The sequence below is a fragment of the Paenibacillus lutrae genome (assembly GCF_009757775.1).
GTDB classification, from domain to species: domain Bacteria; phylum Bacillota; class Bacilli; order Paenibacillales; family NBRC-103111; genus Paenibacillus_F; species Paenibacillus_F lutrae.
In genome coordinates this window covers 115344-173014 of the sequence record NZ_RHLK01000008.1, presented here as the reverse complement: position 1 = coordinate 173014, position 57671 = coordinate 115344, and the positions used below count along the sequence as shown (strand labels likewise).

General features: G+C 50.5%; 53 protein-coding genes and 1 pseudogene (2 of these 54 cut by a window edge). 21 read left to right on the top strand and 33 right to left on the bottom strand.

From position 1 onward, the window contains the following. Both EDM21_RS15570 and cydS read left to right on the top strand, forming a co-directional pair. Nucleotides 1-488, top strand: the end of a protein-coding gene (locus EDM21_RS15570; protein ID WP_157336851.1) for a cytochrome d ubiquinol oxidase subunit II. It extends 538 nt beyond the left edge of the window; 488 of the gene's 1026 nt are visible here — the last part of the coding sequence; the start codon falls outside the window, past its left edge; it ends in the stop codon at nt 486-488. Between the two features lie 6 nt (nt 489-494). After that, nucleotides 495-641, top strand: a complete 147-nt coding sequence (gene cydS / locus EDM21_RS24615) for a cytochrome bd oxidase small subunit CydS (protein WP_166542037.1) — start codon at nt 495-497, stop codon at nt 639-641. A gap of 368 nt (nt 642-1009) precedes the next feature. On the opposite strand, the gene EDM21_RS15565 is transcribed toward cydS, so the two are convergent. Both EDM21_RS15565 and EDM21_RS15560 read right to left on the bottom strand, forming a co-directional pair. Next, the gene (locus EDM21_RS15565) at nt 1010-1444 is read right to left on the bottom strand and encodes a hypothetical protein (protein ID WP_157336849.1); all 435 of its coding nucleotides are present in this window, start codon (nt 1442-1444) and stop codon (nt 1010-1012) included. Nucleotides 1445-1758: 314 nt separating this feature from the next. Beyond that, a complete protein-coding gene (locus EDM21_RS15560; protein WP_157336847.1) occupies nt 1759-2850 on the bottom strand; it encodes a Gfo/Idh/MocA family protein in 1092 nt (363 codons plus the stop codon). 206 nt (nt 2851-3056) lie between these two features. On the opposite strand from EDM21_RS15560, the gene EDM21_RS15555 reads away from it, so the two are divergent. Then, nucleotides 3057-3926, top strand: a complete 870-nt coding sequence (locus tag EDM21_RS15555) for a helix-turn-helix domain-containing protein (protein ID WP_166542036.1) — start codon at nt 3057-3059, stop codon at nt 3924-3926. Nucleotides 3927-4117: 191 nt separating this feature from the next. Here EDM21_RS15555 and EDM21_RS15550 read toward each other — a convergent pair whose 3' ends face one another. The 3 genes from EDM21_RS15550 to EDM21_RS15540 all read right to left on the bottom strand — a co-directional run bounded on the left by EDM21_RS15550 (nt 4118) and on the right by EDM21_RS15540 (nt 8593). Then, entirely contained in the window at nt 4118-4840 is a 723-nt protein-coding gene (locus EDM21_RS15550; protein WP_157336843.1) for a response regulator transcription factor, read from the bottom strand. A gap of 123 nt (nt 4841-4963) precedes the next feature. Further along, nucleotides 4964-6763 (bottom strand): two-component system histidine kinase PnpS, encoded by a 1800-nt coding sequence (gene pnpS / locus EDM21_RS15545; protein ID WP_157336841.1) that lies wholly within the window; start codon nt 6761-6763, stop codon nt 4964-4966. Between the two features lie 243 nt (nt 6764-7006). Next, on the bottom strand, nt 7007-8593 hold the full coding sequence (locus EDM21_RS15540) for a fumarate hydratase (protein WP_157336839.1): 1587 nt from the start codon (nt 8591-8593) through the stop codon (nt 7007-7009). A 149-nt stretch (nt 8594-8742) separates the two neighbouring features. On the opposite strand from EDM21_RS15540, the gene EDM21_RS15535 reads away from it, so the two are divergent. Next, nucleotides 8743-9915 (top strand): polysaccharide deacetylase family protein, encoded by a 1173-nt coding sequence (locus EDM21_RS15535; RefSeq protein WP_157336837.1) that lies wholly within the window; start codon nt 8743-8745, stop codon nt 9913-9915. A 274-nt stretch (nt 9916-10189) separates the two neighbouring features. Further along, a complete protein-coding gene (gene yfbR / locus EDM21_RS15530) occupies nt 10190-10777 on the top strand; it encodes a 5'-deoxynucleotidase (protein WP_157336907.1) in 588 nt (195 codons plus the stop codon). A gap of 190 nt (nt 10778-10967) precedes the next feature. Here yfbR and mdh read toward each other — a convergent pair whose 3' ends face one another. The 3 genes from mdh to citZ all read right to left on the bottom strand — a co-directional run bounded on the left by mdh (nt 10968) and on the right by citZ (nt 14610). Next, nucleotides 10968-11912, bottom strand: coding sequence for a malate dehydrogenase (gene mdh / locus EDM21_RS15525; protein ID WP_157336835.1), 945 nt, complete (start codon nt 11910-11912; stop codon nt 10968-10970). 155 nt (nt 11913-12067) lie between these two features. Continuing rightward, on the bottom strand, nt 12068-13366 hold the full coding sequence (gene icd / locus EDM21_RS15520) for an NADP-dependent isocitrate dehydrogenase (protein ID WP_157336833.1): 1299 nt from the start codon (nt 13364-13366) through the stop codon (nt 12068-12070). Between the two features lie 131 nt (nt 13367-13497). Continuing rightward, nucleotides 13498-14610: a citrate synthase gene (citZ, locus tag EDM21_RS15515; RefSeq protein ID WP_157336832.1), complete on the bottom strand. Its 1113-nt coding sequence runs from the start codon at nt 14608-14610 to the stop codon at nt 13498-13500. 264 nt (nt 14611-14874) lie between these two features. On the opposite strand from citZ, the gene EDM21_RS15510 reads away from it, so the two are divergent. Together EDM21_RS15510 and ytvI are read left to right on the top strand one after the other, a co-directional pair. Continuing rightward, nucleotides 14875-16401 (top strand): Ppx/GppA family phosphatase, encoded by a 1527-nt coding sequence (locus EDM21_RS15510; protein ID WP_157336830.1) that lies wholly within the window; start codon nt 14875-14877, stop codon nt 16399-16401. Nucleotides 16402-16808: 407 nt separating this feature from the next. Then, a complete protein-coding gene (gene ytvI, locus EDM21_RS15505) occupies nt 16809-17942 on the top strand; it encodes a sporulation integral membrane protein YtvI (protein ID WP_157336828.1) in 1134 nt (377 codons plus the stop codon). A gap of 50 nt (nt 17943-17992) precedes the next feature. On the opposite strand, the gene EDM21_RS15500 is transcribed toward ytvI, so the two are convergent. The 10 genes and pseudogenes from EDM21_RS15500 to hisC all read right to left on the bottom strand — a co-directional run bounded on the left by EDM21_RS15500 (nt 17993) and on the right by hisC (nt 30579). Beyond that, on the bottom strand, nt 17993-18388 hold the full coding sequence (locus tag EDM21_RS15500) for an FxsA family protein (protein ID WP_157336826.1): 396 nt from the start codon (nt 18386-18388) through the stop codon (nt 17993-17995). Between the two features lie 6 nt (nt 18389-18394). After that, nucleotides 18395-18826, bottom strand: a complete 432-nt coding sequence (locus tag EDM21_RS15495; RefSeq protein WP_157336824.1) for an acyl-CoA thioesterase — start codon at nt 18824-18826, stop codon at nt 18395-18397. 153 nt (nt 18827-18979) lie between these two features. Then, on the bottom strand, nt 18980-20740 hold the full coding sequence (gene pyk, locus EDM21_RS15490; RefSeq protein ID WP_157336822.1) for a pyruvate kinase: 1761 nt from the start codon (nt 20738-20740) through the stop codon (nt 18980-18982). After that, complete coding sequence (gene accA / locus EDM21_RS15485) at nt 20733-21707, bottom strand: acetyl-CoA carboxylase carboxyl transferase subunit alpha (RefSeq protein ID WP_157336820.1); 975 nt, start codon at nt 21705-21707, stop codon at nt 20733-20735. Before accA ends, pyk begins: the two co-directional genes overlap by 8 nt. After that, complete coding sequence (gene accD / locus EDM21_RS15480; RefSeq protein WP_166542035.1) at nt 21697-22563, bottom strand: acetyl-CoA carboxylase, carboxyltransferase subunit beta; 867 nt, start codon at nt 22561-22563, stop codon at nt 21697-21699. Before accD ends, accA begins: the two co-directional genes overlap by 11 nt. A gap of 86 nt (nt 22564-22649) precedes the next feature. Continuing rightward, nucleotides 22650-22838: a glutamate decarboxylase gene (locus EDM21_RS15475; protein WP_157336818.1), complete on the bottom strand. Its 189-nt coding sequence runs from the start codon at nt 22836-22838 to the stop codon at nt 22650-22652. A 458-nt stretch (nt 22839-23296) separates the two neighbouring features. After that, nucleotides 23297-23798 (bottom strand): annotated as a pseudogene (locus tag EDM21_RS15470) (phosphatidylglycerophosphatase A). Nucleotides 23799-23918: 120 nt separating this feature from the next. Then, nucleotides 23919-28127, bottom strand: coding sequence for a DNA polymerase III subunit alpha (gene dnaE, locus EDM21_RS15465; protein ID WP_157336816.1), 4209 nt, complete (start codon nt 28125-28127; stop codon nt 23919-23921). A gap of 161 nt (nt 28128-28288) precedes the next feature. Then, on the bottom strand, nt 28289-29482 hold the full coding sequence (locus EDM21_RS15460) for a pyridoxal phosphate-dependent aminotransferase (RefSeq protein ID WP_157336814.1): 1194 nt from the start codon (nt 29480-29482) through the stop codon (nt 28289-28291). Between the two features lie 41 nt (nt 29483-29523). Further along, nucleotides 29524-30579 (bottom strand): histidinol-phosphate transaminase, encoded by a 1056-nt coding sequence (gene hisC, locus EDM21_RS15455; RefSeq protein ID WP_166542034.1) that lies wholly within the window; start codon nt 30577-30579, stop codon nt 29524-29526. 220 nt (nt 30580-30799) lie between these two features. On the opposite strand from hisC, the gene EDM21_RS25025 reads away from it, so the two are divergent. The 3 genes from EDM21_RS25025 (at nt 30800) to EDM21_RS15445 (ending at nt 32144) form a co-directional block, all read left to right on the top strand. Further along, entirely contained in the window at nt 30800-30877 is a 78-nt protein-coding gene (locus EDM21_RS25025) for a putative holin-like toxin (protein WP_268893085.1), read from the top strand. A 398-nt stretch (nt 30878-31275) separates the two neighbouring features. After that, on the top strand, nt 31276-31608 hold the full coding sequence (locus EDM21_RS15450) for a YtrH family sporulation protein (RefSeq protein WP_068773526.1): 333 nt from the start codon (nt 31276-31278) through the stop codon (nt 31606-31608). A gap of 2 nt (nt 31609-31610) precedes the next feature. Next, the gene (locus EDM21_RS15445) at nt 31611-32144 is read left to right on the top strand and encodes a hypothetical protein (protein ID WP_157336903.1); all 534 of its coding nucleotides are present in this window, start codon (nt 31611-31613) and stop codon (nt 32142-32144) included. 15 nt (nt 32145-32159) lie between these two features. On the opposite strand, the gene EDM21_RS15440 is transcribed toward EDM21_RS15445, so the two are convergent. Genes EDM21_RS15440 through EDM21_RS15430 form a run of 3 tightly spaced genes read right to left on the bottom strand, consistent with a single transcriptional unit; the run spans nt 32160 to nt 35371 of the window. Continuing rightward, a complete protein-coding gene (locus EDM21_RS15440) occupies nt 32160-33098 on the bottom strand; it encodes a polyprenyl synthetase family protein (RefSeq protein WP_157336812.1) in 939 nt (312 codons plus the stop codon). Nucleotides 33099-33140: 42 nt separating this feature from the next. Beyond that, the gene (locus EDM21_RS15435) at nt 33141-33764 is read right to left on the bottom strand and encodes a response regulator (RefSeq protein WP_157336810.1); all 624 of its coding nucleotides are present in this window, start codon (nt 33762-33764) and stop codon (nt 33141-33143) included. Beyond that, nucleotides 33761-35371 carry a sensor histidine kinase gene (locus EDM21_RS15430; protein WP_166542032.1) on the bottom strand — a complete coding sequence of 537 codons (1611 nt, stop codon included), beginning with the start codon at nt 35369-35371 and terminating at the stop codon, nt 33761-33763. Before EDM21_RS15430 ends, EDM21_RS15435 begins: the two co-directional genes overlap by 4 nt. A gap of 797 nt (nt 35372-36168) precedes the next feature. On the opposite strand from EDM21_RS15430, the gene EDM21_RS24610 reads away from it, so the two are divergent. The 3 genes from EDM21_RS24610 to EDM21_RS15425 all read left to right on the top strand — a co-directional run bounded on the left by EDM21_RS24610 (nt 36169) and on the right by EDM21_RS15425 (nt 37302). Beyond that, complete coding sequence (locus tag EDM21_RS24610; protein WP_166542031.1) at nt 36169-36336, top strand: hypothetical protein; 168 nt, start codon at nt 36169-36171, stop codon at nt 36334-36336. A gap of 342 nt (nt 36337-36678) precedes the next feature. Continuing rightward, nucleotides 36679-36831 carry a hypothetical protein gene (locus EDM21_RS24605; RefSeq protein ID WP_166542030.1) on the top strand — a complete coding sequence of 51 codons (153 nt, stop codon included), beginning with the start codon at nt 36679-36681 and terminating at the stop codon, nt 36829-36831. A gap of 174 nt (nt 36832-37005) precedes the next feature. After that, nucleotides 37006-37302, top strand: a complete 297-nt coding sequence (locus tag EDM21_RS15425; RefSeq protein ID WP_157336806.1) for a YtpI family protein — start codon at nt 37006-37008, stop codon at nt 37300-37302. Here the strand turns inward: EDM21_RS15425 and EDM21_RS15420 are convergent. Beyond that, entirely contained in the window at nt 37299-38621 is a 1323-nt protein-coding gene (locus EDM21_RS15420) for a DRTGG domain-containing protein (RefSeq protein ID WP_166542040.1), read from the bottom strand. The genes EDM21_RS15425 and EDM21_RS15420 overlap by 4 nt on opposite strands. A gap of 173 nt (nt 38622-38794) precedes the next feature. Next, nucleotides 38795-39070, bottom strand: a complete 276-nt coding sequence (locus EDM21_RS15415; RefSeq protein ID WP_157336796.1) for a hypothetical protein — start codon at nt 39068-39070, stop codon at nt 38795-38797. 586 nt (nt 39071-39656) lie between these two features. On the opposite strand from EDM21_RS15415, the gene EDM21_RS15410 reads away from it, so the two are divergent. Both EDM21_RS15410 and EDM21_RS15405 read left to right on the top strand, forming a co-directional pair. Then, nucleotides 39657-40898, top strand: a complete 1242-nt coding sequence (locus EDM21_RS15410; protein ID WP_157336794.1) for a serpin family protein — start codon at nt 39657-39659, stop codon at nt 40896-40898. 259 nt (nt 40899-41157) lie between these two features. After that, on the top strand, nt 41158-41358 hold the full coding sequence (locus tag EDM21_RS15405) for a hypothetical protein (RefSeq protein ID WP_157336792.1): 201 nt from the start codon (nt 41158-41160) through the stop codon (nt 41356-41358). Between the two features lie 270 nt (nt 41359-41628). Here the strand turns inward: EDM21_RS15405 and EDM21_RS15400 are convergent, their stop codons facing one another. The 6 genes from EDM21_RS15400 to EDM21_RS15375 form a co-directional block, all read right to left on the bottom strand. Next, a complete protein-coding gene (locus tag EDM21_RS15400; protein ID WP_157336790.1) occupies nt 41629-42624 on the bottom strand; it encodes an acrylyl-CoA reductase family protein in 996 nt (331 codons plus the stop codon). 142 nt (nt 42625-42766) lie between these two features. Then, nucleotides 42767-43603 carry a PRD domain-containing protein gene (locus tag EDM21_RS15395; protein WP_157336788.1) on the bottom strand — a complete coding sequence of 279 codons (837 nt, stop codon included), beginning with the start codon at nt 43601-43603 and terminating at the stop codon, nt 42767-42769. Between the two features lie 17 nt (nt 43604-43620). Continuing rightward, nucleotides 43621-45039: a PTS transporter subunit EIIC gene (locus tag EDM21_RS15390; RefSeq protein WP_157336785.1), complete on the bottom strand. Its 1419-nt coding sequence runs from the start codon at nt 45037-45039 to the stop codon at nt 43621-43623. 44 nt (nt 45040-45083) lie between these two features. Then, complete coding sequence (locus EDM21_RS15385) at nt 45084-45929, bottom strand: carbohydrate ABC transporter permease (protein WP_157336782.1); 846 nt, start codon at nt 45927-45929, stop codon at nt 45084-45086. A gap of 13 nt (nt 45930-45942) precedes the next feature. Further along, complete coding sequence (locus tag EDM21_RS15380) at nt 45943-46893, bottom strand: carbohydrate ABC transporter permease (RefSeq protein WP_157336780.1); 951 nt, start codon at nt 46891-46893, stop codon at nt 45943-45945. An 80-nt stretch (nt 46894-46973) separates the two neighbouring features. After that, on the bottom strand, nt 46974-48332 hold the full coding sequence (locus EDM21_RS15375) for an extracellular solute-binding protein (RefSeq protein WP_157336778.1): 1359 nt from the start codon (nt 48330-48332) through the stop codon (nt 46974-46976). Between the two features lie 413 nt (nt 48333-48745). Between EDM21_RS15375 and EDM21_RS15370 the strand changes: the two genes are divergently transcribed. The 4 genes from EDM21_RS15370 to EDM21_RS15355 are packed head-to-tail and all read left to right on the top strand — an operon-like array spanning nt 48746 to nt 53792. Continuing rightward, nucleotides 48746-50137, top strand: coding sequence for a YheC/YheD family endospore coat-associated protein (locus EDM21_RS15370; RefSeq protein WP_157336776.1), 1392 nt, complete (start codon nt 48746-48748; stop codon nt 50135-50137). Nucleotides 50138-50150: 13 nt separating this feature from the next. Further along, a complete protein-coding gene (locus tag EDM21_RS15365) occupies nt 50151-51296 on the top strand; it encodes a YheC/YheD family endospore coat-associated protein (RefSeq protein WP_157336774.1) in 1146 nt (381 codons plus the stop codon). A gap of 4 nt (nt 51297-51300) precedes the next feature. Beyond that, nucleotides 51301-52668, top strand: a complete 1368-nt coding sequence (locus EDM21_RS15360) for a YheC/YheD family endospore coat-associated protein (protein WP_157336772.1) — start codon at nt 51301-51303, stop codon at nt 52666-52668. Then, a complete protein-coding gene (locus tag EDM21_RS15355; protein ID WP_166542029.1) occupies nt 52668-53792 on the top strand; it encodes a YheC/YheD family protein in 1125 nt (374 codons plus the stop codon). Before EDM21_RS15360 ends, EDM21_RS15355 begins: the two co-directional genes overlap by 1 nt. Nucleotides 53793-53937: 145 nt before the next feature. On the opposite strand, the gene EDM21_RS15350 is transcribed toward EDM21_RS15355, so the two are convergent. From EDM21_RS15350 to EDM21_RS15335, 4 genes are all read right to left on the bottom strand, one after another. Next, complete coding sequence (locus EDM21_RS15350) at nt 53938-55173, bottom strand: ArnT family glycosyltransferase (protein ID WP_157336899.1); 1236 nt, start codon at nt 55171-55173, stop codon at nt 53938-53940. A gap of 97 nt (nt 55174-55270) precedes the next feature. Further along, nucleotides 55271-55642, bottom strand: coding sequence for an EamA family transporter (locus tag EDM21_RS15345; RefSeq protein WP_157336770.1), 372 nt, complete (start codon nt 55640-55642; stop codon nt 55271-55273). Then, entirely contained in the window at nt 55639-56031 is a 393-nt protein-coding gene (locus EDM21_RS15340) for a DUF2304 domain-containing protein (protein WP_157336768.1), read from the bottom strand. Before EDM21_RS15340 ends, EDM21_RS15345 begins: the two co-directional genes overlap by 4 nt. Before the next feature lie 14 nt (nt 56032-56045). Further along, nucleotides 56046-56741 carry a glycosyltransferase family 2 protein gene (locus EDM21_RS15335; RefSeq protein WP_157336766.1) on the bottom strand — a complete coding sequence of 232 codons (696 nt, stop codon included), beginning with the start codon at nt 56739-56741 and terminating at the stop codon, nt 56046-56048. Between the two features lie 335 nt (nt 56742-57076). Between EDM21_RS15335 and EDM21_RS15330 the strand changes: the two genes are divergently transcribed. Beyond that, nucleotides 57077-57616 carry a protease gene (locus tag EDM21_RS15330; RefSeq protein ID WP_157336764.1) on the top strand — a complete coding sequence of 180 codons (540 nt, stop codon included), beginning with the start codon at nt 57077-57079 and terminating at the stop codon, nt 57614-57616. Nucleotides 57617-57636: 20 nt separating this feature from the next. After that, nucleotides 57637-57671, top strand: partial view of a flotillin family protein gene (locus EDM21_RS15325; RefSeq protein ID WP_157336761.1) — the 5' portion only. 1525 nt of this gene lie beyond the right edge of the window; the window shows 35 of its 1560 coding nt (coding positions 1-35); the start codon lies at nt 57637-57639; the stop codon falls past the right edge of the window.

The window sequence follows — 57671 nt, the reverse complement described above, 5'->3', positions numbered from 1 at the left end:
TGTTCCTGTCGTACTATGCGCACAAGGCCCGCGACGAGGCGGCATTCGAAATCGTCCGCGGCTACGCGCTCTTCTGGAGCATTCCGACCATTCTGGCGAGTATGCTTGCGTTCTTCGCCATAGCCAAGCACAATCCGGAGCATTTTGCCAATATGCTGGATCTGTCGTGGATGTTCATTCTCTCGCTCCTTTTCTTCCTGGTTGCCGTATACAGCGTGTGGAAGAAACGTAACCTCGGCCTAGCCTTCGTGGCCGTCATGCTGCAGTTTGGCTTTGCTTTCTTCGGCTACGGGGCTTCCCATCTTCCGTACATTCTGTATCCGTACATCTCCATCCACGAGAACTTCACGAATCAGACGATGGGTACAGCGCTCGTGACCGCTTTTATCGCAGGCTTACTCATTCTGGTTCCTTCCCTGATCCTGCTCATGAGGCTCTTCCTGTTCGATGCGGAATATGTGCAGGGCAAATCCAAGAAGAAAGGATGAATACCGATGGACTATTTCCTGATTACGTACGCACCGCCCATTGTCGTGGGGCTTTCCCTGCTGTTTGTATTCCTGTGGTCGCCCAGGGCGCGGGAAGTCACAGAGCCTGGCGAAGATACGCCACAGCGCGAACGGGCTATGAAGAAGCCTTAGTCACTCCGCTTCCACCAATTCCCATGAACCGGACTTCAACAAGTCCGGTTCATTTTTTTATCACGGGGTAACATATACATGGCGCTGATTTCATATTCCGATAACAATCCTCGGGTATAATAGTATCAGCAGCCAACTTAATCGTTCAAGGAGGTGCGAGCATAAATGTATTATGATGAGGACCGCGAGCCGTTCGAAGAAACCGAAGCCGATAACGTCTAAGTTATCCGCTTTATCGTATCACCGTTTCAACTAATCGAATAAGAAAAGCCCGCTTCCGGGGAAGGAAACGGACTTTGTGCTTTACACGAAAGACGATGCTGCCGGCACCGTTTTTTTTATTGCTATATTTTTATAATATAATTATTCTAGTCAAACAATAACACTCCTTTTTCCTCCAATTTTTTTATCATTTTTAATTTATTATTGTTATGGATAGAATAATATTCTCCGCTGTTATTATAGTTAAAATACCCCTCTTCCATGGTCAGCAATTTAAAATACAAATGCAATGATTCCCCATTATTATTTGTTTCTATTTCAACAAGAAGGTCCCATCGGTCATCACTCGGCTTTTTTTCCAATTGAATAGAATTTCTTAATGTAAGTAAACATTCAGAAATGAAATTCGTATCACGAATTTCTGTTTCCTTTCCTTTATGCACGACTGTCACCATTCTTACATTCTCTATTGAAATATTCTCATGAAATTTAATAGTCGTTATTTGCGACTGATTATACCTATAAAATAACAATAAAATTAATAAAAAAGCAGCAAATACACATAAGAAAATTTTCTTCATTTATGTCCCTGCTTTCTTAACACGAACGTTTAAAATAAATCGAAATCACAACAAAAAAAATCAAAAAACAATTTATATTTTCTCTATGCCTATACTACAATTTATAGTTTCTAACGGTAATTATATACAAAAACTCCTTTCACACAAATAAATATTTTAGCGGTATTACCGGTTTCATGCGAATAATTACATACCCAAAACAACAAAAAACAAGCTGACGCCGGCGGATTGCCAACGACAGCTTGCTGTCTTTTAGCTATGTTTCAAAGAAAGGGAACCGTCCCTGGAGAAGCAATTTCCCTGGGATACTCCGCTTATTTATCTTCGTTCAAATACACGGCTTTGCCTGTTTTGGAGGATTCGTAGATCGCTTCCAGAATCTCCGATACGACAAGCGCCTGCTCCGGTGTAACGACAGGGTCCTTGTCGTTCTCGATGGCGTCAATCCATAGACGCATCTCAAGATCCGGCGCGTTATCCGTATCACCTTCGTAGAATGCAACACCGCCGCTGGACAGTTCGATGTTCTGCGTGTAGAGACGGCTGTTCTTCTCGCCGTTAATGCGCAGACCGTTTTTCATGTCCGCTCCGCCTTCTGTTCCGCTCAGTGTGCATTTCGCTTCGTCCACCTCCAGCGTGTTCAGAGCCCAGCTGGACTCCAGCATGATCGTTGCGCCGTTCTCCATGGTAATCATTCCGAAAGCGGAATCTTCGACCGTAAATTTAGCCGGATCCCAAGGTCCAAAAGCGTTAGCTGCATCTGCGCGGTGGGACAGCTTATGGTAAGCCGTACCCAGAACGACTTTGGGTTTGTAGTTATCCATCATCCACAGCGTCAGATCCAGCGCGTGAGTACCGATATCGATCAGCGGGCCTCCGCCTTGCTTCTCTTCATCCAGGAACACGCCCCAAGTCGGTACGGCGCGGCGGCGGACCGCGTGGGCCTTGGCGAAGTAAACCTCACCCAGTTCGCCGTCCTGGCAAAGTCTTTTCAGATATTGGGAATCCGAGCGGAACCGGTTGTTGTAACCGATCGTAAGCTTTTTACCCGTACGTTTTGCAGCTTCTACCATCCGGCGGGCATCGACAGATGTCTTCGCCATCGGCTTCTCGCACATCACGTGCTTATCTGCTTCAAGAGCCGCAATCGTAATATCCGCATGAGAATCGTTTGGTGTACAAACATGGACTATATCAAGGGAGGAATCCTTTAGCAGTTCACGGTAATCCTGGTACACGCAAGCATCTCCGGAGCCGTATTGTTTCTTTGCGTTTTCTGCCCGTTCAAGGATGACATCGCAAAATGCAGCCAATTCAACGTTAGGCAGTTTGGCCAGACTTGGAAGGTGTTTCGCGTTAGCAATTCCTCCGCATCCGATAATTCCGATCCGGTACTTTTGTGACATTGCAGTTCCTCCTTAAAATGGTTGACAAAGGTATGTAGATAGGAGCAGACAGGATCGGCATTCGAAATGTACGCGCGTTCTAAAATTTATCGGCTTCCCCTGTCCTCTCGAACGTACTACAATAAAGTATAGAAGATACAACGCCAAAAGAAAATTACGAATCTGGCGATACTTATATGCAATTTTGGCATTCGGGGGTCCAGTCGGTGGAAATCTATAACGAACAAATTAACTATGAAAACCCTTTTTTGGCTATGCGGGTTTTTCAGTCCCGCAGGGAGACTGAATTGCTGGGGCAGTGGCACTACCACAAGGAGGTCGAGATGCTGGCTGTCGTCGAGGGAGAACTGGAAGTCTACCTTGAACACGAGGTTGTCCGCATGACGGCAGGCGATGTTCTCCTTATCGGCTCTTCAGAGCTGCACCGTGACCGATCGGCATCCAGTTCCCCCTTGGTCTACTACGTATTTCAGTTTGATCTGGAGCATTATTTTGACGAAAGCGGGATTGCCTATCTCCGATATTTCTCAGAGACTCAATCTGCGCTCAGCAAGCTTAATTATATCTTCCGGGATAATCCGGCCATCCGGGCTGAAATCTTCTCGTACATCAAGGACATCCACATGGAGTGGAAAAATAAGCAGGTCGGCTACGAAATTGCCGTCAGTATTCTGATCAAACGGATCGTACTTACCCTGCTGCGCGGAGATACGGAGAGACTTCTTAATTATGGCAGCAGCACCGATCTCGTCAGGCTGAAGCCCGTATTCGAATATATCGACCGCAATATCGACGGCAAAGTATACGTGGAGGAGGCCAGCAGAGCCGCGAATATCTCCTACTACTATTTTGTCAAATACTTCAAGAAAGTACTCGGCATTTCTTTCATGGATTACGTGAATTCCAAGAAAATTAAGCGGGCGGAGAAAATCCTCCTCACCCAGGATATCAGCGTCGCGCAGGTCGGCGAACAAATCGGCATGTCGAATATGGCGCACTTCTATAAAACCTTTAAGAAAGTGAATCAATGCTCCCCGCATGAATTTCGCAAAAAAATGCTGGAATGGAACCGCTAGTCCCTTTGAAATCTTCTGTCATTCCCAGACAGACAGCTTCTCGGTTCTCGCCTACGCCGCCGGCCTCTGCCCTGTCCGCACCCCTTGCTTGTTGAGGATATCTATATAAAAAAGCCCGGCCGAATTCGGCCGGGCTCTTCCGTTTCAACCGGGCTCTCCAATACGGAATCCTGTCCTGTTCGTATGAATCGTTAAAGGGACCGGCGAACCTGCTGGGCAACCAGCTTATAGCCTACTCCACGGATCGATTCGATCTGTACCGACTGCTGGTTCATCTCCAGCTTCTTGCGGAGCGAACTGACATGCACGTCCACCGTCCGCTGGCCGCCGATATAATCAAACCCCCATACGATGTTCATCAGATCATCGCGAGTGACGACAACGCCGGGACGCTGGACAAGATACAGCAGCACCTCGAACTCCTTCGGACGAAGCGGGATCGATTCTTCTCCGAGATACACTTCATATTTTTCAGGAAAAATCTGAAGATCTCCGAACGAAATGACCTTGTCCGTTGATTTCTTGCCCTCGCTGCCGGGTTCATCCGTATGTGTGCGCCTTAAGACGGCGGCAACCCTGGCAAGCAGCTCCGCAACTCCGAACGGCTTCGTAATATAATCGTCTGCGCCATGCTTCAGACCTTGAACGACTTCTTCCTCCGCGTTGCGGGCCGTCAGAATGACAACCGGCGTCACGTTGCCTTTCTGTCTCAGCTTGGACAGTACTTCAAACCCATTCAATCCTGGCAGCATGATGTCCAGAATGATCAGATCATAAGGCTGCTGCATAGCAGCCTGCAGACCGTCTCCGCCATGATCGACCACCTTGGTTTCATAGCCTTCCTGAGTCAAATTATAAGAAAGCAGCCTTGCGAGTGTAGGCTCATCTTCAATAACCAAAATTTTTTGTGACATCGTGTCCCCCACGCCTTTTAACGTCTTGTACGACTAGTGTAAGCTAATCATACCAGTGAAATGTAAATCTCATGTAAACAAATCATTAAGGCCATGTAAACTATCCGGAAAAACCACGCGCATCTAAGGATGGATGACCGGCAGCTCGATAATAAATTCGGTTCCGGAACCGACTTCGCTTTCCACGCGGATCGTACCCTGATGCATATCGACCAGATGCTTCACAATCGACAGGCCCAGTCCGGTTCCGCCTGAACTGCGGGATCTTGCCTTATCCACCCTGTAGAATCTTTCGAAAATACGCGGCAAATCCTTGCTCGGTATCCCGATTCCGCTGTCTTTAATGCTTATCCGGATACGTTCATCGTCCATACCGCCCTCATGCTCGATCGACTCGGCCTTTACCGATACCGTCCCGCCTTCCGGCGTATAATTGATTCCATTGGCCAAGAGATTAATGAGAATCTGGCTGATCCGGTCTTCGTCCGCTTCCAGATAGAGATTCTCCTCTGCGCTCATGGAAAGGGATATCTTCTTCTTCGCCGCTTCTGACTCCATCATTTGAAGTGATTTTTCAATAATGCTATCCAGGCTCGTAGGCGACAGCTGGAGAGGGATGCGTTTGGACTCGATTTTGGATAATTCCAGAATATCCCCAACCAGTCTGTTCAACCGTTCGCTCTCATCAAAAATAATTTGCAGGAACGACTTCGCGGTCTCGCGGTCGTCAAGTGCGCCCGCCAGCAGCGTTTCGGAGAAGCCTTTTACGGCTGCAATCGGCGTCTTGAGCTCATGGGATACATTCGCGACAAACTCGCTGCGCATCCGCTCCAGACGGCGGATCGCGGTAATGTCGTGCAGGACGACAAGCACGCCCGACCATTCCCCGCCCGCCTGCAGAATCGGGCTCAGACTAATTTCCAGAATCCGCTCAACCGGATAGTAGAAAATCTTTTCTTCGCGGATATATTTATTCGTTTCTATACATTCCTGAATTAGCTTCGTCAATTCGAACTGCTGCTTGGCTTCATTATATTTCTTTCCGTACAGTTCACTCGAAGAGAAACCCAGAATATCTTCAACAGATCTGTTTACGAGTACGATCCGCTGATCCTTATCCACCATCAGAATACCGCTGCCCATATTCTCCAGGACACCTTTAAGTCGTCCCTCATGCTCCAGAATCCGGTTCATCTGCATCTGCAGGCTGTCCGCCATCCGGTTAATCGCCTGGCCCAGCTGCCCAACCTCATCCAGGCTTTGAGTTTCGACTCGTGCTTTGTAATTACGGTTCGTAATCTGCTGAGCGACTTGAGTAATATTCTCAATCGGCCGCGTCAAACCTCTGGCAATCCGGTAACTGATTATGCCTGCTGCTGCGAACAATATAAGCAGTCCGGTGAGCAGGAACAGCCACAGATGGCGGAGTGTCTGCTCCACCTGCTCCAGACTAATCGCAAGCCGCAGGTATCCGCTCACTTCACCTCTGCCGTCTTTTACAGGTATCGCCGCATACAGCATATTCCGCTCCAGCGTATTGCTGTGACGGATGGTATAACCCGCGCCTTCCTTCATAGCTTGAGTGATTTCGGCCCGATTCATGTGATTATCCATTTCTGCCGGATTCTCATCTGAATCTCCCAGAACCTGACCGTCCTCCCGGATATAAGTGACACGCGCTTCCGTATATTGCTTCAGTCGCTGTGCCTGCTGCGTGTAATAAGGAATCAGGAACTCTTCCTCACCCGCACGGTTCCAGTCGCCCATTGTTTCCATGACGCGAAGCTCGCGTACGAGGTTGCTCTCCAGCTCTTTTATATGGGAGTCCTCAAGCAGCTTCGCCATAAACACACCGGCGATCAGCATGGAGCCTCCGATCATGATCATAAGAATAACAGTTAATCGGACACGAAATTTATGCATCGGTACTCTTCACTCCAAACGTCGGGATCATCTTTTTTTGCGAGCGTCTGCCTCAATAGCTCTCGTTCTTTACACCGTATTTGCAGACACACAAAATCTATCTTAAGTGTAAGCTCCCGCCGCGGGCAACAAAAGTAAAGATTATGTAAATGGCAAGAAAACCGGAAGCGAATTGCCTCCGGCTTCCTTATATACAGAACTTTTTAGTCAACGTATAAGTCCGATTCCCAATCTTACCAATTATTAAATGAATACCGGCTCTTTAAATTGCTCCAGCTTCTGCAGGGAATTCTTCTCCACATCCGCATGCAGACTGTTACCGTGAGAGTCCATCGTCACAATCGCGGCGAAGCCTTCCGTCTCCAAGTGCCACATGGCTTCCGGAATACCGAATTCCATAAAGTCTACACCCTCAACCTTCTTAAAACATCTCGCATAGTATTGCGCCGCGCCGCCGATCGCATTCAAATACACACCGCCATGCTCGTTAAGAGCGGCGAGCGTTTTGGGCCCCATACCGCCTTTGCCGATGACAGCGCGGATGCCGAACTTCTTAATAATATCTCCCTGGTAAGGCTCTTCCCGGATACTGGTTGTCGGACCTGCCGCCCGGACTTGCCAGTTGCCTGCCTGGTCTTTGCTCATTACCGGACCGCAGTGATAGATGGCGGCGCCGCTGAGATCCACCGGAGCATCGTGGTCCATCAAGTATTTGTGCAGCGCGTCACGGCCTGTGTGCATCGTACCGTTAATGATGACCACATCGCCTACTTTCAGCTCACGGATTTGCTCTTCGCTGATCGGAGTCTGAAGAACAATTTCGCGCTGCCGAGCAGGCGCTTCCGCTTGTACGGCAGCTGCGATTGCCGGGGACGGAGCTTCTTCCACCGGTGCCGCTTGATCGAGCGCCGCGTTTTCCATCGGAACTTCGGAGCCGCGCTCGTAAGACCATTCGCGGATCTCACCTGTCACAGCATCCAGGACGACACCTTGACGGCGGTATGCCCAGCAGTTATAGGCTACGGATACGAAGAAGCTCGCCGGCAGACGGTTCATGACTCCGACTTTACAGCCGAGTAAGGTCACTTGTCCGCCGAAGCCCATTGTTCCGATTCCGAGCTTGTTGGCATTCTCCATCACATAATCTTCCAGCTTGCGCAGATCCTCATTCGGATTCACATCATCCAGCTTGCGGAAAAGCTGATGCTTGGCAAGCTCATAGCCCGTGGTCCGGTCGCCGCCGATGCCGACGCCGATAACCCCTGCGCTGCATCCTTGACCTTGAGCCTGATACACGGAATGCATCACGCATTTGCGGATGCCGTCGAGATCCCGGCCGGCTTTGCCGAGGCCCGGAATTTCAGCAGGCAGGCTGTACTGGATGTTCTTGTTCTCGCAGCCGCCGCCTTTTAGAATAAGTTTAACTTCAATATCGTTACGTTCCCACTGCTCGAAGTGAATCACCGGGGTACCGGGTCCCAGGTTGTCGCCTGTATTCTCCCCAGTAAGCGAATCGACCGAGTTCGTGCGAAGCTTGCTGTCTTTGGTCGCTTGCGCCACCGCTTCACGGATTTGACGCTTCATCGTGATTTGGTCAGCTCCAACCGGACAGTGTATAATAAACGTAGGCATTCCCGTATCTTGGCAAATCGGAGATACGTTGGCTTCCGCCATACCAATATTCTGAGCGATCGTACTCAGCGAAAGCGCTGCTCGGGTTCCTTGATCCTCCAGAGTTCGGGCATGGCGAATCGCCCGGCGAACGTCTGCAGGAAGGTTCGTGGATGTTTCCACGATCAGGTCATATACACTTTGTAGAAACTGCTGCATGGTGTTGATCTCCTCTCCTCTGGTCACATCTTACGAGTCTGCATCCCGGAACCTGTCCAGGAAAACTCATTATTCCAATACTTTAATTATACCACACTGTTATCACCGCTTGTCATCAAGGATAATAGAAACAAGGAGCATATCCATCCATGCACAAACGACTTATTAGTGCCCTGCTTTTTTCCGTGATCGGACTGGGCGCACTGCTTGTACCCACCCAGGCCGAGAGGAACCAGGTGCTGTACCGGGACCAGGTGGCTGTCTTGATGTACCATCATATTCACGATGCGGATACAAGCACGAGCACCATTACTAGCCAGCTCTTCCGGGATCAATTGCAATTCTTACTCAGCAAAGGCTACCATTTTATTTCGCTGCAAGAATTCAAGCAGTATATGGACGGCGCTACGGTGCCCGATAATGCCGTACTCGTCACCTTTGACGATGGATACGAGAGCGTCTACAAGAACGCCTATCCGATTCTGCGGGAGCTTCGCATTCCCGCCGTCAACTTCATGATTACGGATTCGCTTGCCGATCCGAAGTCCACGTATATCCCGTCCATGTCCGCAGAAGAACTCGCCCGCATGTCCAGGGAAACGAACTTCATGGAAGTCCAGTGCCATACGGACGGTTCGCACCGTAAGCTTCCTAATGGGGAAGCTGCACTTGTCGGACGGGACACACTGGACGGCAGAAGCGAGACGGATGCCGAGTACCGCACCAGGATATCGGCGGATGCGAATGCTTGCGCGAACAAGCTGGAGCCCCTTCAGGACCTTCCTGTAGATACGGTCGCTTATCCTTATGGCATCATCAATGAGGAGGGAGCCGATTTGTTCCGCCGGGCAGGCTTCAATTACGGCTTTACCATCATCCCGCAGATGGCAACTCGGGAAGCGGACCCTATGCGCATTCCGCGCATCAATGCCGGCAGCCCGTGGATTACCCCGGAGAGGCTTCATACGATGCTGAAGCGCAGGACAGTATCCCGGCCGGACGCATTCGCCGCAGTCGACCTGGCCGATGCCGCATCCAGGCTGGGCGGAACTGTTGTCGATGACGGCAGCTCTATTCTTGTCCGGCTCGGCGACAGGTCCTTGACCGGCAATGTCGGGAGCAAGCTGTTCACATCCGGCGAGGGCAACGTTCAGCTGCAAGAACCTATCCGCAGGGAGCAGTCCGTACTTCGGATTAATCTTCCCGACCTACAGAAGCTGCTCGGGCGTGAGATTACCTACAACCGCAGAAGCGGCTATATCTATTGGCGGGAACAGCCCCTAATCAGGCAGGCCCAATCAGAAACGCCCTCAGGTCCATAACGGCCTGGCAGGACTGGAATCCAGACCCGTACGATCCGGTACACCCGATGCATCGGATCGTACCGCGTTGTGCCGGACACTCGTCATTACGTTACGGCTGCGGCGATTCTCATCCAGTCAAGTCATTTACTTGTATGCTGCTTTCCTGCAGGAAACTTCTGGATTCCGCCATCCGTACAAATTCATGCTGAACCGCGCAACCGCTGCTTGCGTACGGTTCACACCACCTATACACATACCAGTAGAAGCGGGAAGGAGCACTTTCATGTCTGATATGGAATCAGAGCATCATTTCTTCGCGTATTTGTATCGGCTGCGTTATATACAGCGGTGGAGTCTTATGCGCAGCACGGTATATGAGAATGTCGCCGAGCATTCGTATCATGTATCCCTGCTCACTCACGTGCTGTGCACCATCGGCAATGAAGTATTCGGCAAACAGCTGCCGACCGAGAGAGCGGTGTCCTTGGCATTGTTCCATGATGCCACGGAAGTCATTACCGGCGACATTCCGACGCCGGTCAAACACCACAATCCGCACATTCTGCGGAATTTCCGCGAGATCGAGCAGCTTGCGGCAGACAAGCTGCTTACCATGATCCCTGGCGAGCTCAGAAGCACCTATGAGCCGCTCATATGCGGCCCGGCTGATCCAGAGCTCGCCAGGATCGTCAAAGCCGCAGATCTGCTTGACGCCTACTTGAAATGCACGGCCGAACTGTCAGCCGGCAACCGGGAGTTCGGCACCGCCAAGAAACAGATCGAGCAGTCCATCTCAGAGCTGGATATGCCCGAAGTGAATTACTTCCTCACCCGGCTCGCCCCCAGCCTCGAGAAAACGCTTGATGAGCTGTCCGAATAACGGACAGCTTTTTTGTATGCTTTTATAAGCAAAATCCGCAAAATCCATATCGCTAAGCATACGCATACGATCCTATCTGCCCGGTGCCGGGGCCAAGCAACTCCCGTACTGCATCTGCAGACAACAGAAAAGAGCCGAATCGGCTCTTCTCTGTTGAGTACTATTTATGGATCGCAACGTGACCCATCCATTAAGCGCCTGTTACGACTTTGATTACGCTGCGAACGGAATCAGCGGACTTGTCGAGTGCTGTTTTCTCCTCGCCCGTCAGTTCGAGTTCAAATACTTTTTCGATTCCTTTTGCGCCAAGCAGAGTCGGAACGCCCATGAACAGACCGTCATAGCCGTATTCGCCTTGCAGAAGAGCGATTGCAGGAATGATACGCTTCTTATCTTTCAGGATCGCTTCGGCCATTTGAACCAGAGAAGCTGCAGGAGCATAGTAGGCGCTGCCGTTACCGAGCAGGTTAACGATTTCGCCGCCGCCTGTACGAGTACGCTGTACAATCGCTTCGATACGCTCAGCAGGGATCAGCTTCTCGATCGGAATACCGCCTACGTTGGAATAACGTACGAGCGGCACCATGTCGTCGCCGTGGCCGCCAAGAACGAAGCCGCGGACATCTTCCACCGAGACGTTCAGCTCTTGAGCGATGAATGTGCAGTAACGTGCCGTATCCAGCACGCCGGATTGGCCGATTACACGCTCTTTTTCGAATCCGAGCGCCTCGTAAGCCACATAAGTCATCGCATCTACCGGGTTACTGAGGATAATCACGATGGAGTCCGGACAATGCTGCTTAACGTTCTCACAAACGGATCTTACAATGCCTGCATTGGTATTCACAAGGTCATCACGGCTCATGCCGGGCTTACGCGCAATACCCGCAGTAATAATTACGATATCGGAACCGGCTGCATCTTCATAAGAAGACGTACCCACGATGTTGCTGTCGAAGCCTTGAACCGGGCTTGCCTCCATCATGTCGAGAGCTTTACCTTTTGTCGGGTTTTCTAGTTGTGGGATATCGACGAGCACGACGTCACCCAGTTCCTTTTGAGCCAGCATAAGAGCTGTTGTCGCTCCCGTAAAACCTGCACCTACAACCGTAATTTTATTGCGGCGAATAGCCATAATTGTGAAACCTCCTGTTCATTTATCTTCCGTTTCATGAAAGGTAAGCGTGTATTTGGTAACAAGGGTCTGAAGTCCACAAATACTTAGAAGGACACAGCCGGGCTGACCCGGCCTGTCCCTCGAAGTTGTCCATCGTAAAGCGTTGTTATCTATTAGCCCATGTGCTTGATGATTGCGTCACCGAACTCGGAGCATTTGATTTTAGTAGCGCCATCCATCAGACGTGCGAAGTCGTAAGTAACGGTCTTAGCGTCGATAGCGGACTCGATACCTTTATAGATCAGGTCAGCCGCTTCCTGCCAGCCCAGGTGCTCAAGCATCATTACGCCGGACAGAATTACCGAACCCGGGTTAACTACGTCAAGACCAGCGTATTTCGGAGCTGTACCATGAGTCGCTTCGAAGATTGCGTGTCCTGTCACATAGTTAATGTTAGCTCCAGGTGCGATACCGATACCGCCAACTTGTGCTGCCAGTGCATCGGACAGGTAGTCGCCGTTCAGGTTCAAAGTTGCGATCACTTCGAAATCGGTCGGACGAGTCAGAACTTGCTGCAGAGCGATGTCGGCAATCGCATCTTTCACGATGATTTTGCCTGCATCTTCAGCTTCTTTCTGAGCCTGGTTAGCAGCGTCTGTACCTTTCTCTTCTTTGATTTTATCGTATTGTGCCCAAGTGAATACTTTATCGCCGAACTCCTGCTCAGCAAGCTCGTATCCCCAGTTCTTGAAAGCACCTTCGGTAAATTTCATGATGTTACCTTTATGAACGATCGTTACGCTCTTACGGCCATGCTTGATTGCATATTCAATCGCAGCACGGATCAGACGCTGGGAACCTTCTTTGGAAACCGGCTTAATACCGATACCGGAAGTTTCAGGGAAACGGATTTTGTTAGCGCCCATTTCCTTTTGCAGGAACTCGATCACTTTCTTCACTTCAGCAGAACCTTCTTGGTACTCGATACCTGCATAGATGTCTTCTGTGTTCTCACGGAAAATAACCATGTCTACGAGTTCAGGATGCTTCACAGGTGAAGGTACGCCGTTGAAATAACGAACAGGACGCAGGCAAGTGTACAGATCCAGCTCTTGACGAAGCGCAACGTTCAGGGAACGGATACCGCCGCCTACTGGCGTAGTCAGAGGGCCTTTGATGGCTACGATATACTCGCGGATAGCTTCGAGCGTATCGTTCGGCAGCCAGCTGTTATATTGGTTGAATGCTTTCTCACCGGCAAAAACTTCATACCAAGCGATTTTCTTCTCGCCATTGTAGGCTTTCTCTACTGCTGCATCCAGAACGCGCTGGGAAGCCGCCCAGATGTCAGGACCGGTTCCGTCACCTTCGATAAATGGAATGATCGGGTTATTCGGAACGTTCAGCTTACCGTTCTCAATTGTGATGGACTGACCTTCAGTTGGCAGTGCATAGCTTTCAAATTTCGGCATAATAAAAATCCTCCTAATCGATAATGGGTTATATGGGAGCAAAGGCTCTGTGCGGACGCACATAGAAGCCGGATTACCGGGCAAGGGAAAAAAACGGGTCCCTGTTATGTAAGCCCGTTGCCGGCCAGTAATTAACGTTCGTTGATCGGAACATACTTCTGATTCGTAGGGCCTGTGTATTCGGCGCGCGGACGGATCAGGCGGTTGTTATCGTACTGCTCAAGAATGTGCGCTGTCCATCCGGATGCGCGGCTGATCGCGAAGATCGGTGTAAACAGGTCACGAGGAATACCAAGTGTCGTATACACAGACGCGGAATAAAAGTCTACGTTAGGCTTCAATCCTTTGAGGCTCGTTACAAGCTCATCGATTTGAATGGACATTTGATACCATTTGCCAAGACCCGTAGATTGTGTCAGCTGCTGGGACATCTTCTGGAGATGCTTCGCACGCGGATCGCCGTTCTTATAAACACGGTGTCCGAAGCCCATGATTTTCTCTTTGTTCTCCAGCTTACGGTTGATGTAAGGAACAACGTTCTCCACTTCACCGATATCTTCGAGCATGGCCATAACCGCTTCATTCGCTCCTCCGTGCAGAGGTCCTTTAAGAGCGCCGATAGCCGATGTGATGCCGGAATACATATCTGTCAAGGTTGCCACGGTTACACGAGCCGCAAAAGTGGAAGCATTGAGTTCATGGTCTGCATGAAGGACAAGCGCCTTATCCAGTGCCGTGATAGCGGTTTCATCGGGTTCCTTGCCCGTAAGCATATAAAGAAAGTTTGCTGCAAGAGACGGCAATCCTTTGGAGGCGACAGGTTCTTTGCCTTCACGGATGCGCGCAAATGCGGCAATGAGGGTAGGGATTTGCGCCTGCAGCTTAATCGCCTTGCGGACGTTAGCTTCACGGCTCATATCATTCGCTTCGTCATCATATAGGGCTAGGCTGGATACAGCCGTACGAAGTGCTGCCATGGAATTTGTATCTTTGGGATACAATTTAATTTGTTCAAGTACCTGATCCGGAATGGCAGAACTCGCATTTAAGTCGCTGCGAAGCTGATCCAATTCGGATTGATTAGGCAATTTACCGAACCAAAGCAGGTAGATGACTTCTTCAAAGGAGGCGTTTTCAGCCAAATCATCGATATCTAATCCGCGATAAGTTAACACACCGTCCACGATGGAGCTTATCGACGATGTTGTCGCAACAATACCTTCCAAGCCTTTGGTAGCTGTCATGGAAAACCTCTCCTTATTTCACTGGATTGACAAAAACTGCAGTACTCTTCCTTCTAATAATAAAGTATTTTGACCATTAAGTGAACAAAAGCGCCATAAAACTTCATTATCACTCTCATAAATAAACCTTCTTGAAAATCCGGACGCTTGCTCTCTGTTTGTGGTCAAAGCTCTGTATTGATACAATTAGAGCGTGCAAAATTTCGTCATTTTTTATCATACCACATATTCGATAAACTTTCTCAACCTCCGGGGGACTAACTTATGAAAAACATTCGCTACGGCATTATCGATATCGGCTCTAACTCGGTGCGGCTTGTCATTTACGAGCTGGCACCTTCGGGTGCCTATCGCATTCTTCACGAGACTAAAGAAACAGCGCGCCTTGCCGAACGCATTGGTGCAGACGGGGCCATGACTGAGGACGGAATCCTCTCTGTCGTCCCTCTGCTCCGCAGGTTCCGGCGGATCTGTGATGTCTATGAAACCGATCACGTGAAAGCTGCCGCGACCGCGGCCATCCGCAATGCGGTTAATTCGGCCGACATTGCCCGGGAGCTTACGGAACGAACCGGCATCCTCATCGAAGTGCTTCCCGGAGAAGAAGAAGCGCGGCTCGGATTCCTCGGGGTCGTAAACACCCTCGATATTCCCGATGGTTTTATCGTAGATATCGGCGGCGGCAGCACAGAGATTACGCTGTTTCTCGGCCGCAAACGGGTGGACAGCGTATCCTTCCCGTTCGGCGCAGTCACGGCCGCCCGGGAATACACGCCCGGCGGAGTCGTCCGGCAGGAGCGGATCCGCGATCTGCGGCTGCTCCTCGGACAGGCCATAGACCAGCATCCCTGGATCGGCAGCGCACGCGCTCTGCCGCTGGTCTGTCTGGGCGGCGCCGGCCGTGCGCTGGCCAAGCTGATCCAGAAGCGGACGGATTATCCTCTTCCGGTTATGCACAATTTCGAGCTGCAGGCGGAAGATCTCAGAGAGTACGCTGATCTCCTCCCTTCGCTTCCCATCGAGAAGCGCAAGAAGCTCGACGGCATGTCCAAAGGCCGAGCGGACATTATTGTTACCGGCGTCGTCCTGCTGCAGGCCATATACCAGCGTCTGGACGCCTCCAGGCTGATAGTCAGCAGTGCAGGCCTCAGGGACGGCCTCTACTTCGAAGCGGCTATGGGAGACCGCCTGCCGATTGAAGACGTACTCCGCTTCAGCATAGAGAATATGATGAACCTGTACACCCCGCAGCCTCACGATTATGTGCGCAGAGCCGCGGCCCATGCCGCCATCCTGTTCGATGCGGTAGCGCCCGCCTCCCCTCTGCTCCAGCCTCGTCACCGCTCGCTTCTGGAGGCGTCCGCCCTTATGCAGCGGATCGGCTTTGCCATCAGCAGCTATCAGCATGCGCGGCATACCTTTCACATGATTACAGAGTCGCGCATTGACGGCTTAAGTCATAGAGAGACGATCCTGTGCGCCATGATCGCCACATTCAAGAACTCCAAGCGCACCCGACAGCAGGCTCTGCCGTTCGAGAAACTTCTGCACCAGTCAGATGTGGAATGCGCCGTGAAATTGGGTTCCCTCCTCCGGTTGGCCTCTTCCTTGGACTATGGAGAGACAGGCAATATATCCGGACTGAAAGTAGAGATCACAGGGTCCTGTCTTCATCTGAATCTGAGCCTGAGAGAACAGGACCCTTCGGAACTCCTTCATATAGAGGAGACGGCGGCAGAGTTCGCCAAATACTGGCCTTACAAGGCTTTCGTACAAAGCTCCCGCTCCTGACTCGCGGTTCCTTTATGAATCCGTACACAGCGCTAATCCAGCTTAACCAGCCGGTCCATTTCTTTCTACCTGAGTGGAAGCTCACCCCCGCCCTTCATGAAAAACAAACGGGCACGTAGCATCCGTCCATCCGGTTTTTGCTGATAAGCCCTAAGTTGTTCCTCTGACTCTGCTAATCTGATACAAAAACCATCAGCCGACCAGATTCACTAGAGCCGTTTTGAGGGTATGTTTAGTAAGCAGCCCCATCTACACATAATGAAAGAATGCAGATTCTTTCCGTCCTGCAGATTCCTGCTCTTACATACAGGAGCGTACCCTCCTGAACATCGATACACATCCAATGAGCCATCTGACTATCGTTGCGATTGTCCAGAATCTCATCCGCATGAGAAAGAGGAAGCCAAATGAGAGTATTCAATCCCTATCTGCTGCATCAAATTTTCCGCGGAGCCCTGGTGGCAGCGCTGCTATACTTCGGCTGGTGGGCAGCACGTTACGTAACCCCGCTCGTATATCCGTTCATACTCGGATGGCTGCTTGCTTATCTGCTTAACCCTGTCATCAATCTGCTGCAGCGACGAGCCAAATTCCCGCGCTGGTTATCCGTCACCACGGTTATTTTGATTCTCATTGCACTGACCGTCACTGCAGTGACTTTGCTGGTTACCAAAGTGATCGTAGAACTCGGCGCTCTTGCCGTTAATTTGCAGAACAACATCAATACATGGGGAGATAAGGCAGCCAACTTCTGGAACTCCTCCTGGTTTCAGGGGGTTATAGGCCAACTGAATAATTTTATGAAAAGCAACAATCTTGACCTGAGCACCAATTTGAGTTCGGTGACCGGAACGGTTGCAGACTTCAGCTCCAATGCTGTGAAGGCCATCGTTAACTCCCTGATCAGTATCGTTCAATCCCTGCCCAACATTGCAACCGTGGCCATCATCGTCCTGCTTGCGACCTTTTTTATCAGCAAAGACTGGTACTTGATTGTAATGCGTTATACCGCAATTATCCCCGAAACGGCCCGCAAAGCCGTGCGCTTAATAAGCGGCGACCTGCACAAGGCTCTTTTCGGCTTTCTCAAAGCTCAGCTCATCCTTGTCTCTTTGACCGCCTTAGCGGTTATTATAGGTCTGCTGATTCTGCGGGTTGACTACGCCATTACGATCGGCCTGCTGATCGGGCTGTGTGATCTGATGCCTTACCTCGGTACGGGAGCGGTCATGGTCCCCTGGATCATTTACGCCTTCTTCTCGGGCAATGTCTATCTGGGGATAGGCTTATCCGTCCTGTACGGCTTAATCGTCATCGTAAGGCAGATTATGGAGCCCAAAGTACTGGCTTCCAGTGTCGGTCTGGATCCGCTGGCCGCCCTGATCGCCCTGTTCGTGGGACTAAAGCTCTTCGGCTTTATCGGCCTTATTCTCGGCCCCGTACTTATGGTCGTTATGACCGCCATCTACCGTGCCCATGTTTTTCATGACATTGTCACTTACATCAAAAAAGGCTCCGAAGCGAACGCAGAAGTTCGCTGACGGGCCTTTTTTTTGATATATAACGATAAGTCCTTGCGTCTGTTAACTCATTAGCGCCGGTTGATGAACGTAAAATTACCGCCGCGCATCAGTTTCTGCAGCAGGTACACCATCCCCACCTTAAAAAGAGGGCGGGTGAACGGAAGAATGAGCAGAACCCCGACCAGATCCGTCAGAAATCCCGGAATAATCAGCAGCAGACCGCCAATGAAAAAGCTTAGGCTGTCGATGATCGAATCCGCCGGATTCTGAATTACCGTCACTTGGCTTTTTCTATAAGAGCTTATTCTGCGGGCTTCTCTTTTGACCAATAAAGCTCCGATTAGAGCGGTCACAAGAATCCATGTGAATGTAAACCAGCCCCCGGCGAGACTCACCATACCAATAAGCAGCGCAATCTCAAGAACAGGAACCAGCAGGATTACAGCGAGTACCTTACGCAACAACGGTCATCAACCTCCTTGCAGCCATCGATATAAATCCGGTGCTTCTCTATTTATACGTACAGGCTTCCAAGAAAGATTCACCCAAACGTGGCGGGTTGTCCCGGTAACAAGCAGTTGCTCCTGCCGGCGGACCTCATAGCCGAATTCAAGTTTTACCGGACTTTGCTCAACAATACGCGCAGCAAGGGTAATTTCATCGTCATACCGGGCCGGACTGATGTACTTGAGCTCTGCTCCGACAACCGGAAGCATCAGACCCAGATCCTCTATTGTTTTGTAGGTAAAACCTTTACTACGGATATACTCCGTCCTTGCGATTTCAAGCCAGGTCAAATAGTTCGCATGGTAAACCACGCCCATTTGATCGGTCTCCTGGTACCGGACTCTGAGTGTTTGCGTAAACCACTCCTGCCCGGTAGCCGCTTCATTCTCCTTCATACAAACAACCTCCATGTGCTGTATTCACCTTATGTTGTACCGCTGCTCCCGCACCGATCCTTATCTGCAAAAAAGAGTGAATTCGCACCTGCGAATCCACTCCTCTCTTTAGAATAAGCCGGCAGAGCCAGCTCTACTTTCCAAACTCAAAACTTAAAGTACACGTGCACGCCCGGAGTAAACAATGCCAACTTCCGGATAAATCGTGACTTCGATATCGTCTTTGATCAGCTCGACAGCACGATCCACACCTACGATAACCGGGATTCCAAGGCTCAGAGCCACTACCGCAGCGTGCGATGTAATTCCGCCGACTTCCGTAATCAGTCCGGCGGCACGTTCGATTGCCGGCATGTATTCCTTGTCCGTGGTACGGGTGACGAGAATGGCGCCGTCTTTCATCTTGCTCACCGCTTCATCCGCCGTTTCAGCTGTAACAACAATGCCTTGGGCATGCTGCGTACCGATCCCTGTACCTCTGGCGATCATCTCGCCAACCTGATGAACTTTCATCAGGTTCGTTGCGCCTGCGTTGCCGATCGGCACTCCAGCCGTGATGATGACGATGTCTCCGAGATCGACGTGGCCTTCACGGATGCTTGCATCTACTGCCTGCTCGAAGAGCTCGTCCGTAGTCTGGGCATTCTCATGGAGAAGTACAGGCTGAACGCCCCATACCAGGTTCAAACGGCGCATGATATGACGGTTGCGGGTTACGGCTACGATTGGGGCTTTAGGGCGATACTTGGAAACCATTCTCGCCGTATAACCGCTCTCGGTAGCTGTGATGATCGCTTTGGAATCCAGCTCAAGCGCAGCATTCGTTACGGACTGGGAAATCGATTCCGTTACGGAAGTCTGGAGCGCCTGCGCCTGACGTACGAACAGTTCACGGTAATCCAGTGCCTGCTCCGCGCGCTCTGCAATACGTGCCATCGTCAGAACGGCTTCAACCGGGTATTTACCTGCCGCTGTTTCACCTGACAGCATAACCGCATCGGAACCGTCAAATACGGCATTGGCTACGTCACTGGACTCAGCGCGGGTAGGACGCGGGTTGCGCTGCATGGAGTCAAGCATCATCGTCGCGGTAATGACCGGTTTACCGACAAGATTACATTTCTTAATCATATGCTTCTGTACGATCGGCACATCTTCCGGCGGGATCTCGACGCCGAGGTCTCCACGAGCTACCATCAGGCCGTCCGATACTTCCAGAATTTCGTCCAGGTTGTCTACGCCTTCCTGGTTCTCGATCTTCGAGATAATCTGAATATGAGAAGCGTTGTGACGCTCCAGCAGTTCACGGATTTCCAGTACATCGCTTGCTTTACGAACAAAAGAAGCCGCAATAAAGTCGATGCCCTGCTCGATTCCGAAAATAATATCGTTCGCGTCTTTTTCCGTGATACCCGGCAAGGATATGCTTACACCCGGAACGTTTACGCCTTTTTTGCTCTTGATAGGGCCGCTGTTTACGATCCGGCACTTAATATCCGGTCCGTTTACTTCTTCTACAGTAAGGCCGATCAGACCGTCATCAATCAGAATAATGCAGCCTGGGGTTACGTCATTTGCAAGGCCGTCATAAGTTACGGACACGCGTTCACGGTCACCGAGAATTTCTTCTGTTGTAAGAGTAATCGTATCGCCCGCGATTAGCTCGATAGGCTCTTCCTTCAGCTTGCCAAGCCGGATTTCCGGTCCTTTGGTGTCCAGAAGAATGGAGACATTACGGTCGCCAAGCTCTTCACACGCTGCACGGATATTCTTGATCCGATTGCCGTGTTCTTCAAAATCGCCATGAGAAAAGTTCAGTCTCATGACGTTCATTCCCGCTTCGATCAGCTTCTTGAGGTTTTCCTTCGATTCGCTTGCCGGTCCTATGGTACATACAATTTTTGTCTTACGCATGATTACCCTCCTGAGTGAATGTATATCTGCCGATTTGTCTGAATTTCTCGTATCTTTCGTCTTTTAATTCTTCTGCGGACATGGCTAACAGCGGCTGCAGATGCTCCAGAATCGCCGACTTTATATGTGTGGACTGGAGCTCTAAATCACGATGGGCGCCTCCCTGAGGTTCAGGAACAATTCCATCGATAACACCCAGCTCCGCAATTTGTTTGGCTGTGATTTTCATAGCTTCTGCCGCCTGCAGTGATTTGGTAGCATCGTTGTACAGGATCGCTGCGGCCCCTTCAGGGCTGATGACTGAATAGATCGCATTCTCAAGCATCAGAACCCGGTTGCCCAGCCCCAGCGCCAATGCTCCGCCGCTTCCGCCTTCACCGATCACGATGCAGACGATAGGCACGCGAAAGCCGGCCATAGCCAGCAGATTCCGGGCTATAGCTTCACCCTGGCCGCGCTCTTCCGCAGCATTCCCGGGATAAGCCCCCTTGGTATCGATAAACGTAATGATAGGCCGGCGAAACTTGTCCGCCTGACGCATCAGACGAAGCGCTTTACGAAATCCTTCGGGATGAGGGCACCCGAAATTACGGGCAATATTGTCCTTCGTGTCCTTCCCTTTCTGATGCCCGACCACTGTAACAGCCAGCCCGTCCAGTTTGGCGACACCGCCTACAATAGCCAGATCATCCCCGTACAAACGGTCCCCGTGAAGCTCAACAAAATCAGTAAAAATCGTTTGTATGTAATCGATTGTAGTCGGACGCTGCGTATGTCTGGCCAGCTGCATCTTCTCCGAGGCGGATATCGTCGTATACAGCTCTTCTTCGAGCTGCTTGTAACGTTCCTCCAGCCGCTTGATTTCTTCGGTGAAATCGATGTTCTTATCTTCTCCGAATTTCTTAAGCTCATCAATTTTGCTGCGCAGTTCCACTAACGGCTGCTCAAATGACATTTCACTCGCCATAATTCGCATCCCCCTTTCCTGCATGCAGATCAAGCAGCTTGGTCAATGTAGCACGAAGATCCTTGCGGGCTACGACCTTATCAAGCTGTCCATGCTGGAGGTTGAATTCCGCAGTCTGAAAATTATCCGGCAGTTTCTGCTTGATTGTCTGCTCAATAACACGGCGGCCTGTAAAACCGAAAGAGGTCGCAGGCTCCGCTATAATAATATCTCCAAGCATGGCAAAACTGGCCGATACACCACCGAATGTCGGATCCGTAATGACCGAGATAAACAGACCGCCCGATTCATCCAGACGGGAGATAGCCGCACTCGTTTTGGCCATTTGCATGAGGCTCAGAATACTTTCCTGCATACGGGCCCCGCCCGAAGTCGAGAACAGAACCAACGGGTAGTTTTTCTGTACAGCGTTTTCAATAGCGCGCGTTAATTTCTCCCCGACAACAGAACCCAAAGATCCGCCCATAAAATCAAAGCTCATCGCTCCGAATACGACCGGATAGCCTCCGATGGTTCCTTCCCCGGTCACAATCGCATCTTTCAGCCCTGATTTATCCTTTGCTTTGCTCAGTTTGGCTTCATAATCCGGAAATTGAAGGGGGTCCTCCGAAACCATGTTGTCATCGTACTCGAACAGACGGCCCTCGTCGAGAGTCATCGCCACACGTTCAAGCGCGTTTAGTTTGTAATGATAATTGCAGGATGTACATACTTTCAAATTCTTCTCAAGCTCTTTGCTGTATTGAATCGTTCCGCAGCGCGGACATTTATTCATCAGCCCTTCGGGTATTTCGCGTTTCGTTTTTTCAGAAGGGATGGTTGCATATTTGCGTTTTTGAAAAAGATCCTTTAACACATTCGCACCTCTTTGGCTTACAATATCCGCTCCAGCTATTCATCCATGCAGGCGTCAGTTCAATAACGCCCCTGCAGCCGCTGCGGTCAGCGATGTAAAATGGTGTTGAGCACTTCCTGTACCTCTTCCACTTCACCCTCAGGAACCACGATTTCAAACTGGTTTTTGGTCATGTTGATCGCCCGGATTTGGACCAGAAAACCCTCCTCCGACAAACTTTGTTTAATACGCTCCGCGATTTTGGGAGTGGGGGCGATATAAATCACGGTCCACACGAAATATATACCTCCTCAAGATTGCCCGGGTTATAAATGAATGCCCAACAATCGATGGCGCTGCAGCGCGCTTAAACGACTTTCCGTTCTCTCAAGTCTATACAATGGAATAATGATAACACAACCTTTCTTTTTACCGCAAGGAAGGGTTGTTTACTTCATCGGGCTTGAGAACGGGTTCAGCGCAGCCAACTGCCCTACAGGAACGGTATAACCCACAATCTTATCCGGCAAAAAAAGACTCCCCACACACCCGAAGGCTGTGCTGAAGTCTCCGGATTTCTTGAGCACCCAAGAACGAGAGAAAGATTCTACTCTGCTATATACTCTCGTATAGCCTGGTTGGTTTCAGACTTTATATAACCGCTCTCCTGAACGAAAAGAAGCCACTATACATACCGGGGTATAATCAGCTTGCCGGGCACCTCTTCTTGATGGCAGCGCAGCGACAAATTCCGCTATAATCCGAGAACAGCTCCACCGGGTCCATCTTCTACCCGTTCCCCGGGATAGCAGGCCGCCGGCTGATTCTGATGGGCGATTCTCGCGGAAGCTGCAGCCGCCAGAGCGGCAATCAGATCGTCGAGGAACACATGGATTTGCTGCGGATGATCCTTCAAAGCACGGATAATGCCGGACTTCTGCTTATCCAGATAACCGAAACTGGTAAGACCTATCATTCCGTACACATGAACAATTCCAAGCGCCATCGTTCCATCCACTCCGTACAGCGGCTCGTCAGCGTCCAGAATGCTCTGAAGCGGCTCAAGGAGCAGCTTGCGCTTGCCAGCTCGTCGAGTGCGATTCGGGTAAGCAGGGTGTACTGCACTTCACACTTAGTCAGCACCGTCAAGACGCTCTCCAGGCATGACTCAGGGTTAAGGCATCGCTATAAGGCTTTTGCAGCTGGTATACGATGTCGGCTATATCATCAGCCGTAACGCCTCGGCTATCCAGCATGCGCAGCACCAGTGTCGCATTCGCGCCTGCATCCCTCCCTCATCCCCCGCCCTCGGCTCCATCTTGGGACAAGCGGCAGACTCCAGCGGGTTCTATCATTTTATTCGGGGAGGGAAATGTTTACTTCACTTTGACACAATCTTTACCCATGATTTGTTCAACGGCTGCGAACAATTCCGGCGACGGCTTCACGCGGTATTGCCCGCTTAGCGCCAGCAGCCGCTGGGTCCGCTCGTAGAACAGCACGACTTCGAGCGGGCCGCCGTGAAGCTGCAGCAGCTCCTGCAGTTTCACAAGCTTCTGCGGCTCTTCGAGATGAGCCGCAATCTTCACGTACACCCGCTGCCTGGCCGCGGGTGTGCTCGCCCGCTCCCGGTGAGCGGGAGCGGCAGGTGTGCGGTCCGCCTGCCCGGAGGCGGACGTCCGCTCCGCGCCGGTTCGAGGCGTGGCCTCGCGGTCAGGCCCGCTGGCGGCATAGCGGCTGCGGTCAGGCGCACCCACCTCGCGCACGCTGCCGGCTCCGCCTTGCACCGGGCCGCGCACCTCCGTGTGCGGTGCTCCGCTGCGGGAGGCGGCTCCTCGCATATCACTGCGCAGCGCCTCACTGCGGCTCACTCCGCCTCCCGCATCACTGCGCAGCGCCTCACTGCGGTTCGCTCCGCCTCCCGCATCACTTCGCGGCCCTTCCGCGCTGTTCACTCCGCCCCGGGCCTCCGTCCGCGGAGTCTCGCTGCGGTTCGATCCGCTGCGTCCGCTGCCGCCGTAGGCCGCGCCGGCTCCGCTGCCCGCAACTTGCTGCTCCGCCGGGTCCCGCCGCGTCTGGCCTGCAGCCGTACCGCCGGGCCCTTGCGGGCCTCCGGACTGCTGCCCGCCCGGGCGCATCTGCCGCCGCTGCCAGCGGCGCGCAACCGGATCTTCCGGCGCGCAGAGCGCTTCAGCCAGAAGCTTCGGCGGATCCTCGTCCTGCAGCTGAAGTTTGCCTTTGACAAGCACTACGCTGCCCTTCTGCACAAGGGGAGCGTGCTTTTTCCATACTTCCGGGAAAAGCACGACTTCCACCTTCGCAATGCGGTCCTCAAGATCCATAAAAGCCATCGGCTGGCCTTTCTTGGTCACAATGGTCTTGCTGGTTACGACCATCCCTGCGACAATCACTTCACTGTGATCGGCGTAGTCCTGCAAATAGTGAAGCGGGTCCGCTTCAAGCTCTTTGAGCAGATCTTCATGATCATCCAGCGGGTGTCCCGAAATATACAGCCCTAACAGCTCCCGTTCGTATTCCAGCTGCTGGGTGCGGGTCAGAGGAGGAACGTCGGGTATCTCCACTTCCCAGTTCGGCTCCTCCACGAATCCGAACAGGTGAAGCTGGAGATCGTCCCGCTCTTTGCGCCACTTCAAAGCTGCATCTACCGTATCGTCCAGCATCGCGATGAGCTGCGAACGGTGTCCGGGGAGTTCGTCCAGTGCTCCCCCTTGAATCAGGCACTCAATTACGCGCTTGTTGCACACGCGCAAATCTACACGCCTGCAGAAATCAAGCAGGCTCTCATAAGGCTTCTGACGCCGTTCCTTCAGAATAGCCTCTATGGCATTGGTCCCTACATTCTTGATAGCTGCGAGACCGAAACGGATGGCCCCTTTAGGAGCGGAGGCGGCTCCGCCGCCTTCTCCCTGCTGCGCAATACCGCCTGACTGGAGGCCTTCACGCTCTGCTTCATGGTTATTCCGCTGCTTCGGGCTGGCACCGTTCCCTTCGGATTGCCCGGCCTCACTGTCGGACGTTACCGGGCTCTTGTCCTCTTCTTCTGCCGGAGGCTCTGCTGCTATATGTTCATCCGATTCATTAAGCCTGCCCAGAGTAAAGGCGACGGGAGTGAAATTCACTCCGCTTTCGTTGACATCGGGCGGCAGTACGTCAAGCTTCATACGACGACATTCATCGACATATTCCGCTGTCTTGCGGTGATTTCCCACTACCGCTGTCAGCATTGAAGCCATAAAATGACGCGGATAATGAGTCTTTAAATAAGCCGTCTGAAAGGCTAACACCCCGTAAGCGGTAGCATGGGCACGCGGAAATCCATAATCGGCGAAACGGACAATCATATCGTAGACCCGGTTCGCTTCTTCACCGGTAAACCCTTGTCCCAGACTACCTTCCACAAAATGCGCGCGCTGCTCATCCAGAACTTCGCGCTTCTTCTTGGAAACTGCCCGGCGCAGCAGATCCGCTTCGCCAAGTGAAAATCCGGCCATTGCCGAAGCAATCTGCATGATTTGCTCCTGGTATACAATGATTCCGTACGTATCCTCGAGAATAGGCACCAGCGCCTCATGCGGTATTTGAGGCTCCGCCAAACCGTGCTTGCATTCTATATAGCGCGGTATAAATTCCATCGGGCCCGGCCTGTAGAGCGCAACCACAGATACAATATCTTCGAAGCCGGAAGGCTTCAAATCCCTGAGTACCCGCCGTACACCTGGAGACTCAAGCTGGAATATTCCGGTGGTCTCCCCCCGGCTAAGCAGCTCATAAGTCAGGGGATCGTTATCCATATCCAGCTGGGCGAGATCCAGCCGCAATCCCTCCTGCTCCTCGATCGAACGGAGTGTGCGTTCAATAATGGACAGTGTTCGCAGCCCCAGGAAGTCCATCTTCAGCAGTCCGATCGCTTCGAGATGCTCCATGGAATATTGGGTCAGCGGAGTCTGTCCGGTCCCTTCCTGCAGAGGGACATAATGCGTAAGCGGTTCGCGCGATATGACAACTCCCGCGGCATGTGTCGAAGCGTGACGAGGCATTCCTTCGACACGTTTCGCCATATCCAGCAGTTCGCCGGTCTTGGGCTGCTTGACAGCCAGCTCCTTCAAATCAGGGTTCACCTTGAGCGCGGATTCCAGTGTCATTCCCAGCTGACCCGGTATCATCTTGGCTGCCCGGTCCACTTCATTATAAGGAACGTTAAGCACACGTCCGACATCGCGGACGGCTGCCTTGGCCGCCATCGTTCCGAACGTTATAATCTGGGCCACATGCTGCTGCCCGTATTTGGCCACTACATAATCGATAACCTCATCCCGGCGCTCATCATTAAAGTCGATATCAATATCCGGCATCGTAATCCGCTCCGGATTCAGGAACCGCTCGAAGAGAAGTTTGTAGCGGATCGGATCCACATCCGTAATTCTGAGCACATAGGCAACCAGACTTCCTGCAGAAGAACCACGGCCGGGCCCGGTAAGAATGCCGTTCTCATGCGAGAACCGGATAAAGTCCCATACAATCAGGAAATAATCGGAGAATCCCATACTCTCGATGACCCGCAGCTCGTAAGCAAGCCGGTCCTCAAGAGTCCGGCGGTATTCCCCCTCTTCGTCCTGCCAGCCATCGCGGCTCCCATACCTCTGGGCAAGCCCTGCTCTGCACAGCTCTTTCAAATATTCACCTGCAGTCAATTGTTCGGGGATCGGCTGAAAACGCGGCAGCACCGATTTGCCGAACTCCAGCTCCAGCCGGCACTTATCCGCAACAAGAACGGTGTTGTCCAGCGCCTCCGGCACATGGGCAAACAGACTGCGCATCTCTTCTTCGCTTTTGAGATACAACTGGCTGGTCTCAAATTTAAGCCTCTGCGGATCATCCACCGTCTTGCCCGTTCCAATACACAGCAGTACATCCTGTACGACATGATCCGGCTGCCTGACATAGTGGACATCATTGGTAGCGATGAGCGGAATACCGGTGTCCCGGCTGAGCTCGATCATGCCCTGCATCACTTTTTTCTGCTCGATGGAGCCATGGTCTTGAATTTCCAGGTAGAAGTCTTCGCCGAAAATAGACCGGTAACGCTCAGCGGCCGCCTTCGCTTGTTCCTTACGGTCGTGCAGCAGGTGCTGGGACACTTCTCCGCCCAAACACGAACTGAGACAGATTAATCCTTCCGAATGCTTCGCCAGATTCTCATGGTCAATCCGCGGCTTATAATGAAAGCCCTGCAAATGACCGATCGAACAAAGCTTCATCAGATTCTGATAGCCCTGCATATTACGAGCTAGAAGAATCAGATGATAGATAGGCTGTTCCTGCCGAGTCCCTTTCGTACGGATTGATCCCTCGGTAAAATAAGCCTCGCAGCCGATGATCGGCTTCATGCCTTTGGCTATACAGGCTTTATAAAAAGCAATGGCCCCATACATGACACCATGATCCGTCAGGGCGAGCGATTTCATGCCAAATTGAGACGCCGTCTCCACCAGATCGTGGATGCGTGCGGCACCGTCAAGCAGGCTGTATTCACTATGTACATGCAGATGGACGAATGAATTCATGATGGCGGCTCCTCCGAAACTTTCCTTTCTTCTATTCTATCACATTTTTTAAAAAGGCGAAAATGCGTTCGGGTCACTCCCCTAATAAAAACCGCCCGCTGAGATCATCTCATCGGGCGGCGCAGTTTTACTCTGGTAAACCATTTAAACAAGGCTTGATCCTAACGGTAAGAATCCAGCACGGCTTTGAAGACAGGACCCGAACGCTCTATTTGACGGATGGGAACGCTGTAGGACAAACGGAAGTGTCCTCCCCGTCCAAATCCGCTTCCCGGGACAATAAGCAGTCTGTGATCCTGCACAGCCTTCAGGCAGAACTCCACATCGTCCGCGATCGGTGTCTTGGGGAAGATGAAGAAGCCACCTTGCGGCACATCGAACTCATAGCCCGCTTCCTGAAGAACCGCTACCATCAAATCCCGGCGTTTGCGGTATTCATTCTGCTCCACGGTCAATGACTCCATCCTCGCTAAAGCACGCTGCATAAGAACCGGTGCATTGACGAAACCGAGCGTCCGGTTGCTGAACACGAAGGCCTGCGCAAGCAAAGCGGCATGCTCGGTGGAAGAATCCACCGCGACATAGCCAAGACGCTCACCGGCTATCCCTAGATCCTTACTGAACGAGCTGATGAGGATGGTACGTGAGTATGCTTCAAACGGATTAGGCGGTACCGCGTCATACACGAGCTGGCTGTACGGATCGTCATAGAGAAGATACAGAAGGGAACCGTGCTTCTTCTCGGCTTCTTTGAGCACGTCGCCCAGCTCGTTCAAGTTCTGCTGCGACAGCAGCTTGCCCGTAGGATTGCCCGGTGTATTGACGATAATCGCGCGAGTGCGAGACGTGATAGCTTCCGCCACCCGCTTCGTGTCGATGCTGAAATCATCTGCGAGCGCAACGTGGACAGGGATGCCTCCATGATTGTCTGCATAGTAGTCATATTCGACAAAATAAGGCGTCAGCAGGATCACTTCGTCCCCCGGATTGAGAAGGCTTTTGCACACGACATTCAATCCGCCTCCGGCACCGACCGTCATGACCACATGCTCCTGAACGATCTTACCGCCATAGCGGCTGTTCAGGTACTCCGCGACTTTATGCCGGGCAGCCGGCAGTCCTTGATTGGGTATGTACTGATGTTTGCCCAGCTGCTCGTCCGTAATCGTATCCTGGAGAGCTTGCCGAAAAGCCGCCGGGGGTTCTACTATAGGGTTTCCCAGAGAGAAATCGAATACTTCATCCGCTCCGTAAATTTCAGTGAGACGTTTGCCTTCATCAAACAGCTTACGGATCCATGAACCTTTCTCAAGCTGGTCCGCCAGCTTCGCTGATATTGCGCCATGATTAGTCATTCGGGTAAACCTCCATAATTCCTTATATTTTCATTGCGAAGTTACATGGTACGTAGAAGTTGAAACAGACGTTCGTTCTCCTCTTCGGTTCCGATGCTGATTCTCAGTTTATCCTCAAGCAGAGGAGAATCGAAATAACGGACATAGACGTGCTGCTCTGCAAGTTTCTCTGTAATCTGGCGGGCAGTTAAGCCCCTGGAAGCCGGCGGCGTGCAGAGGACGAAATTCGCCTGTGAATCCGGAGCGGAATAACCCAGGCTGCGCAGCTGTCCGATCAATTCCCGGCGGGATTCCTTCAGGCGCTGAATCGTTGCGGCAAGATAGCTCTGGTCCCGCAAAGCCGCAGCGGCAATCGTCTGCGTAAGCATACTGACATTGTAGGAATCTTTACACTTGTCGAGCGATTGAATCAGCTCCGCATTTGCGAAAGCATAGCCAAACCGGATTCCGCACAAGGAATAAGACTTCGATAGCGTGCGGATAACGATCACATTCGGATGCTCATGAATGAGCGGCAACGCTGTCGCTGCCCCATCGGCGAAATCAATATACGCTTCATCAATAATCAGCAGACCTTTGTAGCGCCGGGCAAGCTCCGCAACGCTCTCTACAGGGAGAAGGAGCCCCGTGGGCGCATTCGGATTAACGAGAATAATCGCATCGGAAGGCACGGCGAGCAGGGCTTCGATGTCCACCCGGAAGTCTGCAGAGGTCGCCACAAACTCAGGATGAACCCGGTGAATGCGGGCTGCCGTCTTGTACAGCGAATACGTAGGGTATGGCAGTACAATTGTACTTTCTTCCGGGAGGAATGCTCTGAACAAGAGGGCGATGATTTCATCGGATCCATTCCCGCAAAAGACCTGTGAGGGCTCTACGTTATAAATAGAAGCCAGCTCTTCCCGGACATATTCGGCCGTTGCATTCGGATAGCGGCGCAGCAGGGAATAATCGAATGTCTGAAGCGCTTTTTGTACCTGCGGAGAAGGCGGATACGGATTCTCATTCGAATTCAGCTTGATGACCTGCTGATCTGCAGCCGGCTGAAAGCCGGGTATGTAGGGCGCAAGCTCACGGATATGCGGTTTAGCGTACACAATGATCCCTTCTTTCCATAGGCCGTTTGCATGTTTCACTTTAATCTAGTATAGCGCAATTTATAAGAGATTCTAGCAAAAACTTTAACCGGATAAACGAAGAAAAATAATCCTATAGGAACATATGTTTGTATTTGTTTTCATGCTATACTGAGTGAACAATAGAGTCGGCCTCCGAGGCGAATAACACGCTTCAAGAAGGGAGGTGCGCGCTTTGGATATGAAGGATACCATGACCCTCATGTTCATGTTCGGCATGTTTATTCTTGCCCTCCTAACCTATGTTAAAAAGAAATAGACCTCCCTGAACTCCAGAGGAGCAAGTAGGTCTATCCGGCCCGTTAACCGATGCCCCGGGGGCAGTCTATTGTATCCTCTCCCGCAGACGCTGGCACGTCTGCGGGATTTTGTGTGCCCGGAAGCCGCTACGGCTATCCGAGGCGTTCCCTCTCATTGTAGCATAGCAGCGCTTGGGGTGGAATAACCCGCTAGGTCTAATGATACAGCCGCGTTGTCCTAGTCACCCCAGTCAATCCTCTTCCTTGCTTATCTCTATTAAACTAACTGATAAACTAACTGAATTTCTAGTAATCTTTTTGCTTCTCTCTCTCATATTTCAAACCTCCGCTTCATAGACTAGATCAAACAAGCAACTATCACAACCGCCCTGCCGGTCAAAAGGAAGAAGGGAATCCCGTGACGAGCTTTGTCACAGCCGCTATTATGAATTTTTGCGTTGCCTTTGGCGTAGTCATGGGGGGCAGTATGCTGGCCGGAATCGGCTCTGTCCTCTCGCTTCAACCACCCACCTATAAAATGCAGCTGATTGCCGAGAACATCAAGATTTGGGCCATGGTTGCCGCGATCGGCGGTACAATTGATCCGATCCGGATGATACAGGATAATTTCCAGGACGGCCAGCTGTCGCCTGCCATTAAACAGATTCTGCTGATTATTTGCGCTTACATCGGCGCACATTCCGGAACTTCACTTATCCAATTAATCTGCAAGGGGGGCGGACAGCCGTGAGAATGCCTGATTTCAACCGGTTCCCCCGGCTTCTATCCGGACTCGGACTATTCATATCCGGAGGAATTGTAGGCAGCGCCGTATTCTTGAGCCTGTACCATCACACCTATAATGTACTGGTCATTGATAATTTAAATTTGCGCAAAGAAAACAGCGAACTGCAGCTGGACATCGAGTCATTGAATAAGTTCCGGAACAAACAGGGACTCATTACGCACGTAACCGTTCATCTATATAACAGTGTTCAGCATCCGCTCGAAAGTCATGTGGAGAAAGCGATAGAAGACCGGGTCAAAAGGGATTTGAAAATTGTGGAAGGGCAAAAAGTAGGGGAAATCCGTGATTCCCCCCAGCTGTATGAGAGGATCATCACGAACAAGACCTATTACGGGGTCGTCGATAAAGATTATATCGTCAACGTGAAATCAATGGTACTCGTCCAATCGGAGCTTACAGTGTGGATTACAGCAGAAGAGCCCAGGAAGCTGCCTGCGCCGGACAAAGGCACGAACGCGCCGGGAGGCGATTCCTTCTAGCCAACTTCCTGAGGACTACAGCTCAAAACGCGCCAGCGCGACTTCCCGGAATGCTTCTTTATTAGAAGCAAGGGCAGGTATTTCTGCCAGCAGCTCGTCCGCGTGGTGAAGATATAAGTTCTGTATGGTACGCGTGTATTCAATACAGCCGGAGCCATAAATATATTCCACACATTCCGGCTTATGCTTCAGAAACTGCTCTTGATCGATTTCACCCTGGTAATACTGACGGATCCATGGGGAGCCGTCTTCCTCTTCATCCAGCAGGAACAGCACGGGAATGGTCTTTTTCTTCTGGACAATATCGTTCTTATAGTCAAAACGGAGCAAATCGCTCAGGTCGTTATCCAGCTGCGCCATCAAGCCCATATAAAGACCTAGCCGATTTAATTGGCTAACCGTTTCTTCATCACTGCCGCCAACGGTACAGGTATAGCCTAAATATAGAGCAAGCTGCACCAATGCCCCCGATTTGCGCTGTACCATGTCTACATAATCTTCTTCGCTCTCGGCCGCGCACGTGATGTCCAGATGCTGCCCATTGATCGCCTCGGTTATAAACCGCCCGACCTGAGCCGGATCGGGAAGAGGGCTTCCCGGATAACGCAGGCGTAGAGCCCCTAATTCCGAGATCGAAGCCGTTACAAAACCGGTGTAGATATTCAAGGCTTGTTCCTGCGGAATTCTCATCCAAGGTTTGGCCGTATTGTCCTGGTCCTGCAGGTCATCCATAATATCCAGGGCCAGAAGAATCAGCTCCGTAAGTGCAGCTACCCGGTGAATAGCGGGATGATTTCCGCCCAGCAAATGATGTGCACCGAGTGTTAACTCCCCCCAGATGGACTGCTCTTCCCGCTTGTCCTCCACACTTTTCTTCATCAGAAGACTTAACGAGTTTATGGGAAAATGCGTCTCGATCAGATTCTGGATTTCGCTCCAAACTTCCGCCTTCATGCGGCACCGCCTTTTCGGAATGTAGATATGTCGCTTCTATGTTTAACGCTTCATTTGTATAAATTTCTCGATGGCTTGAGCGCGCGATTTCACTCCGAATTTATCATATATCTTGCGTACATAGTTATCTACGGAACGCTTGCTCATATGAATTTCATCGGCAATCTGTTCGTTGGTCGCCCCTTTTACTATCTGGTTCATGATATTGATTTCCTCGTCGGTCAAACTCGACATATCATCCTCCGGCTGGCTCAGCCGTAATTGATGCAGCAGCGATATAGGAATAACCGTCTGGCCTTCTTTCAAAGAGCGCATCATATTGCGGATCTGCTCTTCGCTTGAATCTTTGGACATAATGCCGCAAACACCCAGATCGAGCAGATTATTCAGAATCGGCATATAATCAATTCCCGTAAAAATAACAATTTGAATCGTTTCATCTATTTCCCTCATCTTGACTGCGACTTCCATTCCGGTTAAATCCGGCAGGTGAAAGTCCAGGAAAATAACGGAAGGCTTCAGCTTCATCATCATTTCGATGCCGCTTTCCCCGCTATTAGCTACACCCACAACCTGAATATCTTTTTCCTGCTCAAGAATGAATTTCGTTCCGTAAGCCATGGCGGGGTGGTCATCTACAATCAGGATCTGCTGTATATTATTCATGTCAGTAAGCCCTCCTTTATTGGGATGTGAATCGTAACCTCGACTCCTTTGCCTGACATGGTGTCCATTTTAAAGTTACCGTTCAAATGCAGCACACGGCCTTTCATCTGTTCTATGCCCATGCCCGAGCGGCCAACTGTTTTGCGTCCTGCCAGTTCCTGCTGAAAGCCGACGCCATCGTCTTCGTAATGGATAACAACTTCCTCTCCGCTTGCACGCAGCTGGATGAACAACTTGCTGGCCTGTGAATGTTTCTTCGCATTTGTAATCAACTCCTGAATCACACGGAAAATATGGCGTTTGGCATCATAATCGAGATTTTCCATAGCCGTTGTTTTGCCCTCCGTGCTGAACTGAATCTCATAGTCTCCTATGCCTGACTCTGTATCTACCAAATTCTGAAGGGCACGGACAAGTCCTATGTTCTTAAGCAAATACGGATTCAGTTCAAAACAGCACTGCCGGAGGTTCATATTAATGAGCTCCAGATGATTCAAAATATCTTTGAGCAGACGGTGGTCATCCGGATTCAACATCTGTTTCTGCAGATTCTTAAGCTTTCTCTGGACGAAAAAGATGTCCTGCATGGTCGTGTCGTGAAGGTCGGTTGCAATCCGGGTACGCTCCTTTTCCTGCAGATCGAACATCGTTTTGCGGAACCAGACATAATCGGAAGAACCTTCCTGATTGGGAAGCTCAGATGCGAGTTCCAGCAGTTTCATGTTCAGCTTGCGGATCAGGTACAAATTCTCCAGGCTTACGGATAAATACGAGATAATCAAATTCAGCCACTGATTTTCTTCCCGGTTCATAAATGTATTCGTTTTCTTCTTCGTCATAACCAGGTAGGAGATGTATTCCTCATGGCCTTTGATTAACGTCCTCGTATACTCCGAGTCAAACCATTCATTCGAAATAAACCGCCGCTTCACTTCTTTCTCGTCAATATTTCCTTCGCTGATGATTTCGAGATTTCCAGATGCGTATTGAATGACGATAGCACCCCCGAATACCTGCAGCGTATCCACGATATCCACGAGGACAATGTCCTTTAATTCACGGAAATTCGTAATGCTGCCGAGGTCCGTGGCAATTTTTTTGAGCGAGTTCTGCAAATGATATTTCCTCGGGAACATGACCTTCTCCAGCCTCGTCGCAAAATACTCCAGGGAGTATGTAACAAAAGTTAGGACGACCATGGTCGTCGTGAAACTGATCACAAGGTGCTTGGCGCTGGCATCTTTCTGGAAAATAAAATAGTTAACGGCAACGAGGACAACACTTGGAAGAATCGAAATAACGGCTGTAGAATAAATTCTTCTTAGGATAATATCCAAGTCGTACAACTGCTTGGACATAATCAAATAACCGAAAACGACTGGAAATACGAGTACAAACCAACCGCTGTAGTAGGAAAAAGCTAATTCCTGCTGGAATACGATTCTTGGGATGAATGTCAGGAAAACGAGCGGGAAGAATGAAATCGTCAGCGCTATGATGACCGTTTTGATAACCGTGAATAAATAATCATTTGTTTTGCGGTATTTATTGTAGAGATAAATCAATAAAATAATATTTGATGAAAAACCTAATACAAATATAAACATCGTTCCGTAATAAATAGTTAAATAATATTGAATATTTGCGTAGGGAAGAAACATTATTGCCTGTATAAATGTAAAGAAGCTTAAGACCATATACACGTATTTCATAAAATAAGTAGGCATACTAAAACTGGATTTTTCTTTAAAAAATAAAATAAGAAAATGTAAAAATACAAAAGGCAGACAGGCTACTAAAATCATGGTTATCCCTTTTGCCAGTACATCTGCCCGAGTTGAAGCCCCAATAGCCATAAAAATTAATGCAATATTTGAAAAAACAAACGACAGCATAACAGCAGATTTGGAATTGGAAATTCGAGTGTATAAGAAGTAAGCAAAGATAAACGCAAATATTTCACCGACCAATGAAAGTATATCAATGGTCATGGATGTAGCATACTCCTTAGTTGAAAAAACAACCTCCTTCCCATCACGTAAAATAGTGATGGAATCCGCTTGCTCTATACTGTAATAATTCTTTACGGTAGAATGCTTGGACGGGTCCTGCCCATCTATCGCAACAACTATATCTTTTTCCTGAAACCCCAGCTTTTCTCCGATACTAATTTTTTCTAATCCCGCTATATACCACTGATGATTAGCATTTTGCTCAACCAATATTCCCAGATAAGGGTACCGATAAGCTACTTTTAAGAAAGCCACTTGCAGGAAGATGATGACTATTAAAAACAAGATCATCCATTTTTTATTGATTTTCATAAATCCACCTTTTCGAGTGAAAGATTTTAAGGTAATATAGGAAATAAGTTATACATTCTTCTCAAAGAGAGGTGTCTGTCATGCAAACGGCAGTACTATGGTCCCGTGAACTTAAGCAAGCGGTCAAAGAAGCAGTAAGTTCCAACTCGGTATCTTCATCCTCCGCATCTTTGTCTAAACTCGAAGTGGCATCCTTGCAGAAAGCCGTAACTAGCGAGAAGCCAGAAGTTAGATACATCATGTGGTAAACCTATCCACATCATAGCAAAAAACAAAAAGATTGCCTATCCGCTAACTACGGGTACGCAATCTTTTTTGTTTTGCCCAAATCCTGAATTGCGCTCCAACGCAGCGAAAAATGCGCATCCAACCTGATTCTTAAGTTTAACTGCATATTTTGAGACATTAGGACCTAAGTGTGTCCCTATAGGATAGGAAAATATAACCCCATACGTTGTTTATACGCTTGCACAAGAGTGCAGATGAATTTGCATGGTAGCGAAACAAAATTGCGCTGAATATGTAAGGTTTTAAAGATAATATAAAAGTATACAATATTATCCATAGTTTAGAGCTTAGGAGTGTTCTTTATGACCCAGTATCAATTCGATAGCCATTTTGAGGATCTGCTTAAGGACGCGTTAGTGGAAAAATTTGAAGCAGTCGAGGTACCGAATGTACAGCTCAACTCCTCTTGGGAAAGTTTAAAAAAGAAATTAGAGATAAAAAACTATCCTGCTTAGAATGCTGTTATTTAGTCGTTTATTGGTCATTGTTTGATCTTAGTTCTACATTAATAAATTTGTTTCCTTCTTTTATGGATAGAGCCGGTTGCCTACAAGGCCCCGGCTTCGTTGCTTTTTGCCTGGAAAGTCGGTACAGTTAAAGCAAAACGCTCATTAGGGGGATTTTAGTAGATGCTCGAAACGATACAAATTGCATTGTCTGTCCTGATCTTCATTACGCTCTTATTCTCGGTTCTCTTCAGCTTCCGTTCTCGCCGTCAAACCGATCCCAAACAAAAAGGCATCAACACCGCTCTGATGAATATCAGCATGGGATTGATGCTTATCGTCATTGCCATCACGCAGCTCTTCTTTATGTCCGACACGGCTACACGCCGAGTTTTCGGTACGGTCTGCATGCTGCTGGGCCTCTTCAATTTATTTGCCGGAATTCGCAATTATGCTTATTTTAACCGGATGTCCCGTTAAACCCCGTCTATAAATTGAGCCGTCAGCATCGCTCTGCATACTAAAGTGCCGGCGTGATAGATTTGCACATCGATCTTACCGAACTTCCGGCTCACTTCCAGAATATTCGGGCGGATCTGGATCTCACTTTCCATTTGAACCGGCTTAATGAAGTAAGTAGACATATTATCCATGACAAGGTCGCCTTTCTTTACCGTTTGTACCACACGATAAGCGGCCTCTGTCATGAGCGTCGTCAACACACCCTCGGAGACGGTTCCCAGATGATTGGTCATTTGCGGAGTGATCGTACCCTTGAACACCACATTCCCCTGCTCATCCCGGAATTCCTCGAATCTTCCCCATATCAAATCTTCGAATGTCTCGCCATTCTGCGGCTGTTTCTGAATGTACTGCATCGCTTTAAGCACATCGTTCCGATTGATAATCCCCAGCATCTTGCGGTTACCATCCACGACGGGCAACAGCTCGATGCCTTCCCAGACCATCATATGGGCTGCAGAAGCTACCGAGGTGAGAGGACCCGCCGTTAGCGGGTTGCGCGTCATTAAACGATCCACCGTCTGGTCGGATTCGGCCCCCAGCATATCCTTCGGCGCTACAAGCCCAATCACACGGTTCCACTCATCCGTAACCGGATAGCGGCTGTGTCCCGTTTCTTCCACAAGCGCCCGCCATTCCTTGACCGTACTGTTCGACTTCAGCGCAAACACGTGCGGATTCGATGTAAGAATATCTTCAACAAGAAGAATTTTCTTCTTGATCAGCCGGTCATAAATAGCGCGATTAATCATCGAAGCCACTGTAAAGGAATCATAACTGCTCGAAATAATCGGAAGCTCCAACTTGTCGGCCAGCTTCGTCATTTCCTGGCTCGTATGAAATCCTCCCGTAATCAGCACCCCCGCCCCATGCTGGAGCGCCATCTCGTGCGCCTCTTCCCGGTTGCCCACGATAAGCAGAGAGCCCGCTTCCACATAGCGAAGCATTGCATCTAATTCCATCGCTCCGATGACGAACTTATGGAGCGTTTTATCCAGGCCGTTCATGCCGCCCAGCACTTCGCCATCTACGATATTCACCACTTCTTCGAAGGTAAGCTTGTCGATATTGCGCCGCTCGCGCTTGCCGACTCTTACCGTACCCACGCGTTCCTTCGTACTCACGAGTCCCTGATTCTCGGCTTCTTTAATGGCGCGGTAAGCGGTCCCTTCACTGACTTCCAGCTGATCGGCAATTTTGCGGACGCTGATCTTACTGCCTATTTTCAAGCTTTCTATAAAACGGAGAATTTGCTCGTGCTTGGTTAAAGTCTCCATTCCGGTTTCATCCAACTGTATTACCCCCGTCCGGTTCTCTGTATTAGTCTGTTGGTATCATTATAGACGAACACGAACCAAACGAAAAGTTTAGAGCCGCACCATTTCCTTTTTTTTGAAAAACGAAGGATCATACCGGACTAATTAAACCCGAAAACAAGGGCAGCTCCCTGTTATTTCCGAAGCCCCAGCAGTTTTTTTCCTTGGATTTTCTGCTCGTTCTGCCATCTTTTCATCCGCTTCACACGGACCAGATCCTGACGCGTTTCTTCGTCGACACCCAGAAGCTCATGCAGATGAGCTGCGATGACCAGCAGAGCAAAACAGATCCAAACCACTCCGGCGACCGTGGGCAGGGTAAACCCTTCTCCGATGTTAAGCTGCGGCACGGAATACAGCAGCATTCCCAGCGCCAGACTCATATAAATGATGTTTTTTAATCCTTTCATGGTCCACACTCCCCCTGAGATTAACAGTTGCGCATCCGGATGAGGACACGCCGCCTATCTTGTACATCCTATGACGGGCTTCGGGGATATATGATGACTCCACAGGCGCTCAAGTCCCGATTTATAAAACGGGTCTGGATTTCCTTGGTACATCTTGTGCATGCATGTCCTTCATCTGATCCGGTAGCCCGGTTTTCCTAGGACGTACAGCATGAAGAAATCTGCCTATCCGGTTGTAATCATGAAGCTTGCGGTCCCGATCCCGGTTGTACTGCTCCATCTCTTTTTCCAGAAAATAATAATGCGGAAACATGCTTCAAACCCCTTTTCTCATTGAAGTGAACGGCTACGTCTGATTATAGAAGAATTTGGAATAACAAAAAGAGTAGGTTTACCGTTTGCTTTTTCCCCTTTTACAGTGACACACAGATACCCGGTATATATTTATACAGGCTGTTATAGTCATCCATATAGCAACTGTATACATGAAAGCGCCTTATTCCACTATTATTTATTGAAACATTTACCAGGAGTACTGCGTCTAAGCAGGTACACTACACACATAATCATGAAGGGATCGATCATTTTGACATTCACCAAACTAACAGCGGGCTTCGTTGTTCTCAGCTTGCTCAGCTCCTGTTCCCTGTCGGCCAAGCCTTCCCAAATATCTATACAAGATCGTCAGGAGACCGCCTCCAATCTGGATACCAAAGTAGTGAAGGCAGCAAACGGCTTTGGATTGCAGATTCATAAGCAGCTCGCTCTCCAGGACCCGGATGTCAACATATTCCTCTCCCCACTCAGCATCTCCATGGCGCTGGGCATGGCCTACAACGGCAGCAGCGGCACCACCAAAGAACAAATGGCCTCGGCACTGGGCTGGAAGGGAATGAGCGATGAAGAAATTAATCGGGGAAATCAGACCTTGAATACGCTTTTACAAAAATCAGGGAAAGGTGTAGAGGTCCATATGGCTAATTCCATGTGGCTTCGCAAGGATTTCTCCTTCAATAAAAAATTTCTCGACACCAATAAAACCTACTACGGGGCTAAAGCGGAAGAACTGGATTTTAACGATTCCGACAAGACAGTTCAGACCATCAACAAATGGGTGGACGAGCAGACAAAAGCGAAAATTCCGAATCTGCTCAAGCAGGTGGACCCCAGCGATGTCATGTTTCTGGTTAATGCCGTTTACTTCAAGGGCGCATGGACGCAAGAGTTTCGTACGGCAGATACAAAAGATGATTTGTTCAAAAAGAAGAACGGTTCTTCTAAAACCGTTAAAATGATGTCTCAGCAGGGTTCTTACGAGTATGTAAAGGCAGAAGATTATGAAGCCGTACGACTGCCTTATGGAGAAGGGCAGATGGATCTGCTGGTCGTACTGCCGGATGAACAATCAACGCTCCAGGCTCTGCAGGAAAAGATATGGCAAGATCCTTCTCAGTTTCAGAAGCCATTCAAGAAAAGTTCCGGACAAATCCGCATCCCCCGCTTTAAAGCCGAGTACGGAAAATCACTTATTGAAAGCTTGAAGAAGATGGGAATGAACATTCCGTTCGATCCTCTCCAGGCTGATCTTAGCCGCATTGCTGCCACGCCTCCAAACTTGTTTATCGGGAAAGTCACGCACAAAAGCTATATCGAAGTGAATGAGAAAGGAACAGAAGCGGCAGCTGCAACCGTTGTAGGCGTAAAAACAACTTCACTCGAACAGCCCCAGGACCCTTTCGATTTGAAAGTGGACCGTCCGTTCTTCATCGCGATTGAGGATCGCCAGACAGGCGCGTGGCTGTTTGTAGGCTCGATTGTAGAGCCGTAGAATTTATTGCTGCAAATCCTTGGCTGTTGATGATGCATGTAAGGCGATTATGTTATTTCTCTTGATATCTGCCCATCCAAAAAGCCGGCCGCCTGAAACTTAGGCGGCCGGCTTGTGTGTTGAAAGTGTCATGCGCAGAATGCTTTGCACAGAGCGCAAACCACTGCGCATACTAGTCTGCACATGGCTGCAAGTGGTTCTTCCCGGTGCCGCTCTCATTCTCATGCAGCTATATGCGGCCCGCCCGCAGAAGCTGTGAATGCAGCAAGCCCTCTCACCCGCAGAGCCGGGCGGACCAGTGAAGCAGCTCGGAAGAGCTGGTCATGCGGCAGGCAAGAGGGCATGTAAAGCGGAAGAGCGGGACATGTCCCGGAAGCGGCAATTCAACGCGGATGAGCGGGGCATGTCCCTGAAGCGGCCATTCAACGCGGATGAGCGGGACATGTCCCAAAAGCGGTAATCAACGCTGAAGAGCCGGGACATGTCCCAGAAGTGGCAATTCAACGCGGATGAGCGGGGCATGTCCAGAAGCGGCAATCAACGCGGATGAGCGGGGCATGTCCCAGAAGTGGCAATCAACGCGGAAGAACCGGGCATGTCCCGGAAGCGGCAATTAACGCTGAGAACCGGGCATGTCCCAGAAGCGGCAATCAACGCGGAAGAACCGGGCATGTCCAGAAGCGGCAATCAACGCAGAAGAGCCGGGCAAGCGCCTCGGCTCTTCCTCCGCTTACAGCCGCACTACAGCGCGCCCGCGCATGCGGCCCGCGAGAATGTCTTCCAGCGCGGCGGGCACTTCCTCCAGCGTGATTTCCCGCTGGATCATGTCTGCAAGGCCGCGCGGCTTAAGGTCGCCCGCAAGCCGCTCCCAGATCTTCCTGCGCAAAGGCTCCGGGCAATTGACAGAGTCAATGCCCAGGAGGTTAACGCCGCGCAGGATGAACGGGTACACGGTGGCGGGGAACGATCCGCCGCCGGTGAGCCCGCTGAGGGCGACAGAGCCGCCGTACCGGATCGTGCTCAGCACGTACGGAAGCGACGCGCCGCCCACAGGGTCCACCGCTGCCGCATACTGCTCGCGGCGCAGCGGCTTCCCTTCTGTCGAGAGGGTTTCTCTCGGCAGCACATCCTTAGCTCCGAGTGCGCGCAGGTACGCGTGTTCGGAGCTCTTGCCCGTGCTGGCGGTTACGTCGTAACCGAGGCCCGCCAGCATGGATACGGCGCTGCTGCCCACGCCGCCGGTCGCCCCGGTGACGAGCACGGGGCCCTGGTCCGGGCGCAGGCCGTTGTCCTCCAGCCGCTGCACGGAGAGAGCGGCTGTGAAGCCTGCGGTGCCGAGGGCCATCACGTCCTTCAGGGACAGGCCGCCGGGAACCGGCACCGCCCAATCCGCCGGCACGCGGGCCAGCTCGCTGTAGCCGCCGAAATGTCCGGTGCCGAGCCCGTAGCCGGTGACCAGAATCCGGTCACCTTCGCTAAACCGGGGGTCTGCCGAGGATACCACGGTACCGGATAGATCGATTCCAAGTATCATAGGATAAGCTGCGACAACATGACTTTCGGGCTGTGAAGCTAGTCCATCCTTGAAATTAACACCCGAATAAGCCACTTTTACCAGCAGCTCTCCTGCAGGAAGCTCGCCAGCGGTCATCTCCCTTATCCCGAGCGAAATACCTCCAGCGGCATTAAGCTCAGCATGTAAAGCACGAAATGGAGAATCTTGCATAATTCATCCCTCCTCATTCCGATCTTACTCTATCTTCGCTGGTTATGCATCCGCCCGAGCAAGCCCGGCTGAATCCGTCCAGAAAATATGAGGCTGTCCGTTCCCGTGTCCCATACTTTCCGGGCGGCAGCAGCGGAGCATGCTACCCCAAGTCGGCACGCTGCATCTGCCTTTCCAAATGCAGCGCCAGGAAGCCGATTTCGTCCATAGGGATCGGCTTCTGCAGGTTTTTCTTAAGCAGCTCCGCAAGCAGGACCGCTTTCTGAAAAGCAAGCGGATATTCTTCGCATATTTTACCGAGGAGCGGATTGCGTATCGTTTTCTGCTGCTTAATCCGGTCAATTAACGCTTTCAGATGAGAAATAAAACGAACGGTCGAGAAGGAATTATCAAAGTCCAGTCCCAACTCCTTGGCACGCTCAATGACATCCGCAACCAGTCTTACGACAGCCAGAGCCGTCCCTTTTTCCAGTTTAGTACGGGCGGTATGGAAATGCATCGCCAGGAATGCGATTTCATCATCCGGAAGTTTAACATCCAAATGTTCATTAAGAAAGTCGATCGCTCTGCTTGCAATCCTGTACTCCTCTTCATACAAATGTTTAATCTCGTAAGCAAAAGGATTCCCGATTTGGACGCCCCTCTTGCAGCGTTCTACGGCAAAATTAATATGATCGACGAGCGCCGCATGGATGGTTTCGGAGAATTCTCCTTCCAGATGTCCCTGGGCGAACGCAATAACCTCCTCGGTTATCCCGATAATTTTAACGTCAACGGCATGAAGAATATGCTCATAATGTTCCAGAACCTCAGAAGTTTGCAGCAGGAATTCCTGTGTGATATCCGAATCTTGGATCGTCATGCCGGGCTCTTTTTTAAATCCGATTCCTTTACCGAATGCAATCGAATTTTTGCCAGTGGATAATTTGGTCATGACCACATTGTGAGAAAGCACGTAAATGATTTTCCTTTGAATCATAAATGGCCTCCTCCCTTCTAGGCAGTCAATCGTCTGGCAATAGAGTCTTTAATTAACTCTGATTCCGTGCCGAAAATAATATGAACGTGTCCCTTACCCATATTCATGATGCCGAATGCCCCCAGCTCTTTGAGCGTGTCCTCTTCTATTCCCTGATCCGTTTCCAGCCATAATCTAAGCCGGGTAATGCAAGAGTCTACTTTAATGATATTGCCGATTCCCCCCACGCATTCAACAATGGCGGAAACCCGCTGCTCGTCCATCGAAGGACTACCGGCGGCTATTACAGGTGTAAGCTCCGGGAAATCTTCTTCACGTCCTGGCGTTTTCAGATGAAATAAGCGAATCAGGAGCATGAACAGCCCGTAATAGAGGAAGAAATATAGAGCCCCAATCGCTAAAAACGCCCATGGAAATTCCTTTAATTTCCAATTCAACACCAAATCAATAATTCCTGCCGAGAAACTGAATCCCATTCTGATCTCTACCGCATACATGAATGCCATCGCAAGCCCCGTTAGCAGCGCATGTACACCATACAGCAAAGGAGACGCGAACATGAATGAAAATTCCAGCGGCTCTGTCACGCCAGTCAGGAGCGAGGTCAAAGCAGCGCTGTACATAAGGGCTGCCGTACGCTTGCGCTTCTCTGGACGGGCGCATTTCACCATCGCTAAAGCGGCGGCAGGCAGTCCGAAGATCATAATCGGGAAAAATCCGCTCATGAAACTGCCCGCGGTCGGATCTCCCGCATTATAACGGGTCATATCCCCATGGACGATACTCCCTGGTCCGGTAACGTATTCGCCGATCTGAAACCACACCACGCTGTTGAGAATATGATGCAGCCCGGTAACCAGCAGCAGCCGGTTCAGGAATCCGTACATAAACACACCGATACCGCCTGCCTCCACAATCCAGAGACCCGCACTGCGGATTACATCCTGAACGGGCGGCCAGATCAGACCCATCAGTCCTCCCATCACGACCATGACAAGCGATGTAATAATCGGCACAAACCGGCGGCCTCCAAAAAACATCAGGTAATCCGGAAGTTTTATACTATGAAAGCGGTTAAATAGCATAACTGTAATGAGCCCCGTCATAACTCCGCCGAGGACTCCCATATCCAGATGCAGATCAATGGGCACATCTTCGAAAGTTGCGAGTACCCGGATAAACACGAGATAGCCGACTGCTGCAGCCAGTGCGGCCGTGCCCTGCCCGGATGTCATTCCGATTGCAATACCGATCGCAAACATCAGCGGCAAATTATCGGAAATCGCTTTGCCGCCTGCATCACATATTTTACTGATATAGACAAGAAGCGGGTTCTCAAAAGTAAAAGCGCCAAGCCGCTGCAAAATTGCGGCGGCCGGCAGGACGGCTATCGGAATCATGAGAGACCGGCCGATTTTTTGGAGCGTATGCAGCATAGGATTTCACCTTTTTGGTCATATACGGAAAGCAAGGTGACGGCTTATTTCACCGCACCTGCTGTAATTCCGCTTGCTATTTGACGCTGGAAAATAAGATAGAAGATCATGACGGGCACCATCGATATGAGCAGGGCGGCGAACAGCGGACCCCATTCGGTCCTGTACTGCATCTCTCCCTGCATAACGGCTATGCCGACAGGCAGTGTATATTTGGAAGGTTCGCTGTTCAGGACAACACCCAGTATATATTCATTCCACGTATTCAGGACATTGATAATACTGACGGAAATCAGTCCGGGTTTGGCGAGGGGCATCATAATTCGAAAAAAGATACCATAATGGGAAGCTCCGTCCATCATTGCGGCTTCCTCGATTTCCGACGGCAGAGTCTTGAAGAAGCCGACAAGCACGAAGACGCTGAAGGGGATGGTAGATACTGTATATACGATGATAAGGCCCAGCAGAGAGTTGGTCAATCCCATATCACTCATCAGAAAAAACAGCGGAATCATACCCAGGAACATCGGGATCATCATGGAAGCAATATAGAGATAGTACAGCGTGCCGCTTCCCTTGAAAGCATAGCGGGCCAGAACGTAGGCCGTCATAGCGGACAGCAGAAGCCCCAGTACAACACTTACAACCGTAACGATGATCGAATTCATGAAATACCCGCCAAACTGGTACTTCTCCCATACATAACTGAAGTTAGAGAAAAGAAGCGGCAATTTCGGGAGATCCCAGGGCTTGCCCAGGAAAAACTGCTGATTGTCTTTCAGCGATCCGAATACGGTCCAAATAAGCGGATACAGCACCATAATGGACCACAGGATCATTAACAGGTTGACGACAAAACGCCAGAACGGATTTTTAAGTCCATAGCTCATGCAAATAACCCCTCTACGAAATTTCTAGCGGTTCTCTCTTCATAATCCGCTGCAAGGCGGCCGTGGTGATTAATGACACGATGAGCGTCAGCACGCCGATTGCAGCCGCATAGCTGAGGTGGAACTGCTTGAAGCCCTGCTGGTACAAATAAGAGCCAAGCACCTGCGTTGCGTTATCAGGTCCTCCCTCGGTCATAATCGACACGATAATAAAAGATCCGTTAAGTGTAGTCATGACGATCCACAGAACCGAAGTCTGGATTTGTTCCCAGGTCAGAGGGAGTGTAATGTTCCAGAACTGCTGCCACTGGGTAGCCCCATCGAGGCCGGCCGCCTCATACAGGCTCTCCGGGATACTCAGAATACCTGCGATCATGAGCAGTGTACAGAAACCTACCCCTGCCCATATGGATGGCGGGAGCAGAGACCACATCGCAGTCGCTTTGTCCCCCAGCCAAGGGAACACATAGGCTTCGCCTTTAATAGCTCCAATGATGGAGTTCAGGAACCCGAGATTCGGGTTGTATACATAACGCCACAGCACCCCGACAACAACGACGGAAATTACGTTCGGCAGGAAGAAAATCGCCCTGTAGAACCCGGCTCCTTTAATATTCAGCCTGGTTATCGCAACAGCGAAGAACAAAGCCAGAACCATAAAACCGATGACTTTGCCCAGAACCAGGAAGTAATCGTTCAGAATCGCCTTCGGAATAATCGGATCTTGGATCATTTCCTTGAAATTATCCAGGCCGATAAAATTGTAATCCATCGAACCGCCGGACCAGTCAAACAAGCTTAGATAAATGCCCTTGAGCATCGGATAGACCGTGAAAACCAGATAAATAATCAGGGTCGGTAAAATAAATGAAGCGATGAAGAGACGTCGTTTGGCTTGACCTCTTCCCCTTTTGGATTTCGTAAGAGGAGCTTGTGCTCTTCCGGTTACCGGTGTTCCTTTCATGCGCGTACCTCCGTTTTTGCTGCGGAACGACAATAAGGGAATTTACATTCCCTTATTATCCATTCCGGAGATATGGGTGCTTATTTTTTTAACTTGGCGCGCTGTTTGGCGGCTTCATCCTCTAGACGTTTGGCCCACTCTTCTTTGGTAATGGTACCCTGTGTCAAAGCAATAGTAGCATCGTTGCGCACCTTTTTCAGATCTTCCGGAATCACCGGCTCTGGCGCAACCACCGTATCAGGCGAGCTGTACGATTTGATAGCGGTCTTCGCAAGAGGGCTTGCATTCGTGCTGTCCAGGTTTGTTTTGATGTTCAGCAGTGCGCCTGTCGCTTCCGCCCACTTAGCAGCTTGTTTTTCCGTGAAGATAAACTCGATAAATGCCTTTGCCGCTTCCGGGTTCTTCGCTTTTTTGGCGATGCCCATCATAGCTGTTGTCGGAATTGCCACGCTCTTAGCGCCTTTATCCTGTGTAATGGAAGGAATAAAGCCGAATTCAAAGCCTTGCGGCACATCTTTCTTCATTTCATTCTCAATCCAGAGGCCATTGGGAATAAATGCGGCTTTGTGCTGCAGGAATTGTGTCTGGGAATCGGTATGATTCAGCGCAACCGAACCTTTGTCAATGAAGCCTTTATCACGCAATTCGACCAGTTTATCAAGCGATTTCATTACCGGTTCGCTTTTGAATACGCCTTCTTCCATGTTATTAATTTTCTTGATAATCGAAGTATCGTAATTATTAGCCGCAACAGTAGCAGCATCCAGGAAAGCCCCATTGATGTAGTAAGGATAGACACCTGTGTGAATATATACACTCATCTTGCCGGACGATTTAATCTTATCGCCAACCGCCAAGAAGCTTTCCCAGTCTTTCGGCTCTTCCCAATTGTTCTTCTTGAATTCGGCGCGGTCCCAGAACGTTCCCCATGATCCGAATACGAGCGGGATGTCATAGTATTTGCCCGCCTCATACTCTTCCGGCTTGGAGATCAGCATATCCATGATGTTCTTGCCATCGGCATTCTTCGCGGTTTTCAACCAGTCGGTAATGTCCATCAGCTGGCCGTCCTGGAACATCGTTCTTGCATTCGCGCCTGCTCCGTCAATATAGACCACATCCGGCGGATTGCCCTGAATCCAGCGCGGTTTCATTTGATCGTTAATTTTCGCACCGGCGGATTGCTTGATTTTGAGATCTGGATTCGCTTTCTGGAATTCATCGATGGCAGCTTTCCACCATGTATCCCCGTATCCGCCTACAAAGTACTGAATTTCAAAATCACCGGTCAGTTTCTTGGCTCCAGATCCCGTATCTGTCGTGGCAGCCGGTGAAGCCGCCGGTGTCGCTGTCGGTGCAGCCGTCTTGCTGCAGCCTGCCGCAAAAGCGGAAATAAGAAGTAAAGAAACACCCATGTTTAACCATTTGGACTTTTTCATGTGTACAAACACTCCTTTAAGATTCTTTTTGTAACCGATTTCATTTTGAAACGATCCCCCTGATGCTTAAGAAACAGTGTCCGTCTACCGAAAAATCTTCACCTCCTTCAGACAACAGAAAAAGGGCACAGTCAAAGAAGCAGAATCACTTCTTTAACTAATGCCCTTTCGGTAACATGTTAAAGTTTGGGTTTGAAATTAATTCCATACTACATGGATTCCTGGAATCCGTCAATCCCTTTCTTTTCATTTATTTAACATTTGTTTGGCCTCTTTAGCCGGAGCCCCCTCCTGAATCCAGAGAACCTGATATCCGCCCTTGCACCAAGGGATATATGTCCTCATATGATGGAGTAATTCTTAAGATCACCCAGACGAAACATACCCCTTCATTCCCGGAAGGAGCCCGCCGTATGCCTCGTAAGATCGCAACCGTACGCAGCCCTGCCGATGACTGCGCGGAAGAACACGACGTAATCCGGGTAAGCCCCGCGGTCTTGCGGTCTTGGCGGCTCACTGCGGGCAGCGTAATCTGTATGCGCTTCGGCTCGGCAGCCTGCGAAGTGAAGGTACAGCCATTGTCCGTTAAACGGCTCCCGGCTGCTGAAGAAGAATTGCATCTTCAAGGTAGGCTGTGCGGGGAGCTTGGTCTGCGCGGCGGCTTGCGCCTCTCCCTGCTCTACCTCGCACACGCCAAGTCGCTCTACCTCGGGCCGCTCGTTGGTGTTCTCATCAGCCGCCTGTACTCTTCCTCAGCAGAGATGCCCTTCGGTTCCATGACAGCCTTTTGTCAGGAACTTGTGAAGACTTGCGAGGCAGCGGGAGTCTGTATCTTTTTCTTTTCACCCGAGCAAATGGGCTCGCTTCCCGATGTAGGCGGTATGTATTACGACGGTGAATGGCGCAAACGATCCTTCCCGGTGCCCCACGTTATTTATAACAGGCTGACTTCACGTAAGGATGAGAAGAGGCCGGACGTGCGGAACTTCTTGAAAACCGTGCATCTCCTTTATGACACACAAATTTTTAATGATAAATACCTGGATAAAAATGATGTATTCCAGGCACTCCGGAATGACCCTGCCTTACAGGACTATTTGCCGGAAACCTATCCTTTCACTACCTACCAGCTGTTAAAAACAATGTCTCACCGCTATCCGGTTCTGTTCCTCAAGCCCGCGGCGGGAAGTCTCGGCAAAGGCATTTTCAGATTGTTCCGCGCTGCCGATGATCACTGCCAAATCCGTTATACGGCCATTAGCAGCACGGTCACCCTGCATTTTCAAACTCTCTCTCATGCCTATGCCTATATAGCCGCCAAAGTCCGCATCCAGCCGTATCAGATCCAGCAGGGGCTTGATCTCCTTACAATCGGCGGCCGCCCCGTCGACTTCCGCGCTCTCGTCCAGAGAGACGGTGAAGGGAAGTGGGTCCTATCGTCGCTCCTGGCACGAATCGCGGCGGAGGAGCATTTTGTCTCCAATATCGCAAGGGGCGGCACGATGTGCGGAGTTCAAGAAGCACTCGAACAATCCCGGTTTCATGCCATGAAGCATGTCATTCATACGAAGCTCAGGAAAGCCGCACTCGGTATCGCACATACTTTAGGTTCCCATGTACCCGGGATATTCGGGGAACTCGGGATCGATCTGGCGGTGGATACCAGCGGCAGCGCCAAGCTTCTTGAAGTTAATTCGAAGCCCTCTCGGGAAGAGTTTACCCGTCCTCATCCGGAGCAAGCCGCTCGGCCATCGATCACACGACTGGTAGACTACGCCATTTACCTGGCGAAATTTGCACAATAAGGCGGTGCGTACAATGGGCGGTGCAGCAAACCGCTGTCTGGGCGTCCTGGCTGCCTCAGATGAATCCATCTTGTCCGGAGATTCGGAGCCGTTCCTGCGCAAGTTATGCCTCCTTGGCGCAGAGGAAGGCGTAGACGTCAGGGTGTTTACGCCGGACAGCGTCTCCTGGGAGGAGAACTCCGTAGACGGTTATCACTTCCCGGCTGATAAAGCCCGCTGGGAGCAAAGGCATTTCCTTCTCCCTCCGCTCATCTATGACCGCTGCTTCTGCAGCAGCCCGGCAGACTTCCTTGTCTACAGGCGCCTGCTTGCCCAGCTCCGCGACCAGCCCGGTATCCGGCTGCTGGGCGGCGGACTTAGAGGCAAGTGGGATGTGCAGCGCCTGCTCGCAGCGGATTCTGTGCTCCGCCCGCACCTTGCGCTTACCTGTATGCTGCGCACACTCCGGCAGCTCCAGGCCTGGCTGCACATCCGCAGCGAGGCTTTCCTGAAGCCGGAGGCCGGCACGCACGGTAAAGGCACGCTCCATATCGCACAACTGGGCAAGAATAGCAGCCTTTACCGGGTAAAGGGCCGTGACCGCTCCAATCGGCTGGTCGAAATGGAATTCACGGATACCTCTGCCTTGTTCGGATGGATACGCAAATTTATAGAGGGAAGACGCTATTTGCTCCAAGAGTATTTACCGTTAACAACTGCGGACGGTATAGCATACGATGTCCGGTCCCTTATGCAGAAGAACGGCCGGGGCTCTTGGGAGCTAACCGGAACGGCGGTACGCTGCGGAGACGAAGGCAGCGTCACCTCTAATCTGCATGGTGGAGGCAGCTCCTGTGAAGCGGACGCCTTCCTGCAGGAGCAGTTCGGCCGCTCCGCTGCCAGCGGGATACTCGATACGATAACTGCACTCTCTTACCGGATTCCGCTCGTACTGGAATCCTCACACGGCCGTCTTGCGGAGCTCGGTATCGATTACGGCGTTTGCCGCGACGGGCGGATCCGCATTCTCGAAGTGAATTCCAAGCCGGGCCGGGCTGCCTTCCGCAGTCTATCAGACGGGGAGACCGCAAGGCTGGCTGTTTGCAACCCGGTCAGGTATGCAGCTTTTCTGCTCAAGTCGCAGCGGGCAGCAGCAGGGGCAACAAGTTTAGGAGGGTAACCCAATGAGTTTGACGACGTGCACGGTTCACGTAACAACCAAACAGGAAAGAAACATTTTCATTTCCGGAGAACTGGCCAAAGCGCTGAGGTTATCGAAAAGCAAGCAGCTCCAGCTCCAGGTCGGCTCCCAGTCCGTCACACTTCCGGCCCGGTACATCAAGAAAGCCGGCCTTCATCTTTATTTGCCCCAATCCGTTATTGCTTCTATCAAGCTTCCCCGGCTCGGCCCCTGCCTTGCTTCAAGCGGCAACGGTAAAGAGATCCGGCTCGGTCCTGTCATCGGTGTTCTTACCAATACGACAGGTACCACTGCCGGTCCTTTCGGCTCCCGTACCCCCTTCATCCGCTCTATTATGCAGCCGGGAGAGCGCAAGTCTTATCATGTGGCTTTTTCACCGAAAGATGTGAATTGGCAACAGGGTACCGTGTCCGGATATCTGCTTCTTCCCGAAGGAGGCTGGGTCCGCAAAACGGTTCCTCTTCCCGACGTCGTATACAACCGGCTCCCAAGCCGCAAAGCGGAGAAGATGGAGTCGACCGAAATTTTCAAGCAGCGTTTCGTAAAACGGAACATCCCCTTATTCAACTGGGGGTTCTTCGATAAATGGGATGTCTACCGGCTCCTGGAGAATGATCCTGTCTTCAAATTCGTTCCGGAGTCCGTCCTTAATCCTACAGCGATGCAAATTAAAGAGCTTCTGGAAAATCACAAATTTATTTATTTGAAGCCGACAGCAGGCAGTCTCGGTATCGGTATTTACCGGATTACTTACTCACAAGGCAGGGGCTACTTCGTCCGGTACAGGCGCAGCGGCAAAAATGTCCTGCTCCGGTTCAATAAATTCGACGGCCTTGTCAAAATGCTCGGCGTCAACCGCGGAAAACTGAACAATTATGTCATCCAGCAGGGAATCCGGCTGATAGAAATTGATTCGTGCCCGATAGACTTCCGCTTTCATATGACCAAGAACGGCAATAACGAGTGGGTAGTCGCAGCTATCGGCGCCAAGAAGGCCGGTAAGGGGAGCGTAACCACGCACCTTCGCAATGGTGGCCAATTGATGACAGCCGAGCAGGCCTTGAAGCAAGTATACGGCGGACGCAGCGAATCCATTCTGACCAAGATGAAGGAGACATCCATCGAACTCGCCAAAGCCATTGAGCATAATTACAATCACCCCCTCGGGGAACTTGGCTTTGATCTGGGCATTGATCAGAATGAGCAGACGTGGATGTTCGAGGCAAACGCCAAGCCGGGCCGCTCTATCTTCAAACATCCCGGCCTCAAGCAGCAGGATAAAGCTTCACTCGCTAATGTCTATGATCACTGCGTCTACTTGAGCCGCTTCCGCGCGAGGAGGGATAGCTAGTGGACGCTACGATCCATAGCAGCAAGCAGCCTCCCCTTTGTATCGGCATCCTGACAACACCGGATCCCAAACGGAAATTCTCGGGAAACCGGGAGAACTTCATCGATTTAATCCGGACCGGTTATGAGCATGGCGCTCTCGTTTACGTCGTGACAACGGCCGATATAAAGCTGGGAAGCAAGCAAGTGCAAGCTTTCTGCTATCAGTTTCCAAGTAAGAAATGGAGAAAACAGCTCATGCCCTTTCCGGATGTGATCTATAACCGGATTCCGACACGACGCCTGGAGATCCAAAGTGATGTACAGCGGACGCTTCAGGCTTGCATCCGGAGTAAAAGCCTGAATGTGTTCAATCCGTATTTCTTTGATAAATGGACACTGTTCGAATGGCTGGATCAATCGAGTACGACCCGTAAATATGTCCCTACAACCAAGCAGCTGCACGGCAAATCCTCTCTGGAAGTCATGCTGAATCGCTTCGATTGTGTTTATCTCAAACCGATCGAAGGCAAGGCGGGCAAAGGAATCATGCGGCTGGAGCAGATTCCGGTCAAGAACAGCCAGCCTGTACTCAAGCTGACGATGCAGGAAAAAATGAACTCTCATTATGAACAATTCAGTGATCTAAGCGATGCCTGGAACCGGATTGACGGGTTGACCAGCGGAGAAGAGTACATTATCCAGCAAGGAATCTCTCTAGCCAGCTACAATAAGCGGCCGTTCGATCTGCGGGCCCTGCTGCAGAAAACCGCGGAAGGCAAGTGGAGCGTAACGGGAATCGGAGCCCGGGTGGCCGGTAAGCGAAGCATCACAACCCATGTCCCCAGGGGCGGATCTATTGATGATCCGGCCCGGCTGCTGGCGAAATCGTTCGGCAGCCTCAAAGCCAAACGCATCCTCCGGCATTCGCGTAAAACCGCTCTGCTGCTCGCCCATAACCTGGAGAAGACCTCCAAGCAGACGCTTGGTGAAATGTCTATGGATCTGGGGATCGACACCAACGGGCGCACATGGTTCTTCGAGGCCAATTCCAAGCCGATGAAGTTCGATGAGCCGCATATCCGCAATAAGTCACTCGAACGCATTATCAGTTACAGCCAGTATTTAGCGAAGAAGAGCAAATGAATAGTGAAGCCCCTTCTCCCGGACGCTTCACTTCCACACAAATACAAGATCGCCCGCCACCTGAAAAAGGTAGCGGGCGATTTTGTATTCTATTCAGCAGCAGAATGAAGCAATTGCCCGGCCAAGCCGGGTGACTGCCCTCCCCCTAGATGTCCCCGGTTATCCGCGGGTTATTCCGCTTGTTCCACTGGTTCAGAATCGCATAGGAAGCGAACAAGGCCATAAAAGGCATGAGCGGGACCGTATAGCGGGAATGCGCCAAATAAACCATGTGTAACAGCGTCATATAAGCAAACAGGACTGTCAGCAGCAGAGTAAGACGATTACGGCGTGACTGCCAGATTCCCTTGAATCCGTAGATCAGGATGAAATAGTGCATCAAGATAACCGGGATAATGTTAATCCCGTGTACTTTAACCCAGTAATAAACATCGCCCCAGAACATAGTGAATTTACCTGCCGTATACCACTGCAAATAATAAAGCGGCTGTTCGGTAAACCCTTCTTTGATTCGTTCCTTGGCCCATTTTGTATCATACGCGTCATTCTCAGCTAGATGATCAGACCTCGGCCAAGTCCTCTGCTCCTCAATCGTAGGCGGCCCGAAAGGAAACGTCCCGAGCAGAAGCGGATTGCCGCTTGACTGGGTCAAAGGAATGAAACGGCCGCCGGACACCTCATAGTTGCGGACCCACCAAGGCAGCAGACACAGCACGAAAATAACAGAAGCGACGGACAGGCACGTCAGCAGCTTTTTCCACGGAACCGTCCGCCAGTAAAGAAGCAGAAGAAGAAATAGTCCGGGCCAGAGCGCAATCGTAGGCCGGACGTACACAGCGAATACCCAGGCAAGTCCAAAGGCTGCCGCTACGCCGAGCGTCGGTTTATCCATCGCTTTTAGAGCCGTGTAAATCAAAAGCATAACCGCTAATACAAATAACGCCTCGGTCAAAATCAGAAACGATACGAGCCACATGGGTAAATAAAACGCGGTGAGTGTGACTGCCAGAAGCGCCGCTTTTTCATTAAAAATACGTGTGCCGATTTGAAATAAAAGATAGAGCGCGAAAGTAACCATAAGGACTTGAACAATCCGCAAAGTCTGCTCCAGTTCATAACCGGTGCCGAGCCATTTCATGAAAATCGCGATAAATGCCGGAAGAGCCGGCGTAATGAACATCGTAGGACGCGTCGGATCGTTGTAGGTTAACATGCCCTCTTCAAGCCAGATACGGGCCGTTTCGATATACAACTTATCGTCTGATCCAAGGCTGTATGAGTGCCCGTTGATCAGAACCTCGATGATTTTAAGCAAAGTTGAGACAAGCAGAACGATCCCCAGCCAGGAACGCACCGAAAGAGAACGCAGTTTCCTCCACATCAATGACTCTCTTACTCCCCTTTCTTACCAGTTCCTTACCGCACCTGATTATTCCTTGTCAATTCATTGCCAGGTTCCCTCAAAAAATAGAAGCGCGTTACGAATAACGCGCCGAAAGTCCGATCATTCCTACACCGATCAGAATCACGATACACCCTGCTATTTTGAGTAAAGAGAGCTGCTCGTTGAACATATAGTAAGCGCCGATTACGGTGATCAGGTAGGCAATACTCTGCATCGGATAGGCGATACTGATGTCCACTTTGTTCAGAATAAACAGCCAGAGGACCGTAGCCAGTCCATAAATGAAAAGTCCTCCCAGAATAAAAGGAGAAAACATCAGATGAATGATACTTTGCAGATTTTCAAATGGATCTGTTTTGCGGGAAAGCCCGTATTTCCATAAAAATTGCCCGCTCACCAGCATGAGCGTATTCAATAAGATCAATCCGATATGTACCGGGTTCATGGCTTTTCTTGTCTCCCTGTATGTGTAAAAGTATCAGGCCCGCTCTCGCTTTGCTGTTTGAGCAGCATGACTTCGTTCTCCAGATAAGCATGCTCTTGGGCGAGCGTCTTAATCATATCCTGCTGCTTCGACAACTGGATGGTCTGATGAACAAGCATACTGAGCATCACGACGATCACAATCAGGAAGATGAGCGAAGGCATGTAGGACACGCCGATCCAAAGGGCAAACCGGTTCAGAAGCGGAATACCGATGCCGGTAATAATGCCTGCAATTGCTATGAGAATCCAAGTAAAGGCATGGCGGTCTTTGAGCTTATTCTTGCTCGTATAATATAATATCTGGAATAGGAATAAGACCGTAATTCCAATCGTAATGCCTTGAATCAAAGTAAGGACCCTCCCTAGAAGCTTCTCCGGATAATGGAAAACATGGTCACCTTCAGCATATAATAGACCGACCTCACCACATTGATGGAAGATACACCGCCTTGGCGTTTTTTCATCTCCACGCTAATTTCTTTGATCCGGTACTTGCTGCGGGCCATGGATACCAATATTTCCACTTCCGGGTAATCCACGGGGTACTGCTTAGAGAACTCGTTAATAATATTGCGGTTCACAATCCGGTACCCCGATGTCGGGTCAAAGATCCGGTTGCCTGTAAGCAGGCGGATCAGCATATAAAAATAGTAAATGCCGATACGTCTGGGCAGGCTGCTTTTGTAAGAACTTTTCTCCACGAAGCGGGAGCCGATTACAATATCCGTATCCGATGTACGGATCTCACGCACGAGCTTGTCTATATCGCGGGGATCGTGCTGTCCGTCTGCATCCAGTTGGATGGCATACTCATAGCCATGGCGCGCAGCATAGCGGTAGCCGGTCTGCATCGCACCGCCGATACCCAGATTAACAGGCAGACGAACTCCGTTATACCCCCGCTCTCTTATGATAGCTGACGTCCGGTCCGTTGACCCGTCATCGACGATCAAATAGTCATAACCCGTATAACGTTTTAAATGTTCAACCGTCTGCTCGATCGCGTCTTCTTCATTATAAGCAGGGATGATAATCAGCACGTCGCTTTGTCTGGACATACGGTTTCCTCCTTTTCTCTATCCGACTAACCCCTTCTTATGTCCAGATCTCTCTTGTTGTCAGGTTCTGTTAGGTTCATCGTTTTCTATAATTTTGGTTTAGCAATTTGTCAGCATCTTGTAACGAAAAGACCTTTGTAGTAGTTCTCAACCTGCTGTACGAACACTGAATCATTATAGTGCAAATTGATTAACTTGAACAGTTATCTCGATGGCAACTTCCAGCATATGTATACAGGACTTTACCCACTGCTGAGCCGGAACGAAACCAATCCGCTCTTGAAAGCGTATATAATTTTATAGCATCATCCAGTATTTGATAAGGGAGGGATGATATGGAAACCTGGTACTGGGGTCTATTTATCGCCGGTGTCCTGTTTGCACTGGTTACACTTATTTTCGGTGAGATACTCGGCCACCTCTTCGGATTTCTGGATTCTGCAGGCGGTCATCACATGCCCGTACTCCAGCCTGCCGTCCTTGTCGGCGGAATTACGACCTTCGGAGGAGCCGGCATCCTCCTTACCCGCTACACGGAATTCTCCCCTTTGCAGACAGGGACCGCCTCCTTGCTGATCGCAGCTGCACTGTCCATGCTCACGTATCTGGTGTATGTCAAACCTATGGCCAACAGCGAGAACTCCGTCGGTTTCTCTATTCAGGACCTTGTCGGTAAGATCGGTGAAGTAAACGTTCCTGTACCCGCAACCGGGCACGGGGAAGTCATTCTGCGCATTGGCGGCGGTGTGACGAACCAGATTGCCGCAAGCTTTGACGGCAAGACCATCGCTTCGCATCTGCGTGTCGTTGTCGTCGATGTCAAGGACGGCATCCTGCTTGTTTCTCCACTGGATTCCGAATCCGAGTTTAATTAACCAACAAAGGAGCTGTGCCTATGTTATTATCAGATGTTGTGCTTATCCCCGGAAT

Coding starts and splice junctions, on each gene's coding strand:
- EDM21_RS15360 (WP_157336772.1), top strand. CDS start 51,301: ATGAGTTTGACGACGTGCACGGTTCACGTAACAACCAAACAGGAAAGA.
- EDM21_RS25025 (WP_268893085.1), top strand. CDS start 30,800: ATGAAGGATACCATGACCCTCATGTTCATGTTCGGCATGTTTATTCTT.
- EDM21_RS15495 (WP_157336824.1), bottom strand. CDS start 18,826: ATGAAGGAGAATGAAGCGGCTACCGGGCAGGAGTGGTTTACGCAAACA.
- yfbR (WP_157336907.1), top strand. CDS start 10,190: ATGGAATCAGAGCATCATTTCTTCGCGTATTTGTATCGGCTGCGTTAT.
- pyk (WP_157336822.1), bottom strand. CDS start 20,740: ATGCGTAAGACAAAAATTGTATGTACCATAGGACCGGCAAGCGAATCG.
- EDM21_RS15510 (WP_157336830.1), top strand. CDS start 14,875: ATGAAAAACATTCGCTACGGCATTATCGATATCGGCTCTAACTCGGTG.
- EDM21_RS15430 (WP_166542032.1), bottom strand. CDS start 35,371: ATGTTTATATTTGTATTAGGTTTTTCATCAAATATTATTTTATTGATT.
- EDM21_RS15415 (WP_157336796.1), bottom strand. CDS start 39,070: ATGAAAGGATTAAAAAACATCATTTATATGAGTCTGGCGCTGGGAATG.
- EDM21_RS24605 (WP_166542030.1), top strand. CDS start 36,679: ATGACCCAGTATCAATTCGATAGCCATTTTGAGGATCTGCTTAAGGAC.
- EDM21_RS15560 (WP_157336847.1), bottom strand. CDS start 2,850: ATGTCACAAAAGTACCGGATCGGAATTATCGGATGCGGAGGAATTGCT.
- EDM21_RS15425 (WP_157336806.1), top strand. CDS start 37,006: ATGCTCGAAACGATACAAATTGCATTGTCTGTCCTGATCTTCATTACG.
- EDM21_RS15380 (WP_157336780.1), bottom strand. CDS start 46,893: ATGAAAGGAACACCGGTAACCGGAAGAGCACAAGCTCCTCTTACGAAA.
- EDM21_RS15395 (WP_157336788.1), bottom strand. CDS start 43,603: ATGATTCAAAGGAAAATCATTTACGTGCTTTCTCACAATGTGGTCATG.
- dnaE (WP_157336816.1), bottom strand. CDS start 28,127: ATGAATTCATTCGTCCATCTGCATGTACATAGTGAATACAGCCTGCTT.
- EDM21_RS15350 (WP_157336899.1), bottom strand. CDS start 55,173: ATGTGGAGGAAACTGCGTTCTCTTTCGGTGCGTTCCTGGCTGGGGATC.
- EDM21_RS15385 (WP_157336782.1), bottom strand. CDS start 45,929: ATGAGCTATGGACTTAAAAATCCGTTCTGGCGTTTTGTCGTCAACCTG.
- EDM21_RS15400 (WP_157336790.1), bottom strand. CDS start 42,624: ATGCAAGATTCTCCATTTCGTGCTTTACATGCTGAGCTTAATGCCGCT.
- citZ (WP_157336832.1), bottom strand. CDS start 14,610: ATGACAGCTACCAAAGGCTTGGAAGGTATTGTTGCGACAACATCGTCG.
- EDM21_RS15335 (WP_157336766.1), bottom strand. CDS start 56,741: ATGTCCAGACAAAGCGACGTGCTGATTATCATCCCTGCTTATAATGAA.
- EDM21_RS15420 (WP_166542040.1), bottom strand. CDS start 38,621: ATGGAGACTTTAACCAAGCACGAGCAAATTCTCCGTTTTATAGAAAGC.
- EDM21_RS15440 (WP_157336812.1), bottom strand. CDS start 33,098: ATGAAGGCGGAAGTTTGGAGCGAAATCCAGAATCTGATCGAGACGCAT.
- EDM21_RS15540 (WP_157336839.1), bottom strand. CDS start 8,593: ATGCAGCAGTTTCTACAAAGTGTATATGACCTGATCGTGGAAACATCC.
- cydS (WP_166542037.1), top strand. CDS start 495: ATGGACTATTTCCTGATTACGTACGCACCGCCCATTGTCGTGGGGCTT.
- EDM21_RS15460 (WP_157336814.1), bottom strand. CDS start 29,482: ATGACTAATCATGGCGCAATATCAGCGAAGCTGGCGGACCAGCTTGAG.
- EDM21_RS24610 (WP_166542031.1), top strand. CDS start 36,169: ATGCAAACGGCAGTACTATGGTCCCGTGAACTTAAGCAAGCGGTCAAA.
- EDM21_RS15375 (WP_157336778.1), bottom strand. CDS start 48,332: ATGAAAAAGTCCAAATGGTTAAACATGGGTGTTTCTTTACTTCTTATT.
- EDM21_RS15365 (WP_157336774.1), top strand. CDS start 50,151: ATGGGCGGTGCAGCAAACCGCTGTCTGGGCGTCCTGGCTGCCTCAGAT.
- EDM21_RS15565 (WP_157336849.1), bottom strand. CDS start 1,444: ATGAAGAAAATTTTCTTATGTGTATTTGCTGCTTTTTTATTAATTTTA.
- EDM21_RS15445 (WP_157336903.1), top strand. CDS start 31,611: ATGCCTGATTTCAACCGGTTCCCCCGGCTTCTATCCGGACTCGGACTA.
- mdh (WP_157336835.1), bottom strand. CDS start 11,912: ATGGCTATTCGCCGCAATAAAATTACGGTTGTAGGTGCAGGTTTTACG.
- icd (WP_157336833.1), bottom strand. CDS start 13,366: ATGCCGAAATTTGAAAGCTATGCACTGCCAACTGAAGGTCAGTCCATC.
- EDM21_RS15435 (WP_157336810.1), bottom strand. CDS start 33,764: ATGAATAATATACAGCAGATCCTGATTGTAGATGACCACCCCGCCATG.
- EDM21_RS15345 (WP_157336770.1), bottom strand. CDS start 55,642: ATGAACCCGGTACATATCGGATTGATCTTATTGAATACGCTCATGCTG.
- EDM21_RS15405 (WP_157336792.1), top strand. CDS start 41,158: ATGCAGCAAGCCCTCTCACCCGCAGAGCCGGGCGGACCAGTGAAGCAG.
- EDM21_RS15370 (WP_157336776.1), top strand. CDS start 48,746: ATGCCTCGTAAGATCGCAACCGTACGCAGCCCTGCCGATGACTGCGCG.
- accA (WP_157336820.1), bottom strand. CDS start 21,707: ATGGCGAGTGAAATGTCATTTGAGCAGCCGTTAGTGGAACTGCGCAGC.
- pnpS (WP_157336841.1), bottom strand. CDS start 6,763: ATGCATAAATTTCGTGTCCGATTAACTGTTATTCTTATGATCATGATC.
- EDM21_RS15535 (WP_157336837.1), top strand. CDS start 8,743: ATGCACAAACGACTTATTAGTGCCCTGCTTTTTTCCGTGATCGGACTG.
- EDM21_RS15330 (WP_157336764.1), top strand. CDS start 57,077: ATGGAAACCTGGTACTGGGGTCTATTTATCGCCGGTGTCCTGTTTGCA.
- EDM21_RS15390 (WP_157336785.1), bottom strand. CDS start 45,039: ATGCTGCATACGCTCCAAAAAATCGGCCGGTCTCTCATGATTCCGATA.
- EDM21_RS15550 (WP_157336843.1), bottom strand. CDS start 4,840: ATGTCACAAAAAATTTTGGTTATTGAAGATGAGCCTACACTCGCAAGG.
- ytvI (WP_157336828.1), top strand. CDS start 16,809: ATGAGAGTATTCAATCCCTATCTGCTGCATCAAATTTTCCGCGGAGCC.